The 57,671-nt window shown below is 53.6% G+C and carries 56 protein-coding genes, 1 pseudogene and 1 riboswitch (2 of these 58 cut by a window edge); of the genes and pseudogenes, 11 read left to right on the top strand and 46 right to left on the bottom strand.

The genetic code is table 11. From position 1 onward, the window contains the following. The 14 genes and pseudogenes from C7820_RS16575 to C7820_RS16505 form a co-directional block, all read right to left on the bottom strand. On the bottom strand, position 1 holds a 1-nt sliver of the coding sequence (locus C7820_RS16575; RefSeq protein ID WP_116231991.1) for a VOC family protein. 380 nt of this gene lie to the left of the window's left edge; only 1 of the gene's 381 nt is visible here; the start codon is cut by the window's left edge — 1 of its three bases falls inside, at position 1; the stop codon falls past the left edge of the window. 19 nt (positions 2 to 20) lie between these two features. Beyond that, positions 21 to 767: a class I SAM-dependent methyltransferase gene (locus C7820_RS16570; protein WP_116232648.1), complete on the bottom strand. Its 747-nt coding sequence runs from the start codon at positions 765 to 767 to the stop codon at positions 21 to 23. Between the two features lie 144 nt (positions 768 to 911). Next, complete coding sequence (locus C7820_RS16565) at positions 912 to 1,376, bottom strand: VOC family protein (RefSeq protein WP_116231990.1); 465 nt, start codon at positions 1,374 to 1,376, stop codon at positions 912 to 914. 440 nt (positions 1,377 to 1,816) lie between these two features. Further along, on the bottom strand, positions 1,817 to 2,005 hold the full coding sequence (locus C7820_RS16560; protein WP_116231989.1) for a hypothetical protein: 189 nt from the start codon (positions 2,003 to 2,005) through the stop codon (positions 1,817 to 1,819). A 248-nt stretch (positions 2,006 to 2,253) separates the two neighbouring features. After that, positions 2,254 to 2,766: a phosphotransferase-like protein gene (locus C7820_RS16555; RefSeq protein ID WP_116231988.1), complete on the bottom strand. Its 513-nt coding sequence runs from the start codon at positions 2,764 to 2,766 to the stop codon at positions 2,254 to 2,256. A gap of 294 nt (positions 2,767 to 3,060) precedes the next feature. Continuing rightward, complete coding sequence (locus tag C7820_RS16545; protein ID WP_181909139.1) at positions 3,061 to 3,390, bottom strand: low molecular weight protein tyrosine phosphatase family protein; 330 nt, start codon at positions 3,388 to 3,390, stop codon at positions 3,061 to 3,063. Between the two features lie 351 nt (positions 3,391 to 3,741). Beyond that, on the bottom strand, positions 3,742 to 5,292 hold the full coding sequence (locus C7820_RS16540) for a hydantoinase/oxoprolinase family protein (protein WP_116231985.1): 1,551 nt from the start codon (positions 5,290 to 5,292) through the stop codon (positions 3,742 to 3,744). Then, a complete protein-coding gene (locus C7820_RS16535) occupies positions 5,285 to 6,388 on the bottom strand; it encodes an S-methyl thiohydantoin desulfurase family protein (protein WP_116231984.1) in 1,104 nt (367 codons plus the stop codon). Before C7820_RS16535 ends, C7820_RS16540 begins: the two co-directional genes overlap by 8 nt. After that, positions 6,389 to 7,654, bottom strand: coding sequence for a cytosine permease (locus tag C7820_RS16530; RefSeq protein ID WP_116231983.1), 1,266 nt, complete (start codon positions 7,652 to 7,654; stop codon positions 6,389 to 6,391). Positions 7,655 to 7,788: 134 nt separating this feature from the next. Further along, positions 7,789 to 9,318 carry a PucR family transcriptional regulator gene (locus tag C7820_RS16525; RefSeq protein ID WP_397334171.1) on the bottom strand — a complete coding sequence of 510 codons (1,530 nt, stop codon included), beginning with the start codon at positions 9,316 to 9,318 and terminating at the stop codon, positions 7,789 to 7,791. A 524-nt stretch (positions 9,319 to 9,842) separates the two neighbouring features. Further along, on the bottom strand, positions 9,843 to 10,496 hold the full coding sequence (locus C7820_RS16520; RefSeq protein WP_116231981.1) for a lysozyme inhibitor LprI family protein: 654 nt from the start codon (positions 10,494 to 10,496) through the stop codon (positions 9,843 to 9,845). Then, complete coding sequence (locus C7820_RS16515; protein ID WP_181909088.1) at positions 10,493 to 11,140, bottom strand: YdbC family protein; 648 nt, start codon at positions 11,138 to 11,140, stop codon at positions 10,493 to 10,495. The genes C7820_RS16520 and C7820_RS16515 overlap by 4 nt, the downstream gene beginning before the upstream one ends. A gap of 152 nt (positions 11,141 to 11,292) precedes the next feature. Next, positions 11,293 to 11,475: pseudogene (locus C7820_RS16510) on the bottom strand (tyrosine-type recombinase/integrase); the annotation flags it as partial. Positions 11,476 to 11,644: 169 nt separating this feature from the next. Beyond that, entirely contained in the window at positions 11,645 to 13,216 is a 1,572-nt protein-coding gene (locus tag C7820_RS16505) for a copper amine oxidase N-terminal domain-containing protein (RefSeq protein ID WP_116231978.1), read from the bottom strand. Between the two features lie 150 nt (positions 13,217 to 13,366). On the opposite strand from C7820_RS16505, the gene C7820_RS16500 reads away from it, so the two are divergent. Beyond that, on the top strand, positions 13,367 to 13,750 hold the full coding sequence (locus C7820_RS16500; protein WP_084204047.1) for a winged helix-turn-helix transcriptional regulator: 384 nt from the start codon (positions 13,367 to 13,369) through the stop codon (positions 13,748 to 13,750). Between the two features lie 125 nt (positions 13,751 to 13,875). Here C7820_RS16500 and C7820_RS16495 read toward each other — a convergent pair whose 3' ends face one another. Together C7820_RS16495 and C7820_RS16490 are read right to left on the bottom strand one after the other, a co-directional pair. Next, complete coding sequence (locus C7820_RS16495; RefSeq protein ID WP_116231977.1) at positions 13,876 to 14,382, bottom strand: GNAT family N-acetyltransferase; 507 nt, start codon at positions 14,380 to 14,382, stop codon at positions 13,876 to 13,878. 101 nt (positions 14,383 to 14,483) lie between these two features. Next, entirely contained in the window at positions 14,484 to 15,329 is an 846-nt protein-coding gene (locus tag C7820_RS16490) for an SDR family oxidoreductase (protein WP_116232647.1), read from the bottom strand. Positions 15,330 to 15,648: 319 nt separating this feature from the next. Here C7820_RS16490 and C7820_RS16485 point away from each other — a divergent pair, with 319 nt between their 5' ends. Further along, positions 15,649 to 16,380, top strand: a complete 732-nt coding sequence (locus C7820_RS16485; RefSeq protein ID WP_181909087.1) for an MBL fold metallo-hydrolase — start codon at positions 15,649 to 15,651, stop codon at positions 16,378 to 16,380. A 208-nt stretch (positions 16,381 to 16,588) separates the two neighbouring features. Beyond that, positions 16,589 to 17,680, top strand: a complete 1,092-nt coding sequence (locus C7820_RS16480) for a M24 family metallopeptidase (RefSeq protein ID WP_116231975.1) — start codon at positions 16,589 to 16,591, stop codon at positions 17,678 to 17,680. 124 nt (positions 17,681 to 17,804) lie between these two features. On the opposite strand, the gene C7820_RS16475 is transcribed toward C7820_RS16480, so the two are convergent. The 14 genes from C7820_RS16475 to cobD all read right to left on the bottom strand — a co-directional run bounded on the left by C7820_RS16475 (position 17,805) and on the right by cobD (position 33,733). Beyond that, positions 17,805 to 18,488, bottom strand: a complete 684-nt coding sequence (locus C7820_RS16475) for a queuosine precursor transporter (protein ID WP_076173410.1) — start codon at positions 18,486 to 18,488, stop codon at positions 17,805 to 17,807. A gap of 298 nt (positions 18,489 to 18,786) precedes the next feature. Beyond that, positions 18,787 to 19,869 carry a hypothetical protein gene (locus C7820_RS16470; protein WP_116231974.1) on the bottom strand — a complete coding sequence of 361 codons (1,083 nt, stop codon included), beginning with the start codon at positions 19,867 to 19,869 and terminating at the stop codon, positions 18,787 to 18,789. A 424-nt stretch (positions 19,870 to 20,293) separates the two neighbouring features. Next, the gene (locus C7820_RS16465) at positions 20,294 to 21,688 is read right to left on the bottom strand and encodes an L-cystine transporter (RefSeq protein WP_076173412.1); all 1,395 of its coding nucleotides are present in this window, start codon (positions 21,686 to 21,688) and stop codon (positions 20,294 to 20,296) included. 240 nt (positions 21,689 to 21,928) lie between these two features. After that, positions 21,929 to 23,542, bottom strand: a complete 1,614-nt coding sequence (locus tag C7820_RS16460; protein ID WP_258875282.1) for a cobyric acid synthase — start codon at positions 23,540 to 23,542, stop codon at positions 21,929 to 21,931. Between the two features lie 16 nt (positions 23,543 to 23,558). Then, a complete protein-coding gene (cobS, locus tag C7820_RS16455) occupies positions 23,559 to 24,392 on the bottom strand; it encodes an adenosylcobinamide-GDP ribazoletransferase (protein WP_116231973.1) in 834 nt (277 codons plus the stop codon). Next, positions 24,389 to 24,982: a bifunctional adenosylcobinamide kinase/adenosylcobinamide-phosphate guanylyltransferase gene (gene cobU / locus C7820_RS16450; RefSeq protein ID WP_116231972.1), complete on the bottom strand. Its 594-nt coding sequence runs from the start codon at positions 24,980 to 24,982 to the stop codon at positions 24,389 to 24,391. Before cobU ends, cobS begins: the two co-directional genes overlap by 4 nt. Continuing rightward, complete coding sequence (gene cobT / locus C7820_RS16445) at positions 24,979 to 26,049, bottom strand: nicotinate-nucleotide--dimethylbenzimidazole phosphoribosyltransferase (RefSeq protein ID WP_116231971.1); 1,071 nt, start codon at positions 26,047 to 26,049, stop codon at positions 24,979 to 24,981. Before cobT ends, cobU begins: the two co-directional genes overlap by 4 nt. A 93-nt stretch (positions 26,050 to 26,142) precedes the next feature. Then, positions 26,143 to 26,922: an ABC transporter ATP-binding protein gene (locus C7820_RS16440; RefSeq protein ID WP_116231970.1), complete on the bottom strand. Its 780-nt coding sequence runs from the start codon at positions 26,920 to 26,922 to the stop codon at positions 26,143 to 26,145. Then, the gene (locus C7820_RS16435; RefSeq protein WP_116231969.1) at positions 26,919 to 27,965 is read right to left on the bottom strand and encodes a FecCD family ABC transporter permease; all 1,047 of its coding nucleotides are present in this window, start codon (positions 27,963 to 27,965) and stop codon (positions 26,919 to 26,921) included. The genes C7820_RS16440 and C7820_RS16435 overlap by 4 nt, the downstream gene beginning before the upstream one ends. After that, positions 27,965 to 28,978, bottom strand: coding sequence for an ABC transporter substrate-binding protein (locus tag C7820_RS16430; protein ID WP_116231968.1), 1,014 nt, complete (start codon positions 28,976 to 28,978; stop codon positions 27,965 to 27,967). Before C7820_RS16430 ends, C7820_RS16435 begins: the two co-directional genes overlap by 1 nt. A gap of 352 nt (positions 28,979 to 29,330) precedes the next feature. After that, a riboswitch (cobalamin riboswitch) is annotated at positions 29,331 to 29,548 on the bottom strand. A 283-nt stretch (positions 29,549 to 29,831) separates the two neighbouring features. Then, positions 29,832 to 30,773 (bottom strand): histidine phosphatase family protein, encoded by a 942-nt coding sequence (locus C7820_RS16425; protein WP_116231967.1) that lies wholly within the window; start codon positions 30,771 to 30,773, stop codon positions 29,832 to 29,834. Beyond that, the gene (gene cbiB, locus C7820_RS16420; RefSeq protein ID WP_116231966.1) at positions 30,761 to 31,732 is read right to left on the bottom strand and encodes an adenosylcobinamide-phosphate synthase CbiB; all 972 of its coding nucleotides are present in this window, start codon (positions 31,730 to 31,732) and stop codon (positions 30,761 to 30,763) included. The genes C7820_RS16425 and cbiB overlap by 13 nt, the downstream gene beginning before the upstream one ends. After that, on the bottom strand, positions 31,729 to 32,451 hold the full coding sequence (locus C7820_RS16415) for an adenosylcobinamide amidohydrolase (protein ID WP_116231965.1): 723 nt from the start codon (positions 32,449 to 32,451) through the stop codon (positions 31,729 to 31,731). The genes cbiB and C7820_RS16415 overlap by 4 nt, the downstream gene beginning before the upstream one ends. Before the next feature lie 187 nt (positions 32,452 to 32,638). Then, entirely contained in the window at positions 32,639 to 33,733 is a 1,095-nt protein-coding gene (gene cobD, locus C7820_RS16410; protein WP_116231964.1) for a threonine-phosphate decarboxylase CobD, read from the bottom strand. Positions 33,734 to 33,905: 172 nt separating this feature from the next. Here cobD and lplA point away from each other — a divergent pair, with 172 nt between their 5' ends. Continuing rightward, positions 33,906 to 34,907: a lipoate--protein ligase gene (gene lplA, locus C7820_RS16405; RefSeq protein ID WP_116231963.1), complete on the top strand. Its 1,002-nt coding sequence runs from the start codon at positions 33,906 to 33,908 to the stop codon at positions 34,905 to 34,907. Positions 34,908 to 35,092: 185 nt separating this feature from the next. Further along, positions 35,093 to 35,557, top strand: a complete 465-nt coding sequence (locus C7820_RS16400; RefSeq protein ID WP_116231962.1) for a GNAT family N-acetyltransferase — start codon at positions 35,093 to 35,095, stop codon at positions 35,555 to 35,557. A 52-nt stretch (positions 35,558 to 35,609) separates the two neighbouring features. Here the strand turns inward: C7820_RS16400 and C7820_RS16395 are convergent, their stop codons facing one another. Then, positions 35,610 to 35,870 (bottom strand): YqkE family protein, encoded by a 261-nt coding sequence (locus C7820_RS16395; RefSeq protein WP_116231961.1) that lies wholly within the window; start codon positions 35,868 to 35,870, stop codon positions 35,610 to 35,612. Positions 35,871 to 36,044: 174 nt separating this feature from the next. Between C7820_RS16395 and C7820_RS16390 the strand changes: the two genes are divergently transcribed. Continuing rightward, positions 36,045 to 36,947: a DMT family transporter gene (locus C7820_RS16390; RefSeq protein ID WP_076173428.1), complete on the top strand. Its 903-nt coding sequence runs from the start codon at positions 36,045 to 36,047 to the stop codon at positions 36,945 to 36,947. A 345-nt stretch (positions 36,948 to 37,292) separates the two neighbouring features. Then, positions 37,293 to 38,090 carry a Cof-type HAD-IIB family hydrolase gene (locus tag C7820_RS16385; RefSeq protein ID WP_116231960.1) on the top strand — a complete coding sequence of 266 codons (798 nt, stop codon included), beginning with the start codon at positions 37,293 to 37,295 and terminating at the stop codon, positions 38,088 to 38,090. Between the two features lie 126 nt (positions 38,091 to 38,216). On the opposite strand, the gene melA is transcribed toward C7820_RS16385, so the two are convergent. The 3 genes from melA to C7820_RS16370 all read right to left on the bottom strand — a co-directional run bounded on the left by melA (position 38,217) and on the right by C7820_RS16370 (position 41,620). Continuing rightward, entirely contained in the window at positions 38,217 to 39,725 is a 1,509-nt protein-coding gene (gene melA / locus C7820_RS16380) for an alpha-glucosidase/alpha-galactosidase (RefSeq protein WP_116231959.1), read from the bottom strand. A gap of 141 nt (positions 39,726 to 39,866) precedes the next feature. Continuing rightward, on the bottom strand, positions 39,867 to 40,814 hold the full coding sequence (locus tag C7820_RS16375) for an AraC family transcriptional regulator (RefSeq protein WP_309545760.1): 948 nt from the start codon (positions 40,812 to 40,814) through the stop codon (positions 39,867 to 39,869). 29 nt (positions 40,815 to 40,843) lie between these two features. Next, positions 40,844 to 41,620, bottom strand: a complete 777-nt coding sequence (locus tag C7820_RS16370) for an MBL fold metallo-hydrolase (RefSeq protein WP_116231958.1) — start codon at positions 41,618 to 41,620, stop codon at positions 40,844 to 40,846. A 448-nt stretch (positions 41,621 to 42,068) separates the two neighbouring features. On the opposite strand from C7820_RS16370, the gene C7820_RS16365 reads away from it, so the two are divergent. Then, a complete protein-coding gene (locus C7820_RS16365; RefSeq protein WP_116231957.1) occupies positions 42,069 to 43,331 on the top strand; it encodes an MFS transporter in 1,263 nt (420 codons plus the stop codon). A 129-nt stretch (positions 43,332 to 43,460) separates the two neighbouring features. On the opposite strand, the gene C7820_RS16360 is transcribed toward C7820_RS16365, so the two are convergent. The 7 genes from C7820_RS16360 to C7820_RS16330 form a co-directional block, all read right to left on the bottom strand. Next, entirely contained in the window at positions 43,461 to 44,528 is a 1,068-nt protein-coding gene (locus C7820_RS16360; protein ID WP_116232644.1) for a sulfate ABC transporter substrate-binding protein, read from the bottom strand. Positions 44,529 to 44,742: 214 nt separating this feature from the next. Continuing rightward, positions 44,743 to 45,807, bottom strand: a complete 1,065-nt coding sequence (locus C7820_RS16355; protein WP_076173434.1) for a sulfate/molybdate ABC transporter ATP-binding protein — start codon at positions 45,805 to 45,807, stop codon at positions 44,743 to 44,745. 1 nt (position 45,808) lies between these two features. Next, positions 45,809 to 46,606 carry a sulfate ABC transporter permease subunit gene (locus C7820_RS16350; RefSeq protein WP_116231956.1) on the bottom strand — a complete coding sequence of 266 codons (798 nt, stop codon included), beginning with the start codon at positions 46,604 to 46,606 and terminating at the stop codon, positions 45,809 to 45,811. Continuing rightward, on the bottom strand, positions 46,603 to 47,418 hold the full coding sequence (gene cysT, locus C7820_RS16345; protein WP_076173436.1) for a sulfate ABC transporter permease subunit CysT: 816 nt from the start codon (positions 47,416 to 47,418) through the stop codon (positions 46,603 to 46,605). Before cysT ends, C7820_RS16350 begins: the two co-directional genes overlap by 4 nt. A 323-nt stretch (positions 47,419 to 47,741) precedes the next feature. Continuing rightward, complete coding sequence (locus C7820_RS16340; protein ID WP_116231955.1) at positions 47,742 to 48,653, bottom strand: DMT family transporter; 912 nt, start codon at positions 48,651 to 48,653, stop codon at positions 47,742 to 47,744. A 101-nt stretch (positions 48,654 to 48,754) separates the two neighbouring features. Then, complete coding sequence (locus C7820_RS16335; RefSeq protein ID WP_116231954.1) at positions 48,755 to 49,753, bottom strand: alpha/beta hydrolase; 999 nt, start codon at positions 49,751 to 49,753, stop codon at positions 48,755 to 48,757. Positions 49,754 to 49,789: 36 nt separating this feature from the next. Then, positions 49,790 to 50,674 carry an MBL fold metallo-hydrolase gene (locus C7820_RS16330; RefSeq protein ID WP_116231953.1) on the bottom strand — a complete coding sequence of 295 codons (885 nt, stop codon included), beginning with the start codon at positions 50,672 to 50,674 and terminating at the stop codon, positions 49,790 to 49,792. Positions 50,675 to 51,044: 370 nt separating this feature from the next. On the opposite strand from C7820_RS16330, the gene C7820_RS16325 reads away from it, so the two are divergent. Beyond that, entirely contained in the window at positions 51,045 to 51,518 is a 474-nt protein-coding gene (locus tag C7820_RS16325; protein WP_258875280.1) for a helix-turn-helix domain-containing protein, read from the top strand. 126 nt (positions 51,519 to 51,644) lie between these two features. Then, positions 51,645 to 52,046, top strand: a complete 402-nt coding sequence (locus C7820_RS16320; RefSeq protein ID WP_116231952.1) for a secondary thiamine-phosphate synthase enzyme YjbQ — start codon at positions 51,645 to 51,647, stop codon at positions 52,044 to 52,046. Positions 52,047 to 52,219: 173 nt separating this feature from the next. Here C7820_RS16320 and C7820_RS16315 read toward each other — a convergent pair whose 3' ends face one another. The 3 genes from C7820_RS16315 to C7820_RS16305 all read right to left on the bottom strand — a co-directional run bounded on the left by C7820_RS16315 (position 52,220) and on the right by C7820_RS16305 (position 54,905). Beyond that, complete coding sequence (locus C7820_RS16315; protein ID WP_076173442.1) at positions 52,220 to 52,804, bottom strand: TetR/AcrR family transcriptional regulator; 585 nt, start codon at positions 52,802 to 52,804, stop codon at positions 52,220 to 52,222. Positions 52,805 to 52,809: 5 nt separating this feature from the next. Further along, the gene (locus C7820_RS16310) at positions 52,810 to 53,442 is read right to left on the bottom strand and encodes a YigZ family protein (protein ID WP_116231951.1); all 633 of its coding nucleotides are present in this window, start codon (positions 53,440 to 53,442) and stop codon (positions 52,810 to 52,812) included. A 107-nt stretch (positions 53,443 to 53,549) separates the two neighbouring features. Further along, positions 53,550 to 54,905 carry a glucose-6-phosphate isomerase gene (locus tag C7820_RS16305; RefSeq protein WP_116231950.1) on the bottom strand — a complete coding sequence of 452 codons (1,356 nt, stop codon included), beginning with the start codon at positions 54,903 to 54,905 and terminating at the stop codon, positions 53,550 to 53,552. A 213-nt stretch (positions 54,906 to 55,118) separates the two neighbouring features. Here C7820_RS16305 and C7820_RS16300 point away from each other — a divergent pair, with 213 nt between their 5' ends. Further along, entirely contained in the window at positions 55,119 to 56,018 is a 900-nt protein-coding gene (locus C7820_RS16300; protein WP_116231949.1) for an NAD(P)-dependent oxidoreductase, read from the top strand. Between the two features lie 121 nt (positions 56,019 to 56,139). Here C7820_RS16300 and ppnP read toward each other — a convergent pair whose 3' ends face one another. Both ppnP and tkt read right to left on the bottom strand, forming a co-directional pair. After that, positions 56,140 to 56,457 (bottom strand): pyrimidine/purine nucleoside phosphorylase, encoded by a 318-nt coding sequence (gene ppnP, locus C7820_RS16295; protein WP_076173446.1) that lies wholly within the window; start codon positions 56,455 to 56,457, stop codon positions 56,140 to 56,142. 50 nt (positions 56,458 to 56,507) lie between these two features. Further along, on the bottom strand, positions 56,508 to 57,671 hold the 3' portion of the coding sequence (gene tkt / locus C7820_RS16290) for a transketolase (RefSeq protein ID WP_116231948.1). Its footprint extends 879 nt past the window's final position; the window shows 1,164 of its 2,043 coding nt (coding positions 880-2,043); its start codon lies off the right edge, out of view; its stop codon occupies positions 56,508 to 56,510.

Here is a 57,671-nt window from a genome sequence, read left to right as displayed (position 1 = left end):
TCTTAATCAGCCCCCATTTTTTAAAGTTTTCTTGCTTTGATCACGAAGGTTACCGGAAACATCGTCGCTCTTTTTACCAAATCATCATTTGCATCGTGCAATTGTATGATTTCATTGTCAGTTTCTTCAATCATTTGTTCAATAACAAACCCTGCTTTCGCCAACGCATTGATGTAGGTTGATAGTTTACGATCAGATAAGGTTAATTCGCCGTGACAAAAATCTGGAGATACCGAATACCAGGATTCATCGAAATAAGGCTTGTTCATAGCAAATCTATTATTTTCTTGAACAACACATCGGTGTATAGGATGAGACCAGCTGAAAATAAATACGCCGTCTTTTTTTAAATAAGAAGCGATCCGGCAAAAAGTGCCTTCAAGGTCGGTTGTCCAGCCTATGGCGTAAATTGAATAAACAACGTCAAAATAATCTGCGGGTATGCCACACTCTTCTTCCATGGGAGAACAGATCAATTTGGCTGACAGGCCGCACGCCGTCAAATGCTGCTTTGCCTTTTCAATTTGTTTTTCTGATATATCGATCCCCCATAGTTCAGATGCATTGCGATCCCCGTGATATTGCAAGGAGTGACCGTTTCCACAACCAATCTCTAACATCTTTTTTCCGGAAACATCGCCAAAAAGTTGGCACTTTTCTTCTGAAACAAAGGCCCCATAATAAGGAAGCACGATGGCTCTTAAGAAGTCATTTCCTTTCGTATCCCAATAGAAGCTGTTTGTTTCATGAACATGATGCTTGTTCAACCTAATGACCTCCTCTTCTTCGACACCCCTCGGCCAAACCGAAGGGCGAATGCCCCACAGCACGAATATGTTGTTATACGAGATCTCTACTTCAACGAAAAATTTGCTGTTATTCGCGAAGCAGCTGTTATACTCGTTCTCCAATTAGGGTTGCCAAACTTCCCATATGTTGCCGTCAGGATCTGCGACCGTTATGTTCGGTCCGCTTGTCACCCGTTCACCTAAGATGTCCACTCCGTTTTCCTTGAATCGTTTAGAGAGTTCTTGAATTCTCGGAGTAATAAAGCATGCCATTGCATGGGGTTTGCCGTTGTCCAGTGACCATGAAAAACGTAATCGACCGCCTTCTTCGTCCGATTGGTGAAGGAACAATGCAGGTACGACTTGCCTTAAACCAGGGGATGGCAGGTTTCCATTACGGTCGGGAAGATTCAATACAGCCATCTTCATTCCAGGCTCAACAAGGTCGTTGTTTGAGGGTTGGTACCCTAAATTCTTTTGGTACCACTGAATAGACTCGTAAACATCATTTACTGGCACGTAAATACAAGTGATACCCGTAATGTCTTCCAGGCTTTCTTCCACTTCGTACCCCTCATTAGCGTTCATATCAATTCCTCCCTCTCATCATTGGTAATCAACTTTGATATAGATGTAATAAAGACCAAGTGCTGCGAACACTTGGTCAGTATAATTGGCTTGGATGGCTTATTCCATCGAGTCAAACAGGAACAAAACCCACCTTCGGCCTCAACCTTTGGGTGGGTTTTTACTTTCTCTTGTTGTTATTATGAGGTAGGGTGAAAGAGCAAGAATGAAATCCATGCCCACCTAAGATTCGATTAGTTATATCTTACCTTTATTGGCATTTTCGTACAAGCGTTCTCAATTGCATATGTCCGCCTTAACAATCTATTGTTTTGAGTCTTTCAAATTCCTTGTACCATTCTATTTTATGAGTTTTTAATAATCCTAAAGCTTCATTCAATGCTGAATCTGTAAATATAGTTAGTTTTTTGAAGTCAATATTCGAATTTCTTATCCAGATTTCAGTCAAAACCTCTCCGGCACTTGCTTGTAGCATTATAATCGATCTGATTATTCTTTGCTATATTAAATAGCGCTTCGATAACTTCATTGTTATTAAATTCGGCCAAGTCAATAATTGCATCATCTCTTTCATCGAATCGAGCTGATTCAGCTTTCACAATTTGAATAAGTTTTTCCCATCTCTCCAAGGAGATCACTCCAGATTACACATAATATTCAGTGCGTAACTAGATCCCGCCGAATCAATAATAACTTGTTCGTTTTCGAGTTTGTCTTAATAATCTAGTTTATATCTTATTATAAGCGATATATCTGTATTTTTAATCAAAACCGGCGTTCCCTTACTTCTTGTGAACCAAGGGCCGAACGGCCGGCAGCGTCCGATGCTCCCGACTTCTTCGAACAGCTACCAATAATATCTTGTGTCGTTTTACGATTACTTAAATAGTGTGTTAATTATAATTTCTGCACACTCTTCTGGTGTATTTAAACTGGTATCGACTGAGCAACTATATTGAATGTTCTCCGCCATTAATTCACTTTGCCAATCTGACTGATCCTCTGATCTATCCCCACGCTCAATATTGCGCTTGCGACATATATCTAAAGGACAATACACCTCAACAATTTCTAAGGGATACCCCATAAAAATGCCTTTAACCTTGTCATAGTGTGGAACTAACTCGGGTCTTTCAACTAAAACCCCATCGATTAGAATGTTCTTGCCACTATCTGAAAATAATCTTGCTGTATGGTACATCATAATAATGACTTCGCTTAGATACTTCCAATAATCTTTATGCAGATGTTTATCCCCTATCATTTGTTCAAAAAGGTCATTTGCAACTACATAGAAAAATGGATCCGTATACGATTGAATTGCATCAACGATAGAAGTTTTTCCAGAGCCTGTTACTCCATTCAAAAAGATAATTTTCCCTTTATCCATCTGTCTCCTCTTCCAGTGAGTGGTTTTAGATAAGAATTACACTCTTCATAATACCTTAGGGGATTCGATAACTTTCCTTGAAAACTATCCTATTATTATCTTTCAGTTCTTTAATACCAAGTTCTGTAACTCTCAATGTTTGTTTCTGAATGATCACTAGCGTCCGATGTCTTGAAGTACCTAGCGTAATATACATGTTCAATTGTTTTTTTATCTTTATCCGTATCAATATCCAGATATATGTTGTCGGGGCATTCTTGAATAATCTCAAAAATAGACCATTCCATATTCTCTTCATTCAGGTACTTCAATGTATTCTGATACTTTTGTTTTCAATATTTCAATTAGTTCTTCATCCATATATCTATATTCATCTTCTATATCAAGTCTTATTACTCGCTTTCCGTTTAGATCTAAGCTGAATTTTTCTTTCAGTCTTCTTTCATGTTTTTTCTCCATTACAAATATTAAATCAGCCCATCCAATATGGCCGGCAGTAACTTTGATTCTCGCGTTCTCTTCTGTACCGGCAGATTTTACATCATACATGTTGTACTGTTCAAATATCTTCTCTGCTGTAAGACTTCTCCATCTATTTCTACTACAGATAAATAACAACTTTATATTGATCACCTTCAGAAATTTTTTTCATATCTCCCTTAAAATAAATATACCACTACCACCAAATCATGGTAATGATCTATTATCTCCGAACACGAGAGGCTTAAGGAAAATCGCGCCGGTTCCTTGTTATTTGATGTTCCTGACTTCCTCAAGTTAACCTCAAGCCTCATTCTTTCAATAACCTCTTTGCAAATATGACTGAGAACAAACCCACCTCTGACCATCAACCTTTGGGTGGACGCTCAATTTTTTTATAGAATGTGTGTGATCTATTTTTTGCTCACCTCATTACACCTTATTGATAAAAAAAGAGCCTCACACAAGTTATATAACTCGTGTGAAGCCTCTCATCTACTTCATGTTTCCTACTACTTTCACTCGCAGTCTCGTCGCATTTCCCGGATGATAGGCCAGCGGGGTTTCTTCCACTTCCACAAGCTCAACCGTTGCCGGATCAGCGCCAGCCAGCACCGCCTGCTTCACGGCTTTTTCTTGCGCATCTCTTAATGAATCCTCACGGGGCTCTGTAGAATAAATATAAATTTGTTCATATTGTCCGCTGATTTGAGCTATACACGCGCCAATGGCGTTGGCTACGCCGCCGTGCTCAGGCTTGATCATATGGGACACCCCGCGAATCGTGTCCGGGATAACGACACTGCCGCCGCCTACCAAAACAAGCTCAACGTCTCCCGAGGATGTCTTCATTTTATCAATGGCCTGCTCAATGATGGCTGCAATTTCAGACTGCACATTTTTAGCGAAGTCTTCTTCCAGATGCGCTACCAAGCTCTTATCCCCGACATCCGCGAGGCCCAGCCGAACGGCAATGTCGGTTGTCGTCAGCGTATGCCCGCCAAAGACCAGCGCTTCCTGTCCAATCTTGTATCCTACGCTGTCAGGGCCAACGGTAATTTTGCCGTTCTCCGAGCGCACAATACTTCCGCCGCCCAGCCCGACGGAGATAATATCCGGCATGCGGAAATTCGTGCGGATATCGCCAACCTCGACCGCAACCGAAGATTCTCTCGGGAAGCCGTCCTGTAACACCCCGATGTCCGATGTCGTCCCTCCCACGTCGAGAACCATCGTATCTTTGATCTTCGCCAAATAAGAGGCACCGCGTATGCTGTTCGTCGGCCCGCAGGCAATGGTCAGGATCGGAAATTGCTTAGCGTAATCGATCGACATCAGGGTACCGTCATTCTGGCATAGGAACACCGCTGCGTCTGTGATGCCCTCTTCTTCCAACGCCTGCACAAATCCTTGGGTTGTCGTTTCAATCACCTTGCATAAGGCTGCGTTCAGTATGGTCGCATTTTCCCGTTCAATTAAGCCGACAGAACCAATCAATGAAGAACAGGAAACAGGGAATTCAAGTCCGTATACTTGATGGATGAGATCACGAATCTGGAGCTCCTGATCATTTTTAATGGATGAAAACACACCAATGACTGCGATGGACTCGACACTGCTCCCCCATTCCTCTAAAAGAGCTGTAATTTCAGCTTCATCGACTTCTCCAAGCACTTGGCCGTCATATTCATATCCGCCATGAACGAGCGCATATTTACCCGACAGCTTCTGAACCATATCCTCAGGCCAGGACGTGTACGGAGCAACGGAAGCCGTTGCCGGGTAACCCAGACGAATGACGCCGACTTGCGCCAGCTTTTTACGCTCAACAATGGCATTCGTACACTGCGTCGTGCCTAACATGGCATGCGTGATTTGGGTTTTATCAATATTCGATTCCTTCAGCAAATTCCGGAGCGAGGTTTCAATCCCTGTTTTAATATCTAAACTTGTTGGGGATTTAACCGCGTGAATCAAATGATGATTCTCATCCAATATGATGGCATCTGTGTTGGTGCCGCCTACATCGATCCCGATTCTATACATTCTCAGCCACCTCCTTTTTCACCAGTTCCTCAATAGCAACATAATCGTAATCATATCCGAAGTATCTTGGTCCTACCGTCTGGACTCCCTTTTCCGTTCTCCACTTTTCATGAGCGGGCAGTCCAACCACCCGTACGCGTTTTCCGTATTTCAGGCTCTCCGTAGTTACAGGCGACAAGGTTTCGTAATCAACCAGACAGATCAAATCAGGGGTCATCGCTACCACTTGACCATTCTTTTCAGCAATCAGGTTTTCATTTTGAAAATGAACCTTCATCTCGCCGCCTTTAAACGCCTCGATTCCTTCAAGATGCATTTGGCCGAGATTGAATCCTCCCTTGGTTTCCCGGATGACATCCACAATTTTGCCTTGGAAAAGTTCATAGCCGGACACCAGGTTCAGCAGTTCTTGAAGCTTATCGCCTGCGTCCCGGTTCTTCGATGTAATGATGGCTCCGATCTGTTCGGACAGGGTCACGATATGATGAACGCCGCTCTGCTTGATTTGAGCACCCGTTGCCGGGTACAGGCTGACTAAAGCACTGGCGCCCATTTCAACCGTGGCCACTCTGGCGAGCCTTTCCGTCCATTTATTATCAATGGTCTCAAAGATGCCGATGTTCCCTTTTTCATCCGTAATCGCCATCGGTGTCGCCGGAATGCCGTCCAGGTTAAACGTGACCATTTGCAGCTCCGGGAATGCCCGTCCCATACCGTCACAGTCGATCAGAGGCAATCCCAGCTGCGCTGCAACGACGATGGGAATCATGGAATTAACGCCTCCCGCTTCCATCGGAAACGTGCCGGCGATCAGTTCTTTTCCCAAGTACTTCGCTAATTTTTGAAAAACCTTAACAAACTCGTCCCCTTTAGGGAATTTCTCAACTAATACGGAAGGCGCCCCCATCATCGCGGCCGGGATAAAAAAGTCTTCATCCTGAATCTCATCGACGGAGAACAGTTTTACAGGTCCAAACTTCTCAATGGCCGAGATAGCCATCAATTTGCCGATGTAAGGATCTCCCCCTCCGCCGGTTCCTAAGAATGCTGCGCCGACGGCGATGTTTTCAACAGCTGCTTGATCTAAATATCTCATTTACGTTTCCTCCAATATGACTGTTTTCCGAGCCGATAAACGATAGACTGCATAATAGATGACAAAAGAAATGACAATGCCGATCAACGGCTGATTCGGTAACTGCGGCAGACTTGGGAACAGGGATAACACAACAGGGGTACAAGCGATGACCGCGCCCACCAGCCAGGAAATGACGCCCAGTATATTCACGCCTTCGACCTCATGCCACCGGCTCTTATCCCCTTTGCCAAGCACCCAGTACGATGCGATCATCACGCCTGCCACCGGCGGAATCATCGCCGACAGGATGGACATAATCGGCGTAAAATAGTTGAGTATGCCGACGACAGCCAGTACCGTCCCGATCGTTCCGGCGATGCCGACGGCCCATTTTTCTTTTTCCTTTGATACGTTGAACACGTTTATTAAGGCAAAACCGCCTGAAATGGCATTCACGAGGTTCGTCTTCCATGTAGCGAGGATCAAAACCACACCGCCAATAAACGGAGTCGTGATGCTCAAAAAGGTTGCTGTAATATCGCTGGCCTGGTAAGCAATCGTCAGGACGGCTCCTGCACCGATCATCAGCAAGCCTGCTGGGATAATTCCGAAAAGGGCGGCTTTCAGGACATCGGACCGTTTTCCCGAAAATTGGGAGTAATCTCCCGCGACAACGGCTCCCAAGGCAAACGAACCCAAGGTTACCGCCAGTCCGTCCGTAAAGCTCATAGCTCCATGTGGCTTAAAATTCTGAATGATCTGCAGGGAGTCACCGGTCAATGCCTTGATAAGACCAAAAACGCTGATCCCAATCAATAAAGGAACGGCAATATAGCTGATGACGCGCAGCACTTTAACGCCATAGATCGCCGAGACCACCATCACAAGACCGCAGATGAGGGAAGCCAGCGGAACCGGGACACTCATTCCACCTACGGCTAACAAATTGGCCAAGGCCGCACCGCACACATTCGCCTGAATTCCGAACCATCCGAGGCACGCAATGGCGAGGATGATCGAAAGAATCGTCCGCGATCCTTGTTTGCCGAACACCTGACCCGCAACCTGAACCGTCGGTCTTCCCAGCTCCGTGCTTTGAATCCCCTGCAAAATCATGAGCAATACAATGATGGAATAACCCACCAACGTGACGAGCAGCGCTTTCGACAATCCCATGCCTGCCACCAGCGTGTTTCCCACCAATAAACTGGGGATGCTGATGACCGCACCGGCCCAGATGATCCCGAGACTGAACCAGGATTGATGCTCTTTAACGGCTTTCATAGGTTCTCCCCTCCTCAACCTTGTTCGTTCGAATTGTTTTTCTCATTGTAAAAGATGAAGCCGGGCAGCGTCTTTTTCAGAAAACAAAAAAAAATCCGATGTTTTTGTCTGATTCGACAAAACATCGGAACTTTTTAGTTATGGATGAGACGGTAGACCATGCAGGCGGTATAAACATCGTACGATTCCGAATTGATGGTCACATCATATCCGATGAGCTCGCAAATTTTTTTAATGCGATATTTCACCGTATTTTTGTGGACGAACAACAGCTTGCTGCAGTCATCCATATTCCCCTTCGCATCCAGAAGAAACGTCATCAGGGTTGTCAATGCGTCAGGGTCATCCAACAACGGCTCAAGGACAGACAAGCATTCTTCCGTGATCTCTTCCCCTTGTTTGCTAAGGTCAATGGCCCGTTTCATGGAACGGACTTCAGCCGCGGTGTATAATTTGCGGTGATGGTAGATGCGGTGTACCTCTTTAGAGGCTTCGTTGACGAGCTGGTACATCCGGCGTACATCCTGTGTGTTCCGCATCCTCGGAGAATATACGATGCTCGATATTTCAGCGATGAGACTCGTGGTTTCGATATATTCCGCTGCGATTTCAAACTCATTGTATTTATAGGAGCAATTCCCCAGCAAAACGACAATGCAGTGATCGATCGTTTGAATGACCGCGGTTTTATAATATTGCGAGAGATACGCTTTTAAGTCTTCCCGTATCCTTCTTTCCTCCGACAAATCCTGAATGTACACGAGCCACATCATTTGGATGGCGGAAACGTCGATATACAGCAAACTGGCCAATCTGCGCATTTTTTCGCTTTCATCATTTACAATGGCTTTAACCAGAGCGTATTCGCTGACCTCGTTATGCTTATCTCCCCACAAATTGATGGCCACCTGCACCACCTCGCTGATTTGATCCATTGTCTTCGGAGGCAGCTTCGAATTTTCTTTAATGATAAACAGGTAAAGGGACTCGCCGTTTTTTTGCTGAACACGTTTATATTCAACAAAGCAGGACGAATCCAGCTCCCCTTCTCCCGTTCTGCCGTTCAAAATGGAAGGCGCCATGGACCGGATCAGATCCGCAACAGGGAGCGATGAATTGCGCGGCCACATGACACGATTGATGATATCCAGGTTGCTGTTTGTCAGAACGATGTTCGCTTTCATCCGGTCCGACAGCAGTTTAAGGGTAATTTCCACGCTCCGCAAATGCTCCGGCAGCAGTGATACCTTTTCCAGTGATTCATTCACGAAATGCTCATTCACATTCTGATTGCTGACGATCGCCTCCATGACTTCATAAATGACTTCATTATATCGAAGAGAGTAATCGTTTCTCGGCATGCAAATGATAATAAAATTCAAAGATTCAGCCAGCTCGAGCACTTCATCGGCGATATCCGGCATTACAATGCCAACATAGTACAGAATCAGCCCCACTTCACCCAGGTCATGCAGGTACTGAACGGTTTTGCACTGCTGCTCCACGCTGTCTTTTATGGAATAAAAAGAGCTGATGACCAGCTCCTCGGCATACCACTCTTCTTGTACGGTCTGAATAATTTGCGAAAAGAAATTAACATCCGCCACCTCTAAAACAGATAAAGAGGATACGGTCTGATGAAGCCTGCTTGTTCCAGTGACCACTTGAGCTCCTCTAAATGAAGGCAGCTGCAGTATATCTTTAACGGTTACCCCAATTCAACCACCACTTTTTGTCGATTCAAGCTGCTCCTATCTTCAATCTGTACGATAGCTTGATCATATACTTCTCTACATCTTTTATAGATAATATTAGTATAACCCTCGTAATGATAAGCAACCAAGTAAGTTCCTTTGCCAACTATGAAATTTTTTGCATACTCGGCTTGGTCCACTTTACATGCCAGCTTAATAAAGGAGCAGCATATCTCCAACTGGAATTGTTTTCATGTCTTTCATTAAAATCTTTAGTGAGCCTTAGAATAATCATTTAGGTAATCCTTTCTCACACTGGTTTCGCGTAACCTTCCCCCATCTATAACGCGACCCGGCCTTAGCTAGCTCTTATCTTAGGATGGGTCATTTGTTGTCTGAGATACATCTATGATCATTCATCTGACAACCGAGGGCGATAGCACGAAGAGTGAATACAGTGTTATGCTCCGTTACTGTCTTCGAAGATTCCAACTCTATTTTTCACTTTCGTATATAAACTCAACTTCACGATCTAGCAAATATCGATATTCAAATAATTGCATTGTTCTTTCCCTAATTCTCTCTCGTTCATCCTTGGCTAGGCTTACCGATCCTTGTGTTCCAAGGTAACCATTATAAATAAATGTCTCCTCTACAAATTTTGTTTCCTTTAAGTGATACTGTAACCATTCTTTCTGCGATTCAATGAGTGCTTCTCTTGGTTCTCGATCCAACTTCGAAAGAAGCTTTTCATATATTTGATTCAACTCTTTATCCCAAATCTCTGTATATTTGCTTTCCAACGCCCCCCATTCCAATGTTGTAATTATCTCTTCGGAATTCTGAAATTCATTAACTTCCACTTCATAATCATGATCTATAGGGTTTCGAAGCATTTCATCATAAAATTCTCCTTTCAATTCATAGTTCCCAATGTTCATGGATATCACTTCATTGTTAGAAGGATCTGATCGACCTTCAGTTATTTCTTTCGATTCTGTTCCATTACCTGTACTCACTACATCAAAAGGCATTTCAGAATTCACTATTGATTTAGTCTCGCTCTTCAAGGTAGTCGATTGACTAATATTTTGACAAGATGAAAACACGATCGTAATAAAAAATAATAAGAGCATCTTACCTTTCATAAATGATCTCCTAGCACTTTCCACGAGTCCTCACTTACAAAGTGTTGACTTGAAATTCTAATTATGTCTAACTCCGTGTTCGCTCTCAATTTAAGATTAGTGAAAAGATGATTTGTGTAATTCTCATGTGCTTCTTGACTTACCCAACCAGTTAGGGTTAAATACCGATGATTGTCTTTAGAAGAACAGGCAAATTTTCCACCAAGCATCGCATTAGTCGTTTTCATTCCTGGACTCCAAACTTGATTTTGGACCTCTTTAAAATGATTAATTCTATCTTCTTTTACATCGGTTAATGCAGTTCGAATGAACTTACTTTTTCTAAGAACTGAAATAAAATCATCTAAAAGCCCTGTGATGTTATTTACTTCTTCAAAAAGTTCAACATTAATTGATGAATACGTCTTTGACTGATTAGATTTTGAGACTATCTCATCATGTACATTGCCCATAAAGTAATCATAATCTTCTTTACTTTCCCAAAATGAATATATACAAGCCGACAACTTATTTTTTATATCCCAACCGCCTATTTGGCCTATGAATCCTTTTAGGTTATGTATTAATTCCCAATTTGTTTGTAACCTTGAAAAAGTATCAACTTCATTGCTTTTTACTTGACATGTAATTCTTTTAATTAACATTTCGATGTACTCCTTTTGGAATTTTTCATCTCTTGCGCTGATTTCATATAACTCCCATTCTACGAATGTCGCATACTCTTTCCTTTCCCACCGAGTATGCGATATTCGTATTTCATTTGTATCTCCCATGGTATGCGAAATTACCAAATTATTCAATTCGATAATCGATCCAGCTGACTCAGTATACGGCGGACGTCTTTGATGCTGACATGGGTGTTGATTTCGGTGGTTTGGGAGCTTTCATACCCTAATAATTTTTGAATGTACCGGAGATCAGTACCTGATTCAAGAAGATGTGTGGTGAAAGAATGCTTCGGTGTATGCACCATAGCGGGCTTAACATTTCCCTTGCCTCTTTGATTTTTTTGTTAGTCGACCGCCCCCTATGCCCCTTATCCCCATTAAAAAAGGCAGCCCCTCAGGGCTGCCTTCAGTTCTTCTCATACGTTCCGCATTCTTCATCCGAGTTTTTCAAGCTTCCCAGCTTTCAAACCCATTAATAATCTACTCCCGCACAATCGTCACCAGCTGCTCGCTCTTATCCCAGTTCACCTTCGTGCCGAAGGCGTCGGCCACAAAACGCAGCGGCACGTACAGCGTGCTGTCGCGGTTGATCACCGGCTGGGTCAAGGTAACGGCTTTGCCGTCGATCGTCGCTTGCTTGGAGCCTTCCTTGATGACGATCTGGGTGCCTTTCAGGTCATCCACCATCGTCAGCTGCTTCGTTGCCCCGTTCCATTTTAACTGAGCATCCAGTTGACCGGCCACATACTTGATCGGCACCATCGTCGTGTTGTTCACGATAATGGCTTCCGGGTAGTACCAGTAGTCTTCGTCGTCTTCAGCATTTTGGCGCGTTGTCAGCGAAATCTGCTTTTGCGTAATCTTCGCATCTTCCATCAAGAGACGGTACAGGTCGGATTTCGCATCGAGATGACGGATCACTTCACCTGGCGTCACGCCGATCAAGCTTGGTTCCCACACGCCTTTGGACGTGTCGACCTTGTTCACAGTCACCGGCTGGTTGACGTTCCACGTCTCCGACTGCGAGTGAACCTTCACCTGCTTCACAGGCACGCCTTCACCCTGCGGAATTTGGATCGTCAGGTTCATGTTCTGCTTGCGGATCTGCAGCTTGCTGTCCAGGAAGAAGTCCAGGGACAGCACGGTATCCTTGCCAAGGATCACCGACATATCGGGTTCAGCCATCATTTCTTTGACGGTGTCGTCGTATTGAGGCAGAAACTCGTTCAGCGCCTTCAGCGCTTCATCGGTAAAATAAGTCACCGCCGCGTCTTTATCCTTCAGCACGCTTTCCGGCGTGCCGAACGCTGCAGCCATATCGCCCATGTCCTCACCGGACTGGCTAAACGTAGATTCAAAGATCGGATAGTAGACGTCGTAGACGGCTGCGATCATTTCTTTCAATCCTTCTTTGTCCTGGGATACGCTGGTCAGGAAGCCTTTAACCAGGCCTGCCAGCTCATCCCCGCGAATGTCGATGTGCAGCTTCTGCAGCGACAGCGATTCGCCGTTCACTTTGTCAGTCACGGAGGACAGTGCGATCGAGGACGGATTCGGAGCGTGCTTGATCAGGAAGCTGCCGACATCCTTCACCATTTTCAACGCGCTTTCGTTGGACATTTGAAGTCCAGTCATCGTGAGCCCTTCCATGCCTTCCATACCGTTCAGCGGAATCACGACAGGTTGGGTCATGCCTTCAAGAGACAAGGCCAGGTTGTCCTTATCTACGGACAAGTGGAAAGGAATCTGCTTGCCGTTAACCTTCACGGCGCCTTCAATCGATCCGGTGTTTGGATCCTGCGTACGAGCCGAGTCAATCGTGAGCGAGATGGAGTTGATCAGGTCAATCATCTGCTTATCTTCTTCAGTCAGGCCGCTATCCGCAGGCACCAGTTCAAGCGACAGCGAGGACTTCGCTTCGGACGATTTGACATCCAGGGTACTGAGCACCGCTTTGTTGACGTCCAGGCCGCCAACGGCCTGACAGCCTGCTAGCACAATCAGCATGATGGCCAGTCCAAACGCCAATCCCCATTTAAAACGCTTCTTCATCAGTTTACCTCCCCAATATGTATGTATGGAAAAAATTCCATTTTATATAGTATGCCAGCAGGTAACACCGGATGTAAAGAACATTTCAAACCGTATATATTTAACGCGGCATTTACGATATAATGAACATCATAAACGAGGTGAAGAAGCATGCAATCAAGTCCTTTGTGCCCCAAATTGGAAAAAGGGATGGAAATTATCAACCGGCGCTGGACCAGCCTGATCATCCATCAGCTGCTGAGCGGCCCGAAGCGTTTTTGCACCATTGAATCCTCCCTGCCGATCAGCGGCCGGTTATTGTCGGAGCGGCTTAAGGATTTAGAGCAGGACGGTGTCGTCCGGAGAGAGGTTTTTCCGGAAACGCCGGTGCGAATCGAATATTCCCTGACCGAGAAGGGCATGGCACTCGAGCCGGTCATCCGGGGAATCGAGCTCTGGTCCGAGCAATGGGTCACGATTGATAATGCGGACTCCACGCCCGCCGAAGCTGCCAAGTGCTGCGAAGCGAAGCCTGCCTGCGACGAGGACCTTTAATACGTACGGATTGGACCAACGCCCTCATCATCACACACAACAAAAGGCGCCTGCTGCATGCAGAGCGCCTTTTCGATATTCCTGCCTTTATTATGGATAATGAGCCGTCATTGCCTCCGGGCTTACTATACTTTGCGCCCGACGATAACCAAATCCCGTTCCACGCCATCCAGCTCGGCCACGCCCGGCAGCACGCCCCAATCCTCAAAGCCATAGCGGCGCAGCAGCTTCAGACTCGGTTCGTTATGCGCGAACACAAAGCCCACCAGCCGGTTCAGTCCGAAGCGTGGAGCTTCGGCCAGCGCCTTTTCCAGCAAAATCCGGCCAACGCCCGCCCCGCGGCACTCTTCCGCCACATAAATGCTGATCTCCGCCGTCGCGTTATAGGCTGCCCGCCCATAAAAAGACTGGAAGCTGAGCCAGGCCACAACCTTCCCTTCGGAACGCATGACCCACAGCGGACGGTGATGGCTGTTATGCTCATGGAACCAGGCCAGCCGGCTCTCTACCGTCACAGGCTCCAGATCCGCGGTCACCATTCTTCCCGCCACCGTCGTGTTGTAAATATCGACCACCGCCTGCAAATCTTCCAGCGCGGCGTCTTCAATGATGTAATGTTGTTGCGTCGTCATCTGCCCTGTTCAGCCTCCTACCGCTTGTCTACGAATACATATTATTTTCTATTGTAAAAGAATCCGGGAATCTGTGCTATAGGAAGCTTTTGACGCTGCACTTACCCGTCCAGTCCCACCATCTGCTCGCTCCAAGCCCATAAGCGTTTTGCACTCTCCCGGTCGGCTGCTTTGGACTTCGGCGTCTGCTGCTTTTTCCGGTAAAAATATTTCCCGCTCACACCCGCAACCTCCGGCGAAGCTGCCAGGTAAATGGCGGTGTCCGCCCCCTGCTCCGGCGTCAAGAACATGGGCTTCAGCGCGGCCAGCACCCGCTTGCCAAAGCCCGTATCGCGGTTCACCCCGATTTGAGTCGCGACGGCGCCGGGATGGACGCAGTTCACGGTGACCCGGGTGTCTTTCAGCCGCTCGGCCAGCTCCACCGTGAACAAAATGTTCGCGAGCTTCGACTGGGCGTACGCCTTGATCGGATTAAAGCGGCGAGACAAAAACGGATCGTCAAAATGGATGCTGCCAGCCTTATATGCTCCGGATGCAACGACCACGATTCTTCCCTGCTCCGCGGCGGTCAGCCTGTCCAGCAGCAAGTTGGTCAGCAGAAAATGGCCCAGGTGGTTCACGCCAATGTCCATTTCGAAGCCGTCGCGGGTTAGCTGCCTTTTCAGCATGACTACCCCCGCATTGTTGACCAATACATCCAGCACCGGATAACGTGCCTTGAACGCCTCCGCAAAGCGGCGGATACTCGCCAGATCGCCCAAATCGCACAGCATCAGCTCAATCGCCTCCGAGCCGCTCCGGCGGATAGCCTCCTGCAGCGCAGCTTGGCCGCGCGACTCGCTCCGGCACACCATAATAACGTGCGCTCCCTGCTTCGCCAGTTCGACCGTCGTCGCCAGTCCCATACCGGAGTTGGCGCCGGTCACGACCACCGTTTTGTGCTCCATGCTCACCCTGATCCCTCCCTTTTCGCGTACTGCTTTTTCTAAAATACTAGCACACAGGCAAGGGAAAGCGTAGATGGTTCTGCTGAATTCCTCCCCTCCTCTTGCCGCATAGACAGCGCCAGTATATACGGCTTTTCCGTAGGCTCATACTAGAGTGGCACCCTGCAGGACCTGGCCATAACGGACAGCATTTTGCAGCACCGAGACTCGTGGCACTTTCAAGGACTGCTTTTTCTTTTTACAGATGAGAGGTTTATAATAGAAGCAATCCATGCTTCACATTAAAAAACATAGGAGGTGTACCGGATTTATCCGGGAAATGATGCAAATCGGACATCAGATCGTATCCATTGAGCTGTTTGCCCAGCCGACGGCCGAGCAGCCAGCTTACCAGCCAGTCCTGCTGTGGGATGAAACCGGAGCCACGCTCGTCGACACCGGCAATGTCGGCCAGTTCGACCAGGTCCAGAAAGCAGTCTCCGAAGCCGGTCTCACCCTGAACGATATCAAGCGCGTCATCCTCACGCACCAGGACATCGACCATATCGGCAACGTATCCCGCCTGCTTGAAGCTAATCCCGACATCGAGATCTGGGCCCATGAAGACGATATTCCCGTCATAACCGGACAAGAGCCGCTGATCAAGGTCACGCCGGAGCGTCTCGCCCAAATGCCCGAAGCGGCCCGGGAGGCAATTCAAAACGTTCTCGACGAGCGTTCCTCCATTTCCATCAGCCGGGTGCTGCATGACGGGGATCATCTGGAGCTGCACGGCGGCATTCAAGTAATCCATACACCAGGGCATACACCGGGGCATATTTGTCTGTACCTTCCCAAAGAAAAGCTGCTGCTCGCAGCCGATGAGCTGACCATTCACGAGGGCGAACTGCAGGGACCGATACCCGGTTTCACGCCGAATATGGCGCAAGCCATCGAAAGCATGGGCAAGCTAGCCGATCTGCCGCTGGATGGAGTGTTCTGCTACCACGGCGGCTTGTACGACAAGTCACCGAACGAACGCATCCGGGAGATCATTCAGAGTCACCGGTAACCCATACGTCTATCGAAGTCATTGGATTGAAAATGACCGCGTTTAAAGAAAATTTTCGAGCCGCCTAACCATAGGATTGAAGTGACACGGGGAGCCTGGATCGGGCAGTTCGATCAACGAGCAATCGAGCCATCGGGCAATCGGACAACAACATTGACGGACACGGCCTGCCCACCAGCCCCCTCTACATAAGAAAGGATGAATAACCATGAGCAACCGAATCACCGCCTTGGAAAAGGCCATGAACGAACACGGCCTCGACAGCCTGCTCGTCACCGACCCTAAGCATGTTTATTACCTGACCGGTTTTGCCAGCAACCCACATGAACGGTTTCTCGGCCTGCTGCTGACCCGCGGCGAACAGCCGCTCCTGATCGTGCCCGCCCTCGATGCCGAGGCCGCCCAGGCCGCATCCTCGGTAAAAAACATCATCACGCATGCCGACACGGACAATCCGTACGACCTGCTTCGGCAGCAGTTCAAGAACACGATCGGCAAGCTCGGCATCGAAAAGGAACAAATCAGCGTGGCGCGCTATGAACAGCTGCAGCAGTCGCTTGGCGCTGGGCAGTACGAAGATATCGGTCCGCTGCTGCGCGCGATGCGCGTCAGCAAGACGCCGGAGGAAATCCAGCGCATGAAGCATGCGATTGACCTGATCGAAGAAGTGCTGCGGCAGGGCCTCTCCCGCGTGAAGCCGGGTGTGACTGAGATCGAAATCGTCGCCGAGCTTGAATATTTAATGAAGAAACTCGGTGCGGACGGTCCTTCGTTCGACACGATGGTGCTGACCGGACCGAAGACGGCGCTCCCACACGGCACGCCAGGCCAGACCAAGATCCAGTCCGGCGACCTGCTCATGTTTGACATGGGCGTCTACGCCAACGGCTACGCTTCCGATATCACCCGAACGTTTGCGGTCGGCGACATTTCGCCGGAGCTGACGAAGATTTACAACACCGTGCTTGAAGCCAACCTGCAGGGCATTCAGGCGATCAAGCCGGGCGTGACGCTGGCTTCCATCGACCAGGCGGCCCGCCAAGTCACGGAGGACGCAGGCTACGGCCAGTACTTCATGCACCGTCTCGGGCACGGCCTCGGCATGGATGTCCACGAGTATCCGTCCGTGCACGGCGGCAATACCGACTTGGCGCAGCCGGGAATGGTCTTCACCGTGGAGCCGGGCATCTATGTGCCGGGACTGGGCGGTGTACGGATCGAAGACGATATCGTCGTCACTGACAGCGGTGTTGAAGTCCTGACCTCGTATCCGAAGGAATTAACGGTAATCGGCGGTTAATGCCTTATGAAACAGGAAAACCGGAAGACCCCATCGACAGATGGATCTTCCGGTTTTTTTGTGCTGCAACCATTCAGCTTATCTATTGAACAGCGGCAATCATTACAGTGGCCGTCTGCTCTGCTTAATCCTCGTCCTTGAATTTGAAATCGCGGGCGATATATAGAAACGGCGTTCCCACCGCGGTCAGCACGAACTTGATCAGATACGTCGTCAGAAAAATTTCAATCCAAACCGACAGCTCGTAACGTCCGGCAAAAGCAATCGTGCAGAAAATAAGCGTGTCCACCAGCGAGCTGATCATCGTGCTGCCGTTGTTGCGGATCCAGAACTGGTTCCGCTCGCCGAACAGCTTCCGCAGCCAGGCATACAGGCGAACGTCCAGGAACTGGCTGACGAAGTAAGCCGTCAAGCTTCCCAGCGCCAGGCGCGGCATCAGGCCGAAGATGTTCTGCAGCGATTCCTGCGCGAGGTCGCTCTCGTCCGGCGTAAAAAACAGCGCCATCTGCATCAGGAGCGTCGTCATCAGCAGCGTGAAAAAGCCGAACCACACCGCCTTCTGCGCTTCCTTCCGGCCGTATTTTTCGTTCAGCAGGTCACTGGTCATATACAAACTGACATACATCGTATTGCCCAGCGTCAGGACAATGCCGAAAATGTCGATCGTCTTCGTCACCTGAATGTTCGCGATCACCGTCGCGACCCCGATCCAGGCGTACAGCCCCTTTTTGCCGAATAAACGGTAGCATAGCAGGTACAGCGAAAAATTAACAAGTACGAACAAAATACCCCACAACAAATTGTACACTCGTGTTCCTCCTAGTTTTGATTACGCGGGATGGTTGCGAACCGCGGTTTTGGGGTCTTTGTCTATTCTTTCAAACCCAAAACATGTACTACTGTATCACACGGAAACGGAAGTTGCCATGTTTTTTTCTGGGACTGGAAGTGCTCTTGGGCAGGCCCCGGAACCTCCGGGAGACACTGCTGCAAACAAAAACTGCCCACGATCCGACGTTCGCAGCCGGCATGGGCAGTGTTTTCAATATTTCATATAAAATGGATCACACTCGTTCATCATCCAGAACAAGTCACAAGGCACGCCTTTACTTCACGTCCGAATTGGTAAAATACAGCGTCTGCGGTCCGGCCGCTCCACCGGTCAGGCTCAGCTCGGCAGCGATCGTTTTGCCCTTTTTGTTCACCGTAAATTCGGTAAACTTCCAGGCTTTCTGATAGTTTACGAACGGCGATTGCAGCAGATCCTTGCCCCAGCCGATCACGTAGTGGCCCGCGCCGCCGGAGGGGTTATCGTACACGGAAATGGTCCGTTTGACGTCCAAATCGTTGTTGATGGCCACGCTGAGGTTGTACATGACCCCATAGTTGCCGTTGTTGATGACGGTTCCGCCGTCCACCGCGTTCCAGCCTTCCTCATACTCACCCGGCATGCTGTCGCTCCACGGACCGCTCGCCGCTGAGGAAATGCGGATCAATGAATTGCCGCTCGACGTATTGTAGTCCAATGTACCGGTTCGGTCCGCATGAGGGAATGTCCCGCGCACGTGCACATCCTTCGGCAGAATCGGTACGTCCAATGGGTTAGCCGGCTGCTCTTTATAGCCCAGCGTCGTGACCGTGACGGTCGCATCCCCATGCCCTTGCTGCGTATACGCGGCAAAATTGGCGATGCCGCTGGCGGTGTGCGTATTTTCCGCGAGGGCAGTCAAGTAATAGCTCTCACCCGGCTGCAGGATCGCTTCCTGCTTCTGGGCTGCACGATTGCTCATAAAATCAGCCAAGGCCATCTGGCCGGCGACATCCGGATAGTAATCCGTTGCAAGCCCGATCCCCTCCGAGAACAGCATGATAGGCTCGTCGGACGTGTTGGTCACAGCCACGGCCACGGTCAGCGGCTCGCCGGTCATATTTTGATGATGCCAAAAGACGCGGAACGATCCGGTCACCGCATCCCTGTAGTAAGCGCCTTCAACTTTAGGGGATTCCGGGGAGTCGCTCAGGATCAGGGATCCGCCCGTTCCCGTCAGCACCGGTTTCACCATGGGGACCGCCGGTTTCAGCGTCTCAATCGGTACCAGCTCCGCGTCGTCCGCAAAAGCCGCAGCCGATCCGGACAGCAGCAGCGTGCCCAGCAGGCCGATGTTCAGCAGCCATTTCGTCTTTTTCATGCTCATTCCCTCCTGAATTTGTAAGAGTATCCTTCCAGGTGGCGATCGTGGGATGTCATTTCGGATGGTTAACATGTTCGCGAAGGTGCGGTGTTTTCCTTTTTTTAGGGACTGCGGCCAAAGGCTCATTTCTTGGGATTGTTTCGTGACAAATCTATTTTGCCTGATGGTGCGGGGCTCCCAAACATCTCAGCGCTGTTAAGCCTTGCTGCGGCACGTATCCTTTCTCCGCGGTCCCTCCCCACCCTGAGGACAGTTCGCTTGGGTTCGTCAGCCAGTCCTTTGGTCGCAGAAAATACCGTCGAATGGTCTAGATTTTTATTGCAATCTAAAAATGCCGATCCTCTCAAGATATACTTTCTCCTATCAAAAAAAGAAACCAAAGCCCGCAAAGGCTTTGGTTTCTTCGGACGCGTACGCAAGCTTACGCATGCGCCGAGTCAAGCTCGACATGATTGTTGTTAAACGTATCCTGGTCGTTCTCTTTCAAAATTTTGCTCGAGATCAGACCGGCCGTGATCGAGTCGTTGACGTTCAGCGCCGTGCGTCCCATGTCGATCAGCGGTTCAACCGAGATCAGGAGACCGGCGAGCGCCACCGGCAGGTTCATCGTGGACAGCACGATCAGGGATGCGAAGGTGGCACCGCCGCCGACGCCGGCAACCCCGAAGGAACTGATGGTTACGATCAGAATCAGTTTAATAATGAAATCCCAGCTTGTCGGATCGATGCCGACCGTCGGTGCGATCATCACCGCCAGCATCGCCGGATAAATACCGGCGCAGCCGTTCTGGCCGATTGTGGCACCGAAGGTTGCCGACAGGTTGGCAATCCCTTCCGATACCCCAAGCTTCTTCGTCTGGGTTTCCACGTTCAGCGGGATGGTTGCCGCACTGGAACGGGAAGTGAATGCGAAGACGAGCGTCGGGAAAACTTTGCGTACATATTGGATCGGGTTGAACCCGAACAGTGTAATCAGAATCAGATGAATGATGAACATAACGATCAGTGCCACATACGAAGCGCCGACAAACTTGGCGAGCTTCAGAATCTCATCGATATTCGTGGTAGCGGTCGTCTTCGTGATCAAGGCCAGGATGCCATATGGCGTCAGCCTGAGCACTAGTGTAACGATCCGCAGGACCACCGCATAGACCGCTTCAACCATTTTGCGGAAGGTAGCCGCCTGCTCCGGTTTTTTACGGTCAATGCCGAGAACGGCAACTCCGATAAAGGCCGAGAAAATAACGACAGCCAGCGTCGAGGAGCGGCGTGCTCCGGTCATATCCGCGAACGGATTGGTCGGAATGAATTCCAGTACCTGCTGCGGGATCGATTTGTCCTTCACGTCTCCCACTTTTTCTTCCAGCTTCTGACCTTGGGCTTGCTCACGGTCACCCGCTTGAATCTCAATCGCCTTCAGGTTAAAGGACAAGCTGGTTACGATACTTACCGAAGCTGCAATCGCTACGGTGATGAGCAGAACAGCGATGATCGAGCCGCTCATTTTGCCGAGGTTCTGTCTGCCCTTCAGGTTCATGATCGCCGAAATGATCGAAACCATGATCAGCGGGATGACGACCATTTGTAACAAGCCGACATAGCCGCTGCCGACAAGGCTGAACCAGTCGGTAGACTTGCTGACGACCTCCGATTGCGTGCCGAAGGCCCATTGAAGGATAAATCCGAAAATAATACCGAGCGCAAGGCCGGTAAATACGCGTTTCGTGAACGATACGTGCTTCTTCTGCATCCAGATCAACAGGCCGATCAGGATGAGCATCACAACGACGTTCACCACAGTCCAAAGTGTGTCCATCTCTCTTTCGTTCTCCCCTCTTGTAACAATAATGTTAACGCCTGTCCCTGCGGCTTGCCCGCGGGCAGGTCGCTTGCTTTTTTGGGCAATCTGTGAAACTGGACTTTAGTGTAGCATAATTCATACTATTTGGGTAGGGTTAATTTCATGTTAGAATTTGCTGTAAAAAAAGAAAAAAGAAGCCATTCGCCAAGTATACTTCGGAATGACTTCTATTTATTACCCGTATCCTGCTCAAAACTATACCGTCTTGGCGGATATTCCCATGATTTGATACACCTGCTCCAGATCGAGATGCTCTCTGACGAGCGACGCAACCCGGTCAAACTCCTGCTCTTTTAGCCCCGATGCGGAGAAAGTCTCCTTCACCGGGCGGAGCCCTTTGCTCTCGCGGATCTGGTCGAGCCATAAACGGCGAAGCCGGTCGTTATGAAACACGCCGTGCAGATAGGTGCCCCAGATCCGCCCGTCCAGCGTCCCCCAGCCTTCGGCGGCCGGCTGCTCTCCGTCCGGCCCCAGCTTAAACACCGGGGCCATCTGCTCCCCTTTCAGGCTGCGGCTCTGCCCCATATGGATTTCGTATCCTTCAACGGAAATCGGTTCGCCGGCGGCCAGCAGGCATCGGCTCTCTGCGGACAGCAGCAGAGGAGAATGGTCCGCAACCCGGCCGGTCACCCGGACTGTGCGCTTCTCCTTCGCAAACGTCGTTGCGACCGGCAAATAGCCGAGTCCCTCCTCCTCGCGGGCAACGCCGCCATCGGCGGCGTCCGGATCATGCAGCATTTTGCCGAGCATCTGGTACCCTCCGCAGATGCCGGCCAGCTGCGCATCGCCCGATTCGACGGCTGCGGCGATAGCCAGATCGAAGCCCTGGCTGCGGAGATACTGCAGGTCCCCGATCGTATCCTTCGTCCCCGGCAGGATGATCACATCCGGATGACCGAGATCAGCCGCCTTGGTAATAAAGCGGACCCGGACATCCCTTTCCTCCTGCAGCGGGTCAAAGTCTGTGAAGTTGGAAATGCGCGGATAGCGGATGACGGCAATGTCGATGTCCGCTTCCAGGCTGGACTGCCCTTTGGCGGTCAGCTCATCCAGCACGACGGAGTCCTCCGCCTCGATGCGGATGTCCGGGATATACGGAAGCACGCCCAGTACCGGAATGCCGGTCCGCTCCTCCAGCCAGTCCAGCCCCGGCTGCAGCAGGGACAAGTCCCCCCGGAACTTGTTGATGATAAAACCTTTCACCCGCTGCCGCTCGTGCGGCTCCAGCAGCTCTAAAGTACCCACCAGGAACGCGAACACGCCGCCCCGGTCGATGTCCGCAACGAGCAGCACGGGCGCATCCGCCCAGCCGGCCAGGTTCATATTGACGATGTCACGGTCCTTCAGATTAATCTCGGCCGGGCTGCCTGCGCCTTCCATCACGACGATGTCGTACTGCCCGCGCAGCCTGTCGAGGGCTTCCAGCACCGTGTCCTTCGCTTCCGGCAAAAAGCGGCTGCGGTAATCGGTCGCGCTCATGTGTGCCAGCGGGCGCCCGTGAACGACGATCTGCGAATGCATATCGCCCGTCGGTTTGATCAGGATCGGGTTCATATCGGTGGTCGCCTCGATCCCGCAGGCTTCAGCCTGCATCCCCTGCGCCCGTCCGATTTCCTTGCCGTCCGCGGTCACGTAGGAATTCAGCGCCATATTTTGCGACTTGAACGGTGCCGTGCGGTATCCGTCCTGCACGAAGATCCGACAGAGCGCCGCGGTCACGACGCTTTTGCCGACGTCCGAAGCCGTTCCCTGCAGCATCAGCACGGCCCCCGGAGAGCCGTCCTTCCGTGTTGTATCGGTTAATTCCATCGCGTCTGCCTCCTAGTCAAAAACGGTAGATGAGTATGGTCAGCACGAGCAGAAGCACAGTCTCAATGCCCTCGTTCAGCGCGCCGTAGGTGTCGCCCGTTAAGCCGCCGAGCTTGGCGTTCATCCGCTGCCCTGCCCACCATCCGGCAGCCCATGCCGCCAATGGAAGCAGCAGCCAGGCTAATCCGGCATGAAGCCAGGTGATGCCTCTATAATTCCATATCCCGGCAGGTCCGTAGGGAAGCAGCGGAGACAGTAGCGCCGCGATCAGGGTGAGCCCTGCCGCCAGCAGGAAGGACTCCATGCTCTGCTTCCGGGTCATGCCGTTGAAATAGCTGCCCGCCAGTCCCTCTTTGCCCCGCGCCATCGGCCAGGAGACCATCGCATGGACCATGAACCAGCGGCTCCATACCGGCGGCAGCAGCAGAAGCAGCGGCGGAAGGCCGCCGAGCAGCAGCGAGTAAATCAGCGATGCCTTCAGCAGCAGGAGAAGCACACAGGCCATGACGCCCATGGCTCCGACCCGGCTGTCCTTCATGATCTCCAGCATCCGCTCCCGCGAGCGGTAGCTGAGCAGGCCGTCCGCCGTATCCATCCAGCCGTCGAGATGCAGGCCTCCGGTCAGGCCGACCCACAGGATCAGCATGAGAACGGCGGCAGGAAGCGGCGGAAGCAGATACGAAGCGGCCGCTCCGCCGATCCAGACGGTCAAGCCGACCGCCAGCCCGACCAGCGGATAGAAGCGCGTACTCCGCCGAAATAGCTCTGGCGTATAATCCAGGGTCATCTTGACCGGAAAACGGGTCAAAAATTGAAAAGCGGCCGCAGCCGCCTGAACGTTCATTTTCATAGGTGATACTCCCTGCTCTTGAGCTCGATCGGAATGCCGGCCGTCACCAGAAAAACCTGGTCGCTGACGGCCGCTACCTTGCGGTTCAAGATCCCCGCATAATCGCGGAACACCCGACCCAGCAGGTATTCCGGCACGATGCCGTCGCCGACCTCATTGGTGACCAGCACCAGCGGAGCGGGATACGCCTGAATCTGCTCCACGAGTTGGTTGATGGCCTCCATGAGGCGTGACTCCATATCCTCCTCGCCCTCCAGCGCCAGGAGCGTATTGGACAGCCACAAGGTCAGGCAGTCCACCAGCACGGCCGGCGCACGATCTTCCGCGGATGAAGTTGCGCCAGCGGGATCAGCCTGCCCGGTGCGCAGCGTCTGCAGCAGCTCCGCCAGCCGCAGCGGCTCCTCCCGGGTTTCCCAGGGATACGCCGCCTCCGTGCGCTGCTGCCGATGGAGGGCGATCCGCTCCTCCATCTCCCGGTCAAAGGCCTGCGCCGTCGCCACGTACACCGCCTGGCCAGCGTGGGCCATCATCCAGCGCTCCGCAAAGGAGCTCTTGCCGCTGCGGGCGCCGCCCGTTACGAGTACGCTCACTCGGACGTCACCGCCTCGCCGCCGGAGATGCCGGCGCTTTCGAAGGTGGCCATCTCGCGCACGATGCGGCACGCCGCGTCCACCAGCGTCAGGCCGAGCACGCCGCCGGTGCCTTCGCCGATGCGCATGTCCAAGTCAAGCATCGGCGCCAGCCCGAGCTCCTGCAGCAGCAGGCGGTGCCCCTGCTCATGCGAGGCGTGGGACGCGATCATGTATTCCGCGGCCAGCGGACAGATTGCCCGCGCCAGCAGAGCAGCGGCGCTCGAAATAAACCCGTCGATGACCACGGGACATCGATGGGCGGCCGCGCCGAGGATGACCCCGGCCAGGCCGCCGATTTCGAGCCCGCCGACCTTGGCGAGCACATCGATCGGGTCGGCCGCGTCCGGCGCGTTGACGGCGAGCGCCTTCTCGATGACGCCAATCTTATGAAGCAGGCGCTCGTCGGTCAGGCCTGTCCCGCGTCCGGCTGCTTCCTTGACCGGCGTGCCGGTCAGCGCGCACATGACGGCCGAGCTGGCCGTCGTGTTGCCGATGCCCATTTCGCCGGTAACGAAGATGCGGACGCCTTGCGCCACCGCTTCCCCGACGACGGCGATGCCGGTCAGGATCGACTGCTCCGCTTCCTCGCGGGTCATCGCCGGCCCCTTGGCCATATTGGCCGTCCCGTACCGCACCTTGCGGGACACCAGCTGCGGATGGGCAAGGTCACTCTTCACCCCGATGTCGACGCAGACGATGTCCGCGCCGGCCTGCCGCGACAGCACGTTGACCGCTGCGCCTCCGGCGAGAAAATTGAGGATCATTTGCGGCGTCACTTCCTGCGGGAAGGCGCTGACACCTTCCTCGCACACGCCGTGGTCCGCAGCCATGATGATAACCTCTTTGCGCTCGAACAGCGGTTTCGTCTCGCCGGTTATGCCGGCCAGGCGGATTGCCAGCGACTCCAGCTTGCCGAGGCTGCCCGGCGGCACCGTCAGGTTGGCGATATGGGCTGCCGCCTCCTTCGACGCGGTCTCATCCAGGGGCTGAATCCGCTCCACGTACTGCTTCACAAGTTCGTTCATCTTGCATCTACTCCCTCTCTCGTAAAACTGCCTTCAAACCGATCAACTCACAGCCCGCCTACTTCCGCACTCGTTCTCCGAGCTGCTTTAATCCTACCGCTGCCTAGTCACCAGTACCTGCGGAATACCGCTGACCGGATGGGGAACGATGACCGGCTCAATGCCGTACACCAGACGGATCGTTTCCTCGGTCAACATGTCTTCCGGCGTTCCCATTCCGACCGCCTGCCCGTCCCTTAATACCAGCAGTTTATCACAAAACTGCGCCGCCAGGTTCAAATCATGCAGGACGGCGACGACCGTGATGCCCTCTTCCTTCCGCCACTGCGCCACCAGCTCCATGAACTGGTGCTGGTAACGGATGTCCAGGTAAGTCGTCGGCTCGTCAAGCAGCAGAATCTGCGGCTCCTGCGCCATCACTTTGCCAAGGGCGACGCGCTGGCGCTGCCCGCCGCTCAGCTCATCCAAGGGGCGGTCGGCAAGTTCGTGCAGCTGCAGCTTATCCATAATGCCCTCAATCAGGACGTCAGGATCGCCGCCCTCGTCCCGTCCGAGCCAATCCTGATACGGGTAACGTCCCATCTCCAGCACTTCCCTGACCGGATAATGAACAGGAGGAAGGCCGTCCTGCTGGAGAACGGCCATCATGCGGGAAAGGATTTTCCGGTTATAGGCAGAGGCAGGTTTACCGTGAATCAGTACCTCGCCGCTGCTGGCCTTTTCCACGCCGGAAACCAGCTGCAGCAGCGTCGACTTGCCGCTGCCGTTCGGCCCGATAATCCCCCACCATTCGCCTTCCTGGACCGACCAGTTGAGGCCATGGAGAGCTGTAATGCCGCCATACTGCTTCCCTGCTTCCCTGATCTCGATCATGTCCATCTCCCCTTCCGCTGCTTTTTGTTCCGGTACAGCAAATAGGCAAAAAACGGAGCGCCTACGAAGGCCGTCACCACGCCGAGTGGAATCTCGGTCGGCGCCAGCAGGGAACGGGCGATCGTGTCGGCCCAGACCATAAAGACAGCTCCGCCGATGGCCGACAGCGGCACGATCAACCGGTAATCGGGACCGGTGATCAGCCGGATCACATGCGGAATGACGAGTCCGACGAACCCGATAATGCCCGCAACCGACACCGCGGCAGCCGTGAGCAGCGTGCTGACGAGCAGCACCCCCAGCTTCACGCGATCCACGTTCATCCCCATATGGGCCGCCTGCCGCTCACCTAAGGACAATAGATTCAGCGCGCGGGCCCGGCTCCAGACCACCGCAAATCCCACCAGAAAATACGGCAAAAGGATGGCCGTATACGACCATCCACGCAGGCTGAGGCTGCCCATTGTCCAATATATAATTTCATTGATCGTCCGGTTCGACATCGCCGAAAGGAAGGATACGACCGCTCCGAGAAAGGACTGCATTACCACACCGGACAGAATCAGACTGTTCGTCGGAATTTTCCCGCTCTCCCTGGCCAACGCGATGACCATCCACAGCGTCAGCATCCCGGTCACGAAAGCGACCGCAGGCAGCGTCCAGCCGCCGAAAAACGAATACTGCAGCCCGAAAAAGATCAGGAACGACGCGCCTACTGCCGACCCCGAGGAAACCCCGAGCGTAAACGGATCAGCGAGCGGGTTGCGCAGCACCCCCTGGAACCCCGAGCCGGCCACGGCCAAAGCCGCGCCGACCAGCATGCCCAGTAGAATCCGCGGCAGCCGAACCTTCACGATAATCTGCTCAAACGATGCGTTCCACGTCGGGTCGATATGGCTCCCGATCCATGGAATCCGGTGCAGTAGAATGAGGGCGATGTCACGGACCGGCAGCGCGACCGAGCCAATCCCCAGACAGATCAGCAGGGTCAGGACGAGCAGGACGATGCCGATTCCTCCATAGCCTGCCAGCTTTTTGCTCATTATTTAAACAGGTCCGGATAAATGGCTTTCGCCACTTCCTTCAAGCCCTGCGTGACACGCGGGCCCGGACGGCTCAGCAGATTGTCGTCAAGACCGATGACCGCGTCGTTCTTCACGGCTGTAATCTGGTCCCAGCCGCTGCGGCCTTTAATGATATCGCCAAGGCTTTTCTTCGTCTTCTCGTCGATGACGCTGTTGGCATACAAAATCACGTCCGGATTGTCCTTGATGATTTTCTCTTCGCTGATTTCATTCCATCCAACTGTATCAGAAGCAATATTAGTTCCACCAGCAAGATTAATTATCTCATCCATAAATACTCCTTTGCCCGCTGTCCAGCCTGGGGAGAATTCAATATATACCTTTTTCTTCTGCTCCGGCGTCAGCGATTTTACCGCTTCAGTAACCTCATTTTCCTCCTGCTTCATCTTTTCGACCACCGCTTTGGCTTCCGCCTGATGATCGGTGATGAGGCCGTAGGTTTCGATATTTTTGATGACGTCATCGACCGTTTTCGGATCGGTCTTGAAAATTTGAATGCCGAGGTCGCGCAGCTTCTTCACCGCTTCCTTGCTCATCGAAATGCCCGTGAACACGATGTCCGGCTGGGCCGCAATGATCGCTTCCTCGTTCGGTTTAGCAATGCCGCCCATTTTCGCCTTGGACTTGGCTGCTTCCGGATAATCATCATAATCGGACACCCCAACGATCTCGCTGTCCAGCCCAATCGCAAAGAGTGCCTCCGTTTCCGCCGGAGATACCGAGATGATATGCTTCGGCGCTTCCTTGAAAGTAAAGGACTCTCCGGTCGCATCCTGAATGGTCAGCGGATAGGTTGTTTTCAGTTCGTCTGTCTTTGTCTGCGACGCGCTGTTATCCGTGCTTTGCTCCGTTTGGGCAGCAGGCTGCTGCGAGGCGGAGCTGTCTTCCTTCTTGGCGCCGCAGGCACTCAGCGATAAGGCAAGCAGCAGCGCCGCAAGGCCTGTGGACCAGCGTTTCAACGTTACGTTCATGATTTCGTTCTCTCCCTCTTTGTCTATCGAATAATTTGCACAAAAGAGGCCTGACCGGTATACGAAAACGGAATAAACCTGACGGAAATGCTAGAGTTGCAGCGCCGCTGCTCACCATGAGCAGGTGTATGGCGTCTGTCGCTCCATTCTTTGTCAACTAAAAAACCCTGACTCTTGTTCGATCAAGAATCAGGGATTACGTCTGCACGGAACATCCCGCGGCATCGCCGCGATGGACCGGTGTGCCTTGTGGCATGCTGCGAGGCCAAGAGTTCAAGCCAATGCTTGCTTGGGCCGCGGCGAACATGCGTTATGAAGGGCACGTGAAACGTAATCCTTTCCTCGAAGGACCGTCATTTCCTCTCGTGAGGCAGGTCTCCTGACTTACAGGCTGGATAAAATCGTCCCCGCCTTCCCATCCCGTGTAGCGGCGGAACAGTGGCTTCCTGGGGACATACCTGTTTACAGTGGCGGGACCGTGCCGGAGTTGCACCGGCTTCCCTTTTCACCCGGATCAACGCTCGCCTTATACGGCAGACAGCTTCCGGGACCTCACAAGCACTCCTATTCAATTATCCTGGCCATGCTTCTTTTGTCCTGATTATAGGGGAAAAGCCTGCGGGTGACAATGGAATTTTTGTGTCCGGCACTTGCCGGGATACATGTCCGGTCGCATGCCGGGGCATGTCCGGACCCGAGCCCGCAAGCATGTCCAACCCCGGGGGAACGGACGATTCGGGAAACACGTCCTCGTATGCCGGCGGCCTGAGTCGATTCGCCGCTTTCTGCTGGCCAGAGTGCAGGCAAGACCCTGACCGGTCAATGCCGACCATTACCTTGTTTGCATCCTCTCTCAAGCTTCATTCACCAGCTTGCCGTTCCAATCGCCGGTTTCTTCAGTGAAGCTCAGCCGGATCCGCAGCAAACTCCCGGGCTGAACATGAACGTCCCAGAAGGACAGCCCCGGGACGAGGCTGACCGCAAGCTGCCGCAAGACGCCGCCATGGGCGACGATCAGCATCTCCGGCGGAACCGGCGCTTCGGGGCTGGTGCCTTCCGGTCCTTCCGACCGGGAAAGAGCCGCCTTGTTGTCATCGCTCGTTTGTGATCCGGGAAGTGCCGCCTCACCAATCTCGATCCTTTGCGATTCGGGCAGTTCCGCCGCGCCAGTCTCATTCCCTTGCGATCCGGGCAGTGCTGCCTCACCAATCTCGATCCTTTGCGATTCGGCAAGTTCCGCCCAGCCAATATCGCTTCCTTTCGATCCGGAAATTGTCACCCCGCCAATTTCGTTCCTTTGCGATTCGGAAAGTGCCGACCCGCCGTCGTTCTGGGCCTCTGCCAGTCTGCTGCATGCCCCTTCCACATCCTTCAACAAGCTGCCGATAAACCCGTCGACCCTCCCGGCAAAATCCGCCCATGACTCCCCGCCCGGCGTCGTCACCTGCTGCGGCGAATCGATCCACTGCCGGTATAGGGGCTCATGCTGCAGCTGCTCATAGGTATGCCCTTCCCAGGCGCCAAAGTCCATTTCCCGCAGCCTCGGGTCATACGTCGCAGTATCTGCGTGCGGCGGACTGATGATCGCCAGTGTCTCCCGGCATCGGGCCAGGTCGCTGCAATATACGCCGTGGAACGCCTTCCCGGCCAGCTCCCGGGCCAGCGGCGCAAGCTCATCCCTGCCGCCCGGATCCAGCGGGATATCCGTATGCCCGAGGTAACGCTTCTCCCGGTTCCACCGCGTCGTGCCGTGCCGGACCAGCAGCAGATCGACCTGTTTCGCTAGGACGTCCATAAGCTGCCCCCTGCCGCCCACAGCACGGCGATGCCCAGCAGAATAAAGATGACCGATACCGTGATAAGCAGCCGGATCGTCATCGTGATGTCGCGCGCCTCCATCGGGCGCAGCGCCTCGCCCATGTAAGCCCGGAACGAGACGACGCCGTGGTACACGTTCTCGCCGCCGAGCCGGATGCCGAGCGCGCCCGCCACCGCGGATTCGGGGAAGCCGCTGTTCGGGCTCGGATGGCGGCGCGCGTCCCGGCGCACGGTGCGCCAGGCTCTGGCGGCGTCCAGACGCAGCAGCCAGGCGGACAGCACTAGGATGCCCGCAGTGATCCGGGCGGGAATGAAGTTGGCGATGTCATCCAGCCTCGCCGACGCCCAGCCAAGATGCAAATATTTGTCGTTCTTGTAGCCGACCATGGAATCGAGCGTGTTCACCGCCCGGTAGGCCATCGCCAGCGGCGCGCCGCCGATGATGGCGTAGAACAGCGGAGAGACGACGGCGTCGACGATATTTTCCGCCACCGTTTCGACCGTGCCGCGGACGATCTCCGGCTCGTCCAGGTGGGCAGTGTCCCGGCCGACGATCATGCCGAGCGACTTGCGCGCCTCCGGCAGGTCGCCGCGCCGCAGATGGCCAAGCACTTCCTTGCCGGCATCCTTCAGGCCCTTGACGGCGATCGTCGTGGCGATGAGCACCGCCTCCACCGCCCAGGCCAGCCACGGATGCACCTGATGCAGTCCCCAGAGCACAAGCCATGTCAGCAGCAGAGAGCCGCCCGCCACGATGACCGGGAGCAGTATCCCCGCCCGCTTGAGTCCTGACGGGCGGGTGGCCCTTGCCCGAATAGCGTTTTCCACCTTTTTGATCGCCTTGCCCATGCCGATGACCGGATGGGGAATCCACCTCGGATCCCCGATGATCCAATCGATGGTAAAAGCTGCGGCTAGGATCCATATTGCGGTCATTTCCGCTCGCTCCAGGCCGCCAGCAGGCCTTCCTTCACCGTGCCGTACACCGCGCGTCCAATCATCGCGCCGAGGTCGGTCGCGGTGCCCGCATAGCGGTGCAGCCCGGCGTAAGCGGCGCTTTGGCTGACGCCGAGGACGACGGCGTCCGTCGTCGTCCCCGTAGCGATCAGCCCATTGTCCGGGTCGCGCACGTCCAGGTCGGCCAGCGCCGCGGCCTTGGCCTCCACCGCCGTCATGACGGCATTCAGCATGGCCGCCTTCGTCAACTGGCCGTCGATGGCCAGCATGATGTTGATCGTTCCCGGCGTATAGGCCGCGAACGTCCGCCGCTCCGAGCCGGCGCGGGCCGCATTGGATACCCCTGCCGTCGTGCAGCAGAACACCGCGGCCTGATCGTTCTTCTCCTCATGCACCGCCGCATGGCGCAGCTGGACCGCCGTCAGCAGCCCCGCTGTCGACTCCAGCGGGTATCCCCACGCCGTGAGCCATTCCTCCGTATCGCGCACCGGGTCGCTGCAGTCATATGTCCGGTCCACATACATATTCGTCACCCGCTGCAGCCTGCCCATGCCGCCTCCGTGAATGGAGCTTCCGAGACTGTCGAGCAGCTCCGGCGCCTCAAGCAGCAAATGCCGCTCTTTCCGTGTCAGCACGAGTCCCGGCCACACGGCGGAACGGTACGTATCCTGCAATCCGTCCATAAATGGTGTCGTCATCGCTTCTTATCCCCCATATCGATCTTGTGTTTATGCGGCATCCGAAATCCGGTCCGCAAAGGATGTGTACACCCCGCGCCAGCGCCTCTCCAGCGTAGCAGCTGTACAGCCCTGCGTCTTGGGCCTGCACAGCCTGTCCTATTGTGCAGATCTGCTCCTTACATCAAAATGGCTCCCAACGTGCAGATCATTCCGCCCGGCTTGGAAGCACGTCGCCCAGCACCGCAAGCAGCCGCGCATTGGCGTCCGCTCCCTTCACCGCAAACCGGACATGTCCCGGCCCCAGGCCCGGGTACATGGCGCAGCTGCGGATCAGGACGCCGCGAAGCCCGAGCTCGCGCTGCAGCTCCCCGGCACTCCACGGTGCCGGCAGCTCAGCGAGCAGGAAATTGGCTTCGCCGCCGCTCACGCGGCAGCCCAGATCCCGCAGACCCGCCGTCAGCCGGGCGCGCTCTGCGGCGATCAGCTCCAGCGTCTCGCGCTCATGCGCCTCGCCGCCCTCGAGGCACAATTCCCCGGCGAGCAGGGCCAAGCCGTTGACGCTCCACGTCACCTGCTTGCCCGTCATCGCCCGGATCACGTCCGGATGCGCGGCCGCATAGCCCAGCCGCAGCCCCGGAATGGCATAGAACTTCGTCATCGAGCGGACCAGGATCGCCCGCGGAAACCGCTCCAGCTCCGGCAGCAGCGTCATCCGCCGCCCTTCCGGGATGAAGTCGATGAACGCCTCATCGACGACAAAATAGGTCCGGGTCCGCTCCGCCTCAGCCGCCAATTCCCGAATCTCTTCGAGCGGATACTGCACACCGTTCGGATTGTTCGGCTGCCCCAGAAAGAGCAGGTCTACCTTCCTCATCATTCCGGCAATGTCCGAAACCTCAGCTCTCCAGTCGCGCTCCCGGCTGCCGAAGACGGCGTGCACCTCGGCGCCGAACTGCTCCGACAGCTGCCGGTACTCCGAAAAGCAGGGCTGCACGATCCCGACCCTCGACGGCGCCAGCCCGAGCAGCAGGAGCGCCATCGATTCCGCCGCCCCGTTACCGATGCTTAAATGTTCCGGCGCCACGCCCAGTTTGCGGGACAGCAGCGCTTTCAGGCGTCGGTGTCCCGGATCCGGATAACGAAGGATGGAAGGCAGCGCCTGTCCCAGCTTCGCCATGACGCCTTCCGGCGGACCCAGCGGATTGATGTTGGCGCTGAAATCCAGAAAGGACGCTGGATCGCCGCCATACAGTTCCGACGCGCTCTCCAGATCCCCACCATGTCCGTATCGTTCCAGCATATGTATTTTCCCCCCAGCAGTTCACTGTCTTGAATCGCTTGCGAATGACCCCATTATGGGGCCAAATTTCGCTGCGCGTCAATTCGGTTTTCTCTTTTGTTTCTTGTCCGCAATTGGTTTACAATAGACGAGGAACCGAATTAATTAAGGCCTTTTAACGGAGGAATCAAATATGCTGTTTATCGATAACCAGGGAATTACCGACCCTGCCGTCAATCTGGCGATTGAAGAATTCGCCCTCAAACATCTGCCTATGGACGACAGCTACCTGCTGTTTTACATTAACCGTCCTTCGATCATCATCGGTAAACATCAGAACACCATCGAGGAGATCAACCAGGAATACGTGAAAGACAACAATATCAAGGTTGTTCGCCGGCTCTCCGGTGGCGGTGCGGTGTACCACGACCTCGGCAACCTCAACTTCAGCTTCATTACCAAGGATGACGGGGAATCGTTCCACAATTTCCTGAAGTTTACCCAGCCGGTCATCGACGCGCTGCACCATATGGGTGTTAACGCGGAGCTGAGCGGACGCAATGACCTGCAGGTCGGCGAGCAAAAGATTTCCGGTAACGCCCAATTCTCGACCCGGGGCCGGATGTTCAGTCACGGCACGCTCATGTTCAACCTGAATCTGGACGATGTTCAGGCTTCCCTGAACGCCAATCCGGAGAAATTCAAGTCGAAGAGCACCAAGTCCGTACGCAGCCGCGTCGCTAACATCAGTGAGCTGATGAACCAAAAGATGACGATCGAGGAGTTCCGCTCCGAGCTGCTCCGCTACATTTTCGGCATGGAACCAAACGAAGTTCCGCAGTACAAGCTGACGGAAGCCGATTGGGAGATTATCAACCAAATTTCCAAGGACCGGTACCAGAACTGGGAATGGAATTACGGGCAATCTCCGCAGTCCAACGTCAAGCATACGAAACGGTTCCCGGTCGGCATCATCGACATCCGGATGGATATCAAGGACGCGCGGATTCAGGATATTAAAATATACGGCGACTTTTTCGGCGTAGGCGATGTGGCGGATATTGAGGACCGTCTGCGCGGCAAGCGTTACGAAGAGTCCGAAGTCCGGGAAGCCCTCGCGGACATCGACGTGAAGCACTATTTTGGCAACATCGGAATGGACGACCTGATCGGTCTAATCTTTTTGGAAGAATAGCTGGACCCGGAAATCGTCCTTATTGTAGTAGTGACATACAGCAAAGAGAGGCCTATGAATTCCATGGACCTCTCTTTTTTATCGCTCGAACCTTCTCATCCTATGGTATAATCGGCTGCAAAAGCTTGCAGACGGTGTCTTTCGCTCACCGCTCAGGCTCACATGAACGGAGGTAAGGTTTTTCGATGGAAATCAGGCCGATCCTTGAGACCGACTATGACCGCGTGATCCCGGTCGTCAACGACTGGTGGGGCGGGCGCCAAATGACGCATCTGCTGCCGAAGCTGTTTTTCGAGCATTTTCAAAATACCAGTTTTGTGATGGAGGAAAAAGAGAGTGGAAAGCTTGTCGCCTTCCTGATCGGTTTCCAGTCCCAGACGCATCCGAACGAGGCGTATATCCATTTTGTCGGCGTCCATCCCGATTATCGCAAGCAGGGCACGGCCCGGACGCTGTATGAGCTGTTTTTTGAAAAAAGTCTTCAGCTCGGCTGCGACACGGTGCGCTGCATTACCTCGGCTGTGAACGAAACGTCCATGAAATTTCACGCCCGCATGGGCTTTAGGCTGACGATGGCCAAAGACTATGCCGGTCCGGGGCAGGATTACATCTTATTCGAAAAGAAGCTAAATATGGACAGTGAAAAATAAGCACACAAAAAGCTGCCGCTAACCGGCAGCTTTTCTAATAGTTATCATTTTCTCATTTATATTTACGCCAGTCCATGCTGCTGTTCTCCAGCAGATGTTCAAAATCGTTATCCAGGCGCTTCTGTTCCGCTTTGCGCGCTTCGGCCGCTTGTCTCTCCTGCTCTTCCTTCTGCTTCTGCTGCTCCGCCTTCAGCTCGTTGGACTGCTGCTTCAGCTTATCCAGCACCTTGCTGCTCAGGAGATCCTTCAGCGTCGCCGGTTTATCCGAGACTTGCGGCTTGCTCGGGGCTTGGTTTCGGTTCTTCTTAGCCATCGTATCATCTCCGTTTCCCCCACATTATAGCAGGTTTCCCAGGCTCCGTCATGCCCTGAACCCGCCCTTCGTGCCTTTTTGATCCTTGTTCTCCCTCCGGTTTTACGTTACAATTTGGTCGCTTGCCTGTTTTGCACAGGCCGATCGTACGAACCGTGAAAGGAATGACTTCATTTGAACCGCTCCCGTATTGCCGACCTCAGCCTGCTCATCGTGGCGATGATGTGGGGATGTACCTTTTTGATCGTGCAGCATGCGGTCCGGGTCCTGCCTCCCCTTGCCTTCAACGGCATCCGCTTCTTGGGTGCGGCGGTGCTGCTGGCCCTGATCATTACGTTTTTCTACCGCAGCCAGTGGCGGGATATTTCCGGCAAAATGCTGCTCCACTCGTGCCTGCTGGGCCTTTTTTTGTTTCTGGGCTATGCCTTTCAAACGGTGGGACTGCTGTACACGACCACTTCGAACGCCGGTTTTATTACCGGCTTGTCCGTCGTGTTTGTTCCGTTTTTGGCGCTCCTGCTGCTGAAAAGCCCCATTTCCCGCTATACGTGGATCAGCGCGCTGCTGGCCGCCGCTGGCTTATACCTGCTGGCTTTCGCCGGCACCGCCCTTACGCTGAACAAAGGCGACTTTCTCATCTTCCTGTGCGCGGTGGCGTTCGCTCTGCATGTGGCGTATACGGGCGTGTTTGCGCCCCGCTATTCCGCGCTGCCCCTGGCTGCGATGCAGATGGCGGTCGTCGGGCTGCTCAGCCTCCTCTCCTCGTTGTTATTTGAGGATGTGGGCCCGTTGACGCAGGTGGCGGATCGTCTGCTGAAGCCGGAAGTGATCTGGGCGCTCCTGGTGTCGATCGGTCCGACCAGCGCGTTCGCCTTTTGGATCCAGACCGTGTGCCAGAAATATACGAACCCGTCGCGGGTTGCCGTCATTTTTGCCATGGAACCGGTCTTTGCGGCATTGACGGGCGTCACCTTCGGCGGAGAGGTGCTCGGCGCCGCGGCGGGACTGGGATGTATTTGTATTTTTGCCGGAATGATCCTCGCGGAATTGAAATCTGCCCCGCGTGAGGTACAATAAGAAAAGTATGATCGATGTAATCCACAGAAGACAGACCGCTTTTAGTGGAAACTTTTCTTGCGAGATCAAGATGCTTTTCCCAATAGAGGTTGGACTTTCTGATCTCTAAAGAAAAGTATGATCGAAGTACTTTCACAGAAGACAGACCGCTTTTAGTGGAAACTTTTCTTGCGATAATAGAATGCTTCAGCTTCGCTGAAAACGATAGATTCTATTATCTAGATAAGAGCCATACTGTGCAGGAACGTTTAGATAAATACCCTTCCTGCGGTAGAGAGAACATGGACGAGCTGTTCAGCGCATTTAAAGGATGAAAGGTTCGCCATGATTAAAGGAGAGAGAACCATGTACAAATTGATCGCGATCGACATCGACGATACTCTGATTAACGACGATAAAGAGGTGACCCCGGGCACCCAGCAGGCGCTGGAGCAGGCGGTCGCCAAAGACGTAGTCGTCACGCTGGCCACGGGCCGGGCCTATGCCTCCGCTCAGGCCATTGCCCGCCAAACCGGGCTGAACGTACCGATCATTACGTACCAAGGGGCACTGGTCAAAAACCTGATGGACGAAAAAGTGCTTTACGAGCGCTACGTGCCAAAGGATGCGGGATACAAGCTGTTCCAATACTGCATCGAGCATAACCTTCACCTGCAGGTTTATATCGACGACAAGCTTTACGCCCGTGAAGAGAACCAGAAGCTGAAGGATTACAGCGAACTCAACCGCACGCCTTACTATATCGAGCCGGATTTTGAAAAGCTGATCGCCCAGAAGACGCCGAAGATGCTCATCATCGACGATCCGGACTACCTGGATCAGCTGATCCCGATTCTGCGCGACCTGCTGGGAGACGAAGTGCACATCACCAAATCGAAGCCGCACTTCCTCGAAATCATGCACCGCGAAGGCACCAAAGGCCATGCCCTCACCTTCCTCGCCAGCCACTTTGGCTGCGACATGTCCGAGACGATCGCCATCGGCGATTCCTGGAACGATCATGAGATGCTGGAAGCGGCAGGCCTGGGCATTGCGATGGGCAACGCCATCCCGGCGCTGAAAGACATTGCGAACTACGTAACGTTAAGCAACAACGACGAAGGTGTGAAGGCCGCTATTGAGAAGTTCGTGCTGAACGTATAATTCGGTCGAATATTTAGCGATACGCAAGATTTACAAAAGACAGCCGCGAATCAGGATCACCAATCCTAATTCGCAAGCTGTCTTTTTTGTTTGCCGGCTGATATTTCCCGGCTGCTGGTTTACCGTTTACTGAACCGCTTTGGCCCGGTCCTTGCCTTTATCCGACTCGCCGGCATTTTTGTTGGCGGCTTCCCGGTCCTGCTGCATTTCCTCCACGGTCTTCACCTTGAGGCGTGCCGCGCCGCGGTATCCTTCCCGGGTCGGAATCAGGTTGCCGGAAGCCAGCCGTACCGACGCCTCGGCGATGGCATCCCCGTATTGCGGCAGCCACTGCTCCTGCGCCACGAGCATTTCATCGACCATCTGCCAAATTTCGTTCGGATTGCACACCGCGCCGACCAGCGGGTCCATCATGAACGCCTGGCGAAGCAGCTTGTCGTCGCCGTGCACGGCCGCTTCCACCGCCAGCCGCTGCACGGAAATGCTCACATTGCAGACCGCCGCCGGTCCGAGCGGCAGATCCCCGACCACCGGCATGGAGATGCCGTTGCGGTCGACGTATCCCGGAGCTTCGATGATCGCGTCATCCGGCAGATTGGTGATCACTCCGTTGTTGACCACGTTGAAATGCCCCCGGTACACCCGTCCCGTCTCCAAGCCTTCGATGATGTAGGATCCGTGCTCATGGCTGCGCTGGTCCTGCTTGTATTCGAACGGCTTCTCCTTCATCCAGTTGGGAAAATCGGTCTCAAACCAGTTGCGCCCTTCCGTGCAGACGCGAAGGTATCCTCCGGTCTCCCCGTTGATCCAGCTGCCGAGGTCGATCCAGTCGTTGATTTCGTCCGCCCGCTTGCGGTACCACGGAACATACTCACTGAGATGTCCGTTCGATTCCGTACTGTAATAGCCGAAGCGGCGCAGCATGTCGATCCGTACCTTTTCCGTCCGGCTGAAATCCGGATGCTTCTCGAACGCTTCCAGCAGCTTACCAGTCAGGTCCTCTCCGTTATGGCGGATCTGGACATACCACGTCTGATGGTTGATGCCCGCGCAGATGATATCCACTTCCTCCTGTTTCAGACCAAAAGCTTCCGCAATCTGCCAGTGGCCGCCCTGAACCCCATGGCACAGTCCGACCGTGCGGACTCCGCCGTACTTGTTGCAGGCCCACGTGAGCATCGCCATCGGATTGGCGTAGTTCAGCAGCAGCACGTCCTTGGACGCCATTTCGCGGATATCCTTACAGATGTTCAGCATCTCGGCGATGCCGCGCTGTCCGTACATGATGCCGCCTGCGCACAGCGTGTCGCCCACACATTGATCGACGCCGTATTTCAGCGGAATGTCCACATCCGTCGCGAACGCCTCCAAGCCGCCAACGCGGATCGTACAGATGACGTATTTGGCATCCTTCAGCGCCTCACGGCGGTTCGTTGTCGCGTGAATGTTAATGTCCAGCCCGTTCTCCCGAATGTCCCGCTGGCACAACTCGGTTACCATGTCCAGGTTATGCGGATTGATGTCCGTAAAAGCAACTTCCACGTTATGAAATTCCGGAACGGACAACAGGTCACGCAGCAGTCCGCGGGTAAAGCCAATACTTCCCGCCCCGATAAAAGCAATTTTAAATGACACGGCAAAAACCGCCTCCCTCAAGAATAGTCGCCAGGTTCACCCTGATACAGGTATTGTAGCAACCCTTTCTGGGAAAACGTTATCAAATTCATGACCTCTTTGCCTGAAAAGTGTCAACAATTCTCACTTTTTGGATTTGGATTACTGCACGTCCCGGGAATCCACGTACCCTGCGATCCGGGAAGCCTTCCGGTACTCGACCGGCGTCTGGCCGGTATGCTTTTTGAACATCAGATGGAGATACTGGCGGCTGCCGATCCCCACATAATCCGCGATATCCGCCACAGGAATTTCCGTCTGCCGCAGGAGCATTGCCGTTTTGTCCATCCGGTAGGCGTTCAGGTATTCCATGATCGACATGCCTGTCTTCTGCTTGAATACCCGCTGCAAATACCCAGGGTGAAGCCGGACATGCTCGGCAGCGTCTTTTACCTGGATGCTGCGGTCATAGTTTTGATACAGGTATTCGATGCACTGCCGCACGTACATACTCTGCGTATCGGGACCGGCCTCCACATATTCCTGATGCAGCCGGGCAATCCGGATCAGCAGCTCGGCGAGCATCAGCTGCGGCATCAGCTCCTGTCCGGATTCGGCGGCGTCCAGCTCCAGAACAAGATTTTTCAGCAGCTGATGCACGTCATGAAATTCCCTAAGCACGACATAGGGAGCCGGGTTCCGGAACAGCGCCGCCAGCGCCTCCTCTCCCTCGGCCAGCTGTTTCGTCGACGGCAGCACCCCATCCCGCTCGACAAAGCGGAATTCGATGTTGAGCATCCGGCAGGTCCCCGTCACCAGCAGACGATGGGGAACGGTTCCGTCCAGCAGGATAAAGCCACCCTTGGTCAGATGCACAACCGCTTCGTTTTCGCCAAACGGCTTCACCCCGACTGAGCAGTTCCCGTCTATGACGTACATGATTTCGGAGGAGTCATGGGTATGCAGCGCCATGTCAAAACCGTTCCACTCTTTAAAATAGTAGGCGCTCACCTCCGGACGGCAGTCCGCCAGCATCAGCTTTTCGGGAAATAATCCGCCGGGTTCCCATCCGTCCAATTCGCTGCCATTCCATCCGCTGACATTTGCCATGGATACGAACCTCCTTTTTCCCTTAGCGGTCAGCCCAGCTCAACCTTCATTCCGGCCACGGCCAGTGTCACCTGCGGAGGGAGCGGATAAGACCGGTTCAGGTCGATATCATGCGACATATGGGTGTAGACCGTTCGCAGCGGCTTCACCTCCTGCAGCAGCTCTGCCGCTTCCTTCATATCGTACACGGACCGGGTGGGATAAGGCGCCGTCTCATGAAAAAAGCTCGTCCCGAGCACCAGCAGATCCAGGACGTGCAGCGGCCGTTTCTCCTCCTCGTTCAGACCGATCGAGTCCGAGCAGTACACCCAGCGGAAGCCCGGTTTCTCCAGCCGGTATGCATAGGCATAACCGTTCGCCCCATGCGTCACCTTCCACGTGGTGATGTTCCAGCCGCCAAGCTCGATTCCAGCATCCGCGGGAATCATTTGAAGCTGCCGGTGGATCCACGGAAACTGCCGCTGAATTTGGTCCAGCACCTCCTGCGGGGCATACAGCTCCCCTTTGGCCTGCCGCCAGCGGCATTCATCCGCCCACTCCGGCAGACCGCCGATATGGTCAAAATGCGCATGCGTCACCAGCACCCGCGCCGTCGCCCGCTGCCCGATCGCTTCCATCTGGCTGCGCCAATCCGGCCCGCAATCGATGAGGAAGCTGTCTCCCTCCTCCTGCCCTTGGACGAGCACCGAAGAACGCAAGCGGCGGTTCATCCCCGTCGTCCGGGCCTCTTCGCACACTTCGCAGCTGCAGTATACGCGCGGGACGCCCATCGCGTCCCCGGTTCCCAAAAAGATCAATGCGTCCATTGCGTCGGTCATCTCCTTATTTTTCCTATGTATGTAGAGTGATGGTTATATTCCTGGTTCGTTACAGCTATATAGAATGAACTCAAGAAATTCATGTTGAAGGGCTTGGATAAGCTGTTACAACAGGGGGTTCAATTCAAAACTTGAGTTCAATCTATAATATGATACCATATTCGCCTTTCTGAGAGTTCTCGGTCCAGAGACCGACTGCAAAATCATACCAGCGGCGATTTTTTCCGGCCGCTTATTCGAGTACACTGAGATCAAAGCTGCGAACGACGGACGCATCAGGCACCGCTGTTAAAACTGCCCCTGACCGGCGCAAGCCGGACACAGATGATCGGATGAACCGCATAATGCGGGTGCCCGGTGCCTGGGTGAAGTCCATCTACCACTCCAAGTTCGCCATATTTGTACCGTAAAATTTAGAAGAAACGAGGTCACCCGCATGGAGCTTTTCCGCAATGCCACATTTGTTAAAATGTTTTTGGCCAACTTCGCATCCCAGCTTGGCTCGATGGTTGGCAGCATGGCTTTCGCCTTTTATCTCGTCGACCGCTTCAGCAGCCAGCCCGCTTACGCCACGTTAGCCGAGCTGATGTATTCTCTGCCGACGCTGGTCGTGTTCCTGTTCGTCGGCGTGCTTGCCGACCGACTCGACCGCAAACGTATCGCCGTCAACAGCGACTGGATCCGCGCGGCCCTCTCCCTGGTTCTGCTGCTCGCGATTTATGAAAACTGGATCGTCGGCGCGTTTGCCCTTCTATTTCTGCGCAGCGCCATCTCGAAGTTTTTTGCACCCGCCGAAATGAGCCTGCTCCAGGGGGTCATGAAACCCGAACAATACGTACAGGCCTCCAGCCTGAACATGTCCATCTCGGGCGTATTCATGCTCTTCGGCATGAGTCTCGGCTCGGCAGCTTACTATTACCTCGGCATTGAAGGCGCCATTCTGATCGACATGGCCAGCTTCGTCATCTCCGCCCTGCTTCTCATGTCATGCCGTTTCCCGCAGCATGTCTCCCAGCCCAACGGCAAAGTACGCTTGAAAGACCTGAATCTGAAAAGCATCGCCGCCGACTTCGGCATGGGCTTTCAATACATCGTCCGTTCGCGTCTGCTGCTGGCGATTATTCTCGGCTTTTTCTTCTTCGGCATCGTCAACGGCGTGTTTTCGATCCTGCCCCTCTTTACGATGAAATACAAGCTTAGTCCGGAGCACTACGAGGTGTACACACCTTTAGTCATGGTATTCCTCGGGATCGGCTACCTGGTGGGCAGCGCAATCAGCACCCTGCTTATCAAAAAGATCGGTAAAGTCGGCGTGCTGATCACCGGGTTGTTCCTCATCGGCATCATTACGCTGGTCGCCGGCGGTTTCCATCACATTCAGCTGTACCTGGGCACGATGGTGCTGCTCGGTGTGATCCTCGCTCCGATCAACGTCGTGCTGGGCGGATGGCTGCCGGAGCTCGTCGAGCCCCAAAGCATGGGCCGCGTCAGCGCCTGGATCGAGCCGCTCAACACGACCGGCCAGGCGATCGCGCTCGGATTTCTGGCCGTCGCCTTCCCCGGCCTGGTATCCGTCACCGCACTGTACTGGATCCTGGCGGCCAGCATCTTTATCGTCAGCGTCTATTACCTCGCCGTCCTGCCTTCGCTCAGCCGCAGGCACCAGCAGCAGGAGATGAACGTCGAAATGCCCGGCTGATGGCCGGGCTTTTTTTTGCAGGGTGGGGGGTGTACTTTTGTCCGCCTACTGGCCATTCTTGCCGCCAAGCACAAAAAAGCAGGCCCCGCCAAGCGGTCGCCTGCTTAAACCCTGTTCCGATTTCTACACTCAAATCCCCGCCAGCACCTGGTACCACACACCCCGCTTGGAGTAGAGCGTGCTGCGCACCTCGTCCCAGCCGCCGAGGTAGTTGATATCGAACAGCCCTTTCGGCACCGGGTACTTGGCCGCGTTGGCCTTCAGCACCTCGTCGTCGACGGGCCGGAAGCCGTGTGCGGCGAAGATTTCCTGCGCTTCTTTGCTCCACAGGTACTTCACGAATGCTTCGGCCACCTTGGTGGTGCCGTGCTTCTTGGCAAAAGCGTCAACGACGGCGGCCGGATTCTCGATCAGAATCGTGTTCTCCGGAATGACGACGTCGTATTTGACGCCCTGCTGAATTCGCGCCAGGAGCTCATTCTCGTACGTGACGATGACGTCGCCCACGCCGTACTCGAACGCCGCCATGGACGCCCGGCCGCTCTTGTCGAGCGACTCCACGTTCTTGTGGACCTGCTCCAGGAAAGCTTTGGCCGCGGCCGGATCCTTGTGTCCCTGCTGCTCCGAAGCTTTCAGACCTGCGCCGTAAATGGCATTGATGTCCCACTGCGCCCCGCCCGAAGTCTTCGGGTTGGGGTACAGCACTTTGACCCCCGGCTTGGTCAGGTCCTGAAAATCCTTGATCCCGAGCGGGTTCCCTTCCCGCGTGCCCAGCACGACGATGGACCGGGTGACCATGCCTTGATCCGGATGTTTCGTCTTCCAGTCTTTATCGATGAGCCCCGCGCTGACGAGCTTATCGACGTCTCCCTCCATCGCGAGCAGCGTGACGTCGGCCTCAAAGCCGCCGGCAATCGCCCGCGCCTGGGTTCCTGACGCCTCATAGGACTCCTGGAATTTGACGGTCTGTCCGGTCTTCTCCTTCCACTCCTGCTGAAACTTCGGCAGGATGTCGGCCATCGCATCCTTCGCCACGCTGTACGCGCCGATCACCAGGGTGACGTCGCCGCCCGCTGCCGATACGGAGCCATTCACCGGCGCATCCTTGCTGCAGCCGGTAAAGACGAGAATGCAGGCCAGCAGCAGAGCGCCGAGAAGACCCGGGCGGAGTGCCGGCTTTCTATCGTGATTTTGCATCGTCTGCTTTCGCATCGTCTGCCACTCCTTTAGGCTGAAACTTGCCGTGTTTGCCGCATCAGCCTGCCGGAGGGCAGGCTGGAGTTGTAATACGGATGATGTTCACAGAAGCGGTATTGCTGTGTCATCTCTAAATTACGGAATTACCCGTGCTAAGAGTAAGTATTTTCCGAGGTCCAATATGAGATTTCAAAGAAGCGTTACTCGGATCCCTTTAAATAATGACCGGCATCGGGTCGACCTTAAGCCGGTTTTCTTCGATCCAGCTGCGCTCGTCGTTGAACAGGTACGCGCGGTGCACCAGCACCCGTACCGGCTGACCCGGCTGCAGCGTATCCTTCTCCAGCGAGCGGTACGTCATCAGCTTGTGGCTGCCGACTTCGACCTCCACCATCCATTCGCTGCCGCGGAAATGCAGATGGCGCACGATGCCTTCCTCCGTCGCGGACAACACCCGGAATTCGTCGGGCCCGCCGACTTCAATGTACTCCGGCCGGATGAGCGCCCGGGTGCCGCTGCCCCCGGCAGCTTCCTCGAAACCTTTCAGCTCGCGGGCATTCTCCACCACGGTGGACTCCCCGATAAAGGTCGCGACGAACGGCGTCTTCGGCTCCTTGTAAATATCCCACGGGGTGCCCTTTTGTTCCAGGCGTCCCTGATTAATGATCATAATTTCGTCGGCTACTTCGATCGCCTCGTCCTGGTCATGCGTCACGAAGATCGACGTGATGCCCACCCGCTCGATCAGTTCCCTGAGCCAAGAGCGGAGCTCCTGCCGGATCTTGGCGTCGATCGCCGCAAACGGCTCATCCAGCAGCAGCAGCTGCGGTTCCGGCGCGAGCGCCCGGGCAAAAGCGACCCGCTGACGCTGCCCGCCGGAGAGCTGCTGCGGGTAACGCTTCTCAAAGCCCGCCAGCCCGGTCAGCTCGACCAGCTCCATAACCCGGTCCTTGATCTGCGACTTCGGCGTTTTCTTCACTTTCAGGCCAAAAGCAATATTGTCGAACACCGTCATATGCTTAAACAGCGCGTAGTTTTGAAACACAAAGCCAATGCCCCGCTCCTGCGGCGGAAGCGCGTTGACCAGCTCTCCGTGGAAGCGGATTTCCCCGCTGTCCGGCGTCTCCAGCCCCGCAAGCATCCGCAGAATCGACGTTTTGCCGCCGCCGCTCGGCCCGAGCAGACCGATCAGGTGGCCCTTTTCAATCCCAAAATGCACATCCTTTACGGCATGAAAATCACCAAAATGCTTGTTCAATCCGCGAACTTCCACATGCATATCAGCGCACTTCCCTTCTTTTTTTGGCCCATTCCATCAGGAGGAGCAGACTTACCGAAAAAGCAGCCAGAACCAGCGCAACGCTGTTGGCCGAAATGACATTGAAATTTTCCACGTCCTGGTATACTAGCGTCGTCGCCGTTTGGGTCCTGTTAATGATATTACCCGATACGACGAGCACCGCCCCGAACTCGCCCAGCGAGCGAGCCACCGTCAGCACGATGCCGTAAATGACCGCCCAGCGGATCGATGGCCAGGTTACCTTCCAGAACGTCGTCCAGCCGTAGGCCCCCAGCGTCGAGGCGGCTTCTTCCTGCTGAGCCCCGATTTCCTGCAGCACTGGCATCACCTCGCGCACCATGAGCGGAAAAGTGACGAACAGCGTAGCAATGACCATCCCCGGAAAGGCATACACGATCTTAAAGCCAATATCTTCGAAAAAGGCCCCCACCGCGCTTCCCGGCCCCAGCAGGAGCACGATCATCAGCCCCCCAATCACGGGGGACACCGCATACGGCAGGTCGACGATGCTGTTCAGAAACCGCCGGAGCCCGCCGCTCATCCAGCTGCCGCGAACGAGATAGATAGCCATCATCATGCCGAGCAGCGTGTTCAGCACCGTCACGGTGACGACGATAAGCCCGGTCATCATCAGGGCGTGCAGCGCCTCAGGCCTTGCCAGGGCATCGCCCAGACCGCCCAAACCACCTTCGAAGGCACCCATGACCATTTTGCCGAGGGGAGCGATCAGCAGCAGGAAAAAGACCAGGTATGTCAGCGTAATCCACAGTTTTTTCATGCTCTCTTCCCCTTCGTCTGCACAAAATTCACGACCCAGAGTATGACAAAAGACAGCGTCAGCAGCAGAATCGACACGGCAGCGGCCCCGGCAGTATTGTCACTCTCAACCTCCCCGTAAATAAACACGGAGGCGATCAGCGTCCGGCCCGGAATGTTGCCGGCGACAAGCACGACGGCCCCAAACTCCGCCAGCGCCCGGGAGAAGGCCAGCATTCCTCCGCTGAGCATGCCCGGCAGCATGGACGGCAGCACGACTTGGAAAAAGATTTTGGTGCCCGAAGCCCCCAGCGTCCGCGCCGCCTCCTCCTCGGAAGGATCAATCTCCTCCAGCAGCGGCTGCACCGCGCGGATGACGAAAGGAAACGTGACGAACACCATGGCGATGACGATCGCCGGCTGATGGAACACGATTTCAAAGCCGAGCGCTTCGGCGGCTCCGCCGATCAGGCTGCCCGGTCCGAGCAGAAGCAGAATCATGAGGCCCCCGACCGCGGTCGGCAGGGCAAACGGGAGATCCACCAGACTGTTCAGCAGCGATCTGCCCGGAAAACGGTAGCGGACGATCACCCAGCCGATCATCGTACCGATCAGAACGTTAATCATCGTGGCCACAAGGGCCAATTTCAGCGTAAGGAGCACGGATTTCCACGCGATCGGGTCTTTCACGCTTTCCGCAAAAGCGCTCCATCCCAGCGAGAACGAATGATAATACACTCCCAGCAAAGGGAGCACGACCAGCAGTACAAAATAAAGAAGAACGGTGCTTCGAAAACCCCAGGTCCAGCCTTTATGTCGCAGCAGTGTATTCACTTGACCCCTCCCTGCCTCCGGGAATCGGCCCGGTCGGCGCTTGACGATTGATGATTTCCATTATAGATTAAATTATTCCTATTTGACTACTTGGTTTTTGCTTATCAGTACTTTACCAAAAACTGTCTCACACCGTCAATACAAAAATAGATTTATTTCCAGTCTCCGTTTACGCCGCAAAGAAAAGAGCCTGCACGAGTGCAGGCCCGGCATTTTTCAGTCCAAAACATTCGGCCCGTTTCGGAGCAAGGTCAAGGTCTAACCGTGATGATCCTTTGCCTCATCGAGACCGTCTGCGGTGGAATTCCCAGCACTCCACTCTGTTATCGCTTCACCACGGACATATGGAGTTGATCGGCATGCGCAGTTCTTTTCGAACGTCTTTGGAAGGTTGCCAGGATGACGCCGCAAATAATCAGCACCGAACCCGCAACTTGCATGTAGCTGATTGGCGTACCTAGAATGAAGTAGCCTGACACCATCGCAACAAATGGCTGCAAATTTAGAAACAGGGACGCGGTCGCGGCACCTACCCGGCGAATTTGAGCGTTCCAGACGACGGCGCATAATCCTTGAATAAGCAGCGCGGATCCAACTAAGACAAGCCACCACCCATAGTGTGGATGAATCTCAGCATGCGGTTCGCTCCAGATCGATACCGGGAATACCGCAATACACCCCAGCATCGTAGAGTAGGCCGTTGCCACAAGCGGTTCGATGCGCTCTGTCAGCTTTTTCATGAGAATGACAGACCCTGAAAATGCCAGCATGCAAATCAGCATCCATCCAATCCCGGACGAGATGCGGAGCATAAAACCTGCGCCATTCGCCACAACAAAGAAGACACCGGCAAAGGCGACGACCGACCCCATCGTCATCCGAAGCGTAAACGATTCCTTCAGAAACAAGCGGGCAAACAGCGCGGTACAAATCGGTGATAATGATAATATCAATGAAGCCGTCGTCGCATCGACCGTGCGCAGCCCCGTAAAGAACGAGACTTGATGCAGCAGCATTCCCACTAGAGCATAAGGTATTAAATACACGGCATCCCGCAGCGAAACCCGCACCCATCGGCGGGCCACAATCAAATAAACGAGCAGGAACACCGAGGAGACGGCAAGCCGATAGGCCGATAGATGCAGCGCAGGAAATGCTTGCAGCAAAAGCGAGCCCAGTACGAAGTTGCTACCGTAGAGTGATGCGCAAAACAATAGAAGCAGATAGGATCGCAAACGATTCGCCTTCTTTCAAAAAAGTGGGTACGAAAAAAGCCTGCGGCAGCATGCCGCAGGCCTCGTTTTAGGCATATGAAACGTTGGGCACTGCACCCGGGTTATTTCGCCGGGATGTACGATTCATCCAGGAAGCCGCGGATCGCTTGAAAAGCCTGCATCCTGTTCTTCTCCAGCAGTACCATGTGCGTTCCTTCCCCAATCTCTACCCAGCGGCGATAAACGGCGCCGGTCAGTGACGTGAAAAAGTTTTGCGCCAAATCAAGAGGCACATCGATGTCCCATTCTGCGTGAACAAGAAGGACAGGCACCGTGATCTCCTTGGGCTCATAAAAAGCTCTGTTAGCCGTCCAGTATTCACGGATGTCCAGAATCGGCCCATTGGTCGCCCGAATCTGTCCCGGATGGTCGCTTTGGCTTCCCGGATCGGAAGCTAACGTCGCTTCGGTCCATTGTTCGAACCAGCCTTCCGGAATCAGATCGCCGCGTTTATCTTCAGGGGCGGCGCTTAGCCAGCGTTCCTTCGTGCTTCCGACCGGGACGAGACGATAGGAGCCGAGCGGACCTCCGGTATCGATAGGGACCGGTTTCGTGCTCAGCCACTGAGGCGCAACAAGAATAAGCTTGTTTACTTTATCGTTGTTTCGGCTCGTATACGCCCCGGCGACCGTTCCTCCCCAGGACATTCCCAGAACGTTGACCTTCGATAAGTTCCGATATTTTAAAACGAAGTCTACCGCCGAGCCCAGGTCGCGAACCCCGGTTTCCGTGCGAACCAGCGGAGGGTTGGAGTCAGCGGGCTGCTCCATCTCAGGGGGTCTCGTCGAGCCTCCATAGCCGCGTACATCCACGGCATACACGTCGTAACCATGACTTGCCAAATAGTCCAAGAACGTGAAGCCATCCAATTCAACGTCATACAAACTGCCAATCGGATATGTGGCGCCGTGAACCATGACAATCGTTTTCTCGTTCGTGAATGTGTTCATGGAAGCCGGACGTTTGTTGCGTACATATAGTTCGATTCCTGACGTATCGCTGGGGATACGATGGTCTTCGGTCAAAATCGGTATATCGTGCCTAAAATCGTTTGTCGTCATGTTGTCAGCACCTTTCAATGTGATTAGGTAAATTTATTAGATGAATTCCCATTTGAATCCGTTGCCGTCACGAGTCACGTACCCCGCAGAACTCCCCGGAAAATGGGTACTGAAATAAATGATGGGCCGATCCGCGACATAATCCAATACCCTGCGCCGGGAAACGCGTGCTTGTTCCGTGAATTCGCAATACATGGAATTCCACTCGGGATGATATACCTGAAACGGATGGTGCATCACGTCAGCACCGAACAAAGCTTCTTCTCCGCCGGACGTAAGGCTGATCGACATCTGACCGATGCTATGGCCGGGAGTCGGAATAAATTTGAACATATCGAGGAACTCCTCCCCCTCGGGAGAGATCGTCTTTATCATTCCAGCTTCGACAACAGGCAGAACGCTCTCTTCATATGCGTTAAAGTTGGGTTCGTTTTCTTTATTATGGCTGGCCGGGCTGGAGTAATATTGTTGTTCCGAAAGCGGAAATACATAGGTGGCGTTCGGGAACGTCGGTATCCATTTACCGCCTGCAAGCCTTGTATTCCAGCCGACATGATCCACATGCAAATGCGTCAACAGGACATAGTCCACGTCTTCCGCCGTAACCCCTGCCTCCAGGAGACGATCAAGATACGGCAGCTTTAGATTGGACAATTCCGGATTATACGGAAGATTTTTATCGTTTCCCGTCGCGGTATCAATAAGGATCGTATGGTCCGGAGTCTTCACGACCCAAGTTCCAATACTAACGACAAGTTGAGAATCCCCGTCGATTAGCCCGGCAGGCAGGATATTCCGATTCTTTTCCAGAAACGCCGGGTCCCACGAGCCCGCAAAATAAACTTCCGGCGGGACGCCGCTCAGCGTCATTTCCGTGACACGGGTTACGGTTGCGTCGCCTACTTTATAGACTTTGTTCATTTGAAATCCTCCGGTTTTCTTTCTAAATCGTAGATCGTTCGAGACAACTATTGTAATGGGATCTGAAAGCACCCCAAAAATTTCGCTCAATATGGAAATGGTTGAAGGAATTCGTAAATACCCGGGTATGAGACTGAACATCAACCTTGATATAATAGTAGTTCTTAACCCCTGATATTTCAACGGTTTTACAGCGTAATTCGCTCTGCTTCAAAGTGCTTGATACCACTGCAAATATCCGATATGATACACGTAAAAATTACGTTCACAGCGAAATTTTCAGTTGAGGGGGACTTCAGATGAATTCAATCGGCGATACCATTCGAAATACGAGAAAAAACAAAAATTGACGCTCAAAGAGGTTTCCACCATGGCCTCCATCTCTTTGTCTTTTCTCAGTGAAATCGAACGCGACAAAGTGAATCCATCCCTAAGCGTTCTCAAGCGTATAGCAAACGCTCTGGGTGTGAATTTTACCGATCTGTTTGGCGAGGAGAAACGAAGCATCGTCATCAGAAAAAACGAACGAAAACCTCTCGTTCACTCCGAGGGTTCCAGAATAACTTGGTATGCACTCAGTCATGGAAGCGGCAATAAGATGGGACCGATTTGGGGAGTTCTCGAAAAAGGCGCAACATCAGGGGATGTCGGCGTTGGCCATCCCGAAGGGGAGGAGTTTCTTTTTATCCATACCGGACGATTGGAGTTCATCCTTGGAAATGAACGGTTCACGCTTGAAGAAGGCGACAGCATTTATTACGATGCCCGAACGCCGCATAGTTACAAAAATATCGCCGAGGGGGAGACACTGCTGATTGCCGTTCCCTCTCCAGCTACCTTCTAGATTCACTTTATTCTGTGGAGGAATAGGCCAGCCCGTTCATTGTGCTTACGGCACAGCAGCTGTATCATAGGCTTATGACATGTCCAATATCAGGTAAAATACACTTTAGGAAAGGAGACATACGACATGCTGCATACCCTTGAATTAAGTACGGCATCACGGGACGAAATGAGGGATATTACCCGCGAGATTATCTCGCTGGTTCATCAGAGCGGGGTCAAGGAGGGGACGGTGCTGATTTACTGCCCGCATACGACCGCCGGCATCGCCATTAATGAAAACGCCGATCCGGACGTGAAGCATGATGTGCTGCTGCGTTTGGATGAGGTGTATCCGTGGGAGCATCCAAAATATCGCCACGCCGAGGGCAACACGGCTTCCCATTTGAAGTCGATCACCTGCGGACCTTCGCAGACCGTGATCATTACGGAAGGTGAGCTGCTGCTCGGACGCTGGCAGGGGATTTATTTTTGCGAGTTCGACGGGCCGCGCCGCAGACAATACCATGTAAAAATTATGAAGGGATAAGGAAGCCCGCTGTATCCCCAAAAGCAGGCATGACAAAACAGGTGTCGGGGTGTGAGGCATTTCTGCATGCCCTCCCCTTCACCTTATTTTCTTCAGCTGTGCTCACACTCGCCACAGCATTTATACGTTGGCGCAATACCAATTCACCGTTATAAAGTAAGTATCTAAAAAAATTACCGCAGACTGCGGCAGCATATCTTCACATGCGTGATGGCCGCGGGTTTGATCTCCTCAAAAGTCACGCGATCCTGGATGTAATACGATATGAATCCGTGCATGGACAAAAATAACGTTAACGGCAGATTGCGGCAATGATCGGGGCCGTGCTCCTCCTCGTTCATATAACGGCGCACCATGGAGGCAAACAATTCGAAGCAGCGCCCCTGCTCAGAACGGCAGTAGGACAGCAGTTCTTCGTCCCGGATCATGAACATGATCTCGTACTGATAAGGATGGTCCAGGCCGAAACGGATGAACTCCAGCATGAGCTGTTCCACCTTGGTCAAGTCCTGGGTCGGAGCGACCTTGAGCACCTTATTCAGCTGTACAGCGAGATTGTTGAAATCCTCAACCACGATGGCGTAGAACAATTCTGCCTTTTCCTTGAAATGATAGTATAAGGAACCATGACTGTAACCTAAATGCTGACCAATACTGCGCATAGAAATGGCCCGGTATCCCTTGGTCACAAACAAATGCCTGGCCGCTTCCAGAATCCTCTCCCTCGACAACTCCTGTTCCACTGCTCTTCTTGCCATAGACCTTATTCCCCTTCAATAAAATAAAGCTTTTCGCCCTCCGTAATCAGGGATTGCCCCTGCGTCAAATCCACCATCCACGACATAAACGTCTCCGCTTCGCGGTCTTCCGGCAAGCACGTCAGCCGCACCTTATCCGTAAACACCATTTCCCCCATTCGGACCTCACGGCCCCGGAGCTCGTTCTCGACTTTCCCCAGCCAGGTATAGTCGATTTCTACAAAAATCTCGCGGTGAAGCACGCGTGTGATCGCTTCCCCCGCTTCAATCGCAGCCACAGCACCGTCCGTGTATGCCCGGATCAGTCCTCCCGCCCCCAGCATGATGCCGCCGAAGTACCGGGTCACGACGATCGCCACATTTTTCAACCCTTGATTGCGGATCACCTCGAGAATCGGCTTGCCGGCCGTTCCGCTCGGCTCCCCGTCATCCGACTGCTTCTGGATTTCATCCCTCTCCCCGATCATGTAGGCGGAGCAGTTATGCGTGGCATTCCAGTGCACCTTCTTGATCTCTTCAATAAAAGCGTTTGCATCATCTTCGCTGTCCACCGGTTTCACATGGCCGATAAAACGGGACTTCTTAATGACAATTTCCTTGGATCCCGCCCCCCGGACGGTTCGATAGCGATCAATCATGTTCATGCCCTTTCTTATTTGCCAAGAAAGCAGTCCCCCGCTGTTGATTAACCGGTGAACTGCTTCCCTAGCTTTGTATGTCTATTCAAAAGTTGCTGATGTTATTCTTATTCGGACAGTCTTGCTTCCAGCTTCGCTTTTTCTTCCTCATAGCCCGGTTTGCCGAGCAAAGCGAACATGTTCTTCTTATAGGCTTCCACGCCAGGCTGGTCAAACGGATTGACCCCAAGCAGATAGCCGCTGATACCGCACGCCTTTTCAAAGAAGTACACCAGATATCCGAAGGAATACGGAGTCATATCCGGTACGGTTACGATCAGGTTAGGAACCTGTCCGTCTGTATGTGCCAACATCGTGCCTTGGAAGGCCTTTTTGTTGACGAAATCCATCGTTTTGCCAGCCAGGAAGTTCAGGCCGTCCAAATCGTCCGGATCGCTCTCGATCGTAATTTGCTTCGCTACATTGTCCACCTGGATGACGGTTTCGAAAATGTTGCGGCTGCCTTCCTGAACGAATTGTCCCATGGAGTGCAGATCGGTCGAGAAGTCGACGGATGCCGGATAAATGCCTTTGTAGTCCTTGCCTTCGCTTTCGCCGTACAGCTGTTTCCACCACTCGGATACGAAGTGAAGAGAAGGCTCGTAGTTCACGAGAATCTCGATGGCTTTGCCTTTGCGGTACAGTGCGTTACGCACGGCAGCGTATTGGTAGCTGAGGTTCTCATGCACGTTCGGGTTGCTGAATTCCTTGGAAGCGTCAGCGGCACCCTGCATCATCTCTTCGATGTTGATTCCGGCAGTAGCAATTGGCAGCAAGCCAACCGCAGTCAGTACGGAATATCTTCCGCCCACGTCGTCCGGAATGATAAAGGACTCATAGCCTTCTTCATTCGCGAGCTTCTTGAGGGCTCCTCTTTCCTTGTCGGTTGTTGCATAGATACGCTTGCGGGCTTCTTCCTTGCCGTATTTCTTCTCCAGCTCGGCTTTGAAAATACGGAATGCAATCGCAGGCTCCGTCGTTGTGCCGGACTTGGAAATGACGTTCACGGAGAAGTCCTTGCCTTCGATCAGATCGAGCAAATGCGCCACGTAAGTGGAGCTGATGTTGTTGCCGGCGAAATAGATCTCAGGCGTCTTGCGCTTGTCCTTTGGTAATACATTATAGAAGGAATGGGACAGAGCTTCAATCGCCGCGCGTGCGCCGAGGTAAGATCCGCCGATTCCGATGACGATCAGAACGTCAGAATCGCTTTGGATTTTCGCTGCTGCTTTTTGGATGCGTGCAAATTCTTCCTTGTCGTATTGGGTAGGAAGATCGATCCATCCCAAGAAGTCAGAACCTACGCCTGTCTTGTTATGAAGCTGCTCGTGAGCGAGTCGGATCGGCTCTGCCAGATAATCCACTTCGTGCTGACCGATAAAGGAGAGCGCCTTACTGTAATCGAAATTTAATTTGGTAGACATATCTAATGTAAACCTCCTAGTTTGGCTTCATCTCTATTCTATTTACGCTCCGAAAAAAACAGCTTTAGAATAGGATACTGTAATTTCACTGCATTTGGCAAGGACAATATGAAGCTTATCCACCCACAATTTCACTTCTCCCCCCATGGATTGTCGCATGGCCTCATGGTAAACTTAATGAATGCTTATATCTCACAGGAAAAGGTGATTCTCATGAAAAAAATAGGCTTCATCGGACTGGGCACCATGGGAGCGCCCATGGCTTCCAATTTGTTAAAACAAGGTTACGAGGTAACCGTCTATAACCGCACGGTTTCCAAGGCCGAAGCGCTTGTCCGGGAAGGCGCGTCCCAAGCCGCCACTCCTGCCGAAGCGGCCTCAGGACAGGATGCGGTCATCACGATGGTCAGCAATGACGATTCCATCCGCGAGGTGTTTTACGGCGAAGATGGCATTCTGAAAACGCTGGCTCAAGGCACCACCGTCATTGACAGCAGCACCATTTCCCCGGGGCTCGTCAAAGAGCTGGCCGCCGAGGTTCACAAGCTCGGAGCTTATTTCCTCGACGCACCGGTTACCGGCAGCAAGCCGGCAGCCATCGACGGCACACTCGTATTTATGGTCGGCGGAGAAGCTTCCGTGCTGGAAGCCGCATCCGGCCTGTTTGATACGCTGGGCAAGAAGGTCATCCATATGGGACCAAGCGGCAGCGGTTCCGTTGCCAAGCTTGCCCATAATACGATGGTCGGCATCAACAACCTGGCCCTGGCGGAAGGCTTCGCCATCGCCGCCAAATCCGGCATTCCTGCGGACAGCTTCCTCGAGCTGGTGCAGCTCGGTTCGGCCGGCAGCAAGGCCGCGGACCTGAAAGGCCGGAAGATCATCGACCACGACTTCAGCAACCAGTTCTCCCTTGCGCTGATGCTCAAAGACCTGAAGCTTGCCTCCTCCCTCACAGACGCCACTGGCGTACCGTCCCCGATGCTGAATCTGGCAAAAAGCCTGTTTCAAGCCGGGCAGACGCAGGGCTTCGGAGATGAGGACCTTTCCGCTGTCGTCAAATGCTATGAAGCATGGATCGGACAGACGATCGGCGGCAAGCCGCTGCAATAATGGACAGGCTCCTTCCATATACAGCCATAGGTTGAATGGAACGGCTCCAAATTATGCAGAAAATTGAGTTTACCGGAGAGAAAAGGGTAAGTCCGCCAGATGACGGACTTACCCTTTTTCGTTACTCCGCCGGGTAGGAGCAGCAGTAATCGGTTACGCTGAACACTTCCAGAGCGAATTTGGAATGGGCAGGCACGTGAAACGTGTGTGCTCCCTGAATTTCTTGCCAGGATTCTTCACCGGGAAGAAGGACCTTCAGGTGGCCGGACAGGATCTCCATAATTTCAGGACCGTCCGTCCCAAATTCATACGTGCCCGGAAGCATGATTCCGAGCGTAACCTTGCTACCATCTTCCAGAATGACGGTGCGGCTGGTCACCTGGCCGTCATAATAGACGTTGGCTGCTTTGACGATGGTGGCATTGCTGAACTGCGACATGTGCTCACTGCTCCTTTTGAACTCAAAATATGAATTAAACGGCTATGACCTTACAGCAGCCCTTTGACACGGCTGACTACATTGTCCACCGTAAATCCGTATTCTTCGATGACGCGGTTGCCAGGAGCGGATGCGCCAAAGATGGAGATGCCGAGAATGTCGCCTTTGTCGCCGACATAGCGTTCCCAACCGAATGGCGAAGCCATTTCGATGGCAAGACGCGCTTTGACGTCAGGCAGCAGGACGGAATCTTTGTAAGCTTGATCTTGTTTTTCGAACAGATCCCAGCTTGGCATGCTGATGACGCGAACCTCGATGCCCTCTTTGGACAGCGCTTCGGCAGCTTTCACAGCCAGCTGTACTTCGGAACCCGTTGCGATGATTTGCGCTTGAGGTTTGCCGTTCTTCGCGTCAGCTACTACATAAGCACCGCGCTTGATGCCTTCGCGTGCACCCTCAACCGTAGCGGCCAGGATTGGCAGGTTTTGGCGCGTCAATACGAGCGCTACCGGGTTCTCTTTATTTTCAACGGTGTAAGCCCAGGCAGCCGATGTTTCGTTGGCGTCAGCCGGACGGATCACAGTCAATCCAGGAATGATGCGCAGCGATGCCAGCTGTTCGATCGGTTCATGGGTAGGACCGTCTTCACCAACAGCAATACTGTCATGAGTCAGAACATAAGTGACAGGCAGCTTCATGATCGAAGCCAGACGAACCGCCGGACGCAGGTAGTCGGTAAATACGAAGAACGTACCGCCGAATACTTTCAGTCCGCCATGCAGCGTCATGCCGTTCATCACTGCAGCCATCGCGAATTCGCGTACGCCGAAGTAGATGTTGCGGCCTTCGCGGCTGTCAGGCGTGAAGTTGGCCAGGTTGTTCAGGTGAGTCATCGTGGAGCTTTCCAAGTCGGCGGATCCTCCCAGCAGCTGTGGTACGCCGCCTGTTAGACCGTTCAGGGCGTTACCGGAAGCAACGCGTGTCGATACGGCTTTGTCTTCCACGGAATACTTCGGAAGGTCTTTGTCCCATCCTTCAGCAAGGTCGCCGGCAACAGCCTTTTCGAATTGAGCGGCCAGTTCAGGATAAGCTTTCTTGTAAGCTTCGAACTGCTCGTTCCATTCTTTGTTGACTTTCACGCCGTGTTCTTTCACTTTCGCGAAATGAGCGCGAACTTCTTCAGGCACGTAGAAGTCTTCTTCGTATACCCATTT

It is taken from the genome of Paenibacillus sp. VMFN-D1 (assembly GCF_003386155.1).
GTDB classification, from domain to species: Bacteria; Bacillota; Bacilli; order Paenibacillales; family Paenibacillaceae; genus Paenibacillus_AQ; species Paenibacillus_AQ favisporus.
This window is presented reverse-complemented; position numbering and strand designations above follow the sequence as displayed.

Coding starts and splice junctions, on each gene's coding strand:
- C7820_RS16565 (WP_116231990.1), bottom strand. CDS start 1,376: ATGAACGCTAATGAGGGGTACGAAGTGGAAGAAAGCCTGGAAGACATT.
- C7820_RS16555 (WP_116231988.1), bottom strand. CDS start 2,766: ATGGATAAAGGGAAAATTATCTTTTTGAATGGAGTAACAGGCTCTGGA.
- C7820_RS16540 (WP_116231985.1), bottom strand. CDS start 5,292: ATGTATAGAATCGGGATCGATGTAGGCGGCACCAACACAGATGCCATC.
- C7820_RS16535 (WP_116231984.1), bottom strand. CDS start 6,388: ATGAGATATTTAGATCAAGCAGCTGTTGAAAACATCGCCGTCGGCGCA.
- C7820_RS16530 (WP_116231983.1), bottom strand. CDS start 7,654: ATGAAAGCCGTTAAAGAGCATCAATCCTGGTTCAGTCTCGGGATCATC.
- C7820_RS16520 (WP_116231981.1), bottom strand. CDS start 10,496: ATGAAAGGTAAGATGCTCTTATTATTTTTTATTACGATCGTGTTTTCA.
- C7820_RS16515 (WP_181909088.1), bottom strand. CDS start 11,140: ATGTTAATTAAAAGAATTACATGTCAAGTAAAAAGCAATGAAGTTGAT.
- C7820_RS16505 (WP_116231978.1), bottom strand. CDS start 13,216: ATGAAGAAGCGTTTTAAATGGGGATTGGCGTTTGGACTGGCCATCATG.
- C7820_RS16500 (WP_084204047.1), top strand. CDS start 13,367: ATGCAATCAAGTCCTTTGTGCCCCAAATTGGAAAAAGGGATGGAAATT.
- C7820_RS16495 (WP_116231977.1), bottom strand. CDS start 14,382: ATGACGACGCAACAACATTACATCATTGAAGACGCCGCGCTGGAAGAT.
- C7820_RS16490 (WP_116232647.1), bottom strand. CDS start 15,329: ATGGAGCACAAAACGGTGGTCGTGACCGGCGCCAACTCCGGTATGGGA.
- C7820_RS16485 (WP_181909087.1), top strand. CDS start 15,649: ATGATGCAAATCGGACATCAGATCGTATCCATTGAGCTGTTTGCCCAG.
- C7820_RS16480 (WP_116231975.1), top strand. CDS start 16,589: ATGAGCAACCGAATCACCGCCTTGGAAAAGGCCATGAACGAACACGGC.
- C7820_RS16470 (WP_116231974.1), bottom strand. CDS start 19,869: ATGAAAAAGACGAAATGGCTGCTGAACATCGGCCTGCTGGGCACGCTG.
- C7820_RS16465 (WP_076173412.1), bottom strand. CDS start 21,688: ATGGACACACTTTGGACTGTGGTGAACGTCGTTGTGATGCTCATCCTG.
- C7820_RS16460 (WP_258875282.1), bottom strand. CDS start 23,542: ATGGAATTAACCGATACAACACGGAAGGACGGCTCTCCGGGGGCCGTG.
- cobS (WP_116231973.1), bottom strand. CDS start 24,392: ATGAAAATGAACGTTCAGGCGGCTGCGGCCGCTTTTCAATTTTTGACC.
- cobT (WP_116231971.1), bottom strand. CDS start 26,049: ATGAACGAACTTGTGAAGCAGTACGTGGAGCGGATTCAGCCCCTGGAT.
- C7820_RS16440 (WP_116231970.1), bottom strand. CDS start 26,922: ATGATCGAGATCAGGGAAGCAGGGAAGCAGTATGGCGGCATTACAGCT.
- C7820_RS16435 (WP_116231969.1), bottom strand. CDS start 27,965: ATGAGCAAAAAGCTGGCAGGCTATGGAGGAATCGGCATCGTCCTGCTC.
- C7820_RS16430 (WP_116231968.1), bottom strand. CDS start 28,978: ATGAACGTAACGTTGAAACGCTGGTCCACAGGCCTTGCGGCGCTGCTG.
- C7820_RS16425 (WP_116231967.1), bottom strand. CDS start 30,773: ATGGACGTCCTAGCGAAACAGGTCGATCTGCTGCTGGTCCGGCACGGC.
- cbiB (WP_116231966.1), bottom strand. CDS start 31,732: ATGACCGCAATATGGATCCTAGCCGCAGCTTTTACCATCGATTGGATC.
- C7820_RS16415 (WP_116231965.1), bottom strand. CDS start 32,451: ATGACGACACCATTTATGGACGGATTGCAGGATACGTACCGTTCCGCC.
- cobD (WP_116231964.1), bottom strand. CDS start 33,733: ATGCTGGAACGATACGGACATGGTGGGGATCTGGAGAGCGCGTCGGAA.
- lplA (WP_116231963.1), top strand. CDS start 33,906: ATGCTGTTTATCGATAACCAGGGAATTACCGACCCTGCCGTCAATCTG.
- C7820_RS16400 (WP_116231962.1), top strand. CDS start 35,093: ATGGAAATCAGGCCGATCCTTGAGACCGACTATGACCGCGTGATCCCG.
- C7820_RS16395 (WP_116231961.1), bottom strand. CDS start 35,870: ATGGCTAAGAAGAACCGAAACCAAGCCCCGAGCAAGCCGCAAGTCTCG.
- C7820_RS16385 (WP_116231960.1), top strand. CDS start 37,293: ATGTACAAATTGATCGCGATCGACATCGACGATACTCTGATTAACGAC.
- C7820_RS16375 (WP_309545760.1), bottom strand. CDS start 40,814: ATGGCAAATGTCAGCGGATGGAATGGCAGCGAATTGGACGGATGGGAA.
- C7820_RS16370 (WP_116231958.1), bottom strand. CDS start 41,620: ATGGACGCATTGATCTTTTTGGGAACCGGGGACGCGATGGGCGTCCCG.
- C7820_RS16365 (WP_116231957.1), top strand. CDS start 42,069: ATGGAGCTTTTCCGCAATGCCACATTTGTTAAAATGTTTTTGGCCAAC.
- C7820_RS16360 (WP_116232644.1), bottom strand. CDS start 44,528: ATGCAAAATCACGATAGAAAGCCGGCACTCCGCCCGGGTCTTCTCGGC.
- C7820_RS16355 (WP_076173434.1), bottom strand. CDS start 45,807: ATGCATGTGGAAGTTCGCGGATTGAACAAGCATTTTGGTGATTTTCAT.
- C7820_RS16350 (WP_116231956.1), bottom strand. CDS start 46,606: ATGAAAAAACTGTGGATTACGCTGACATACCTGGTCTTTTTCCTGCTG.
- C7820_RS16335 (WP_116231954.1), bottom strand. CDS start 49,753: ATGACGACAAACGATTTTAGGCACGATATACCGATTTTGACCGAAGAC.
- C7820_RS16330 (WP_116231953.1), bottom strand. CDS start 50,674: ATGAACAAAGTCTATAAAGTAGGCGACGCAACCGTAACCCGTGTCACG.
- C7820_RS16325 (WP_258875280.1), top strand. CDS start 51,045: ATGGCCTCCATCTCTTTGTCTTTTCTCAGTGAAATCGAACGCGACAAA.
- C7820_RS16320 (WP_116231952.1), top strand. CDS start 51,645: ATGCTGCATACCCTTGAATTAAGTACGGCATCACGGGACGAAATGAGG.
- C7820_RS16315 (WP_076173442.1), bottom strand. CDS start 52,804: ATGGCAAGAAGAGCAGTGGAACAGGAGTTGTCGAGGGAGAGGATTCTG.
- C7820_RS16310 (WP_116231951.1), bottom strand. CDS start 53,442: ATGATTGATCGCTATCGAACCGTCCGGGGGGCGGGATCCAAGGAAATT.
- C7820_RS16305 (WP_116231950.1), bottom strand. CDS start 54,905: ATGTCTACCAAATTAAATTTCGATTACAGTAAGGCGCTCTCCTTTATC.
- C7820_RS16300 (WP_116231949.1), top strand. CDS start 55,119: ATGAAAAAAATAGGCTTCATCGGACTGGGCACCATGGGAGCGCCCATG.
- ppnP (WP_076173446.1), bottom strand. CDS start 56,457: ATGTCGCAGTTCAGCAATGCCACCATCGTCAAAGCAGCCAACGTCTAT.